56 protein-coding genes, 7 pseudogenes and 1 riboswitch are annotated in these 54,917 nt (G+C 62.2%); of the genes and pseudogenes, 45 read left to right on the forward strand and 18 right to left on the reverse strand.

The features are described from left to right. Positions 1-301 precede the first annotated feature (301 nt). The gene (locus E5S69_RS30320) at positions 302-2,035 is read right to left on the reverse strand and encodes a phage integrase family protein (RefSeq protein ID WP_081311600.1); all 1,734 of its coding nucleotides are present in this window, start codon (positions 2,033-2,035) and stop codon (positions 302-304) included. Between the two features lie 239 nt (positions 2,036-2,274). Here E5S69_RS30320 and E5S69_RS30325 point away from each other — a divergent pair, with 239 nt between their 5' ends. The 3 genes from E5S69_RS30325 to E5S69_RS30335 are packed head-to-tail and all read left to right on the forward strand — an operon-like array spanning position 2,275 to position 4,953. Beyond that, positions 2,275-3,234 carry a chromate resistance protein ChrB domain-containing protein gene (locus E5S69_RS30325; protein ID WP_053821819.1) on the forward strand — a complete coding sequence of 320 codons (960 nt, stop codon included), beginning with the start codon at positions 2,275-2,277 and terminating at the stop codon, positions 3,232-3,234. Between the two features lie 22 nt (positions 3,235-3,256). Beyond that, positions 3,257-4,447 (forward strand): chromate transporter, encoded by a 1,191-nt coding sequence (locus E5S69_RS30330; protein WP_053821818.1) that lies wholly within the window; start codon positions 3,257-3,259, stop codon positions 4,445-4,447. Between the two features lie 47 nt (positions 4,448-4,494). Continuing rightward, complete coding sequence (locus E5S69_RS30335) at positions 4,495-4,953, forward strand: chromate resistance protein ChrB domain-containing protein (RefSeq protein WP_115737187.1); 459 nt, start codon at positions 4,495-4,497, stop codon at positions 4,951-4,953. Between the two features lie 28 nt (positions 4,954-4,981). Here the strand turns inward: E5S69_RS30335 and E5S69_RS33035 are convergent, their stop codons facing one another. The 7 genes from E5S69_RS33035 to E5S69_RS30370 form a co-directional block, all read right to left on the reverse strand. Further along, on the reverse strand, positions 4,982-5,116 hold the full coding sequence (locus E5S69_RS33035; RefSeq protein WP_099047658.1) for a YHYH domain-containing protein: 135 nt from the start codon (positions 5,114-5,116) through the stop codon (positions 4,982-4,984). Positions 5,117-5,221: 105 nt separating this feature from the next. Further along, positions 5,222-5,599, reverse strand: a complete 378-nt coding sequence (locus tag E5S69_RS30345) for a hypothetical protein (protein WP_053821816.1) — start codon at positions 5,597-5,599, stop codon at positions 5,222-5,224. A gap of 51 nt (positions 5,600-5,650) precedes the next feature. Next, positions 5,651-8,755, reverse strand: a complete 3,105-nt coding sequence (locus E5S69_RS30350; protein WP_053821815.1) for an efflux RND transporter permease subunit — start codon at positions 8,753-8,755, stop codon at positions 5,651-5,653. An 8-nt stretch (positions 8,756-8,763) separates the two neighbouring features. Then, on the reverse strand, positions 8,764-9,897 hold the full coding sequence (locus E5S69_RS30355; protein ID WP_053821814.1) for an efflux RND transporter periplasmic adaptor subunit: 1,134 nt from the start codon (positions 9,895-9,897) through the stop codon (positions 8,764-8,766). Positions 9,898-9,908: 11 nt separating this feature from the next. Then, positions 9,909-10,463 (reverse strand): hypothetical protein, encoded by a 555-nt coding sequence (locus tag E5S69_RS30360; RefSeq protein ID WP_053821813.1) that lies wholly within the window; start codon positions 10,461-10,463, stop codon positions 9,909-9,911. Beyond that, the gene (locus E5S69_RS30365) at positions 10,460-11,680 is read right to left on the reverse strand and encodes a TolC family protein (RefSeq protein WP_061959896.1); all 1,221 of its coding nucleotides are present in this window, start codon (positions 11,678-11,680) and stop codon (positions 10,460-10,462) included. The genes E5S69_RS30360 and E5S69_RS30365 overlap by 4 nt, the downstream gene beginning before the upstream one ends. A 98-nt stretch (positions 11,681-11,778) precedes the next feature. Further along, positions 11,779-12,132 carry a hypothetical protein gene (locus E5S69_RS30370; RefSeq protein ID WP_053821811.1) on the reverse strand — a complete coding sequence of 118 codons (354 nt, stop codon included), beginning with the start codon at positions 12,130-12,132 and terminating at the stop codon, positions 11,779-11,781. A gap of 134 nt (positions 12,133-12,266) precedes the next feature. On the opposite strand from E5S69_RS30370, the gene E5S69_RS30375 reads away from it, so the two are divergent. The 15 genes and pseudogenes from E5S69_RS30375 to E5S69_RS33045 form a co-directional block, all read left to right on the forward strand. Continuing rightward, on the forward strand, positions 12,267-13,325 hold the full coding sequence (locus E5S69_RS30375; protein WP_053821810.1) for a DMT family transporter: 1,059 nt from the start codon (positions 12,267-12,269) through the stop codon (positions 13,323-13,325). Positions 13,326-13,571: 246 nt separating this feature from the next. After that, positions 13,572-14,054, forward strand: a complete 483-nt coding sequence (locus tag E5S69_RS30380; RefSeq protein ID WP_053821809.1) for a hypothetical protein — start codon at positions 13,572-13,574, stop codon at positions 14,052-14,054. Between the two features lie 489 nt (positions 14,055-14,543). Then, on the forward strand, positions 14,544-15,098 hold the full coding sequence (locus tag E5S69_RS30385) for a hypothetical protein (protein WP_147309056.1): 555 nt from the start codon (positions 14,544-14,546) through the stop codon (positions 15,096-15,098). A gap of 179 nt (positions 15,099-15,277) precedes the next feature. Beyond that, a complete protein-coding gene (locus E5S69_RS32730) occupies positions 15,278-15,466 on the forward strand; it encodes a YodC family protein (RefSeq protein ID WP_197717929.1) in 189 nt (62 codons plus the stop codon). Next, a complete protein-coding gene (locus tag E5S69_RS30395) occupies positions 15,466-15,732 on the forward strand; it encodes a DUF6953 family protein (protein WP_061959895.1) in 267 nt (88 codons plus the stop codon). Before E5S69_RS32730 ends, E5S69_RS30395 begins: the two co-directional genes overlap by 1 nt. Positions 15,733-16,488: 756 nt before the next feature. Continuing rightward, positions 16,489-16,710, forward strand: a complete 222-nt coding sequence (locus E5S69_RS30400; RefSeq protein ID WP_061959894.1) for a DUF2188 domain-containing protein — start codon at positions 16,489-16,491, stop codon at positions 16,708-16,710. 13 nt (positions 16,711-16,723) lie between these two features. Beyond that, entirely contained in the window at positions 16,724-17,353 is a 630-nt protein-coding gene (locus E5S69_RS30405; protein ID WP_061959893.1) for a hypothetical protein, read from the forward strand. A gap of 524 nt (positions 17,354-17,877) precedes the next feature. Further along, the gene (locus tag E5S69_RS30410; protein ID WP_061959892.1) at positions 17,878-18,066 is read left to right on the forward strand and encodes a hypothetical protein; all 189 of its coding nucleotides are present in this window, start codon (positions 17,878-17,880) and stop codon (positions 18,064-18,066) included. 42 nt (positions 18,067-18,108) lie between these two features. Continuing rightward, positions 18,109-18,435 (forward strand): helix-turn-helix domain-containing protein, encoded by a 327-nt coding sequence (locus E5S69_RS30415; RefSeq protein ID WP_061959891.1) that lies wholly within the window; start codon positions 18,109-18,111, stop codon positions 18,433-18,435. Positions 18,436-18,461: 26 nt separating this feature from the next. Beyond that, on the forward strand, positions 18,462-18,776 hold the full coding sequence (locus tag E5S69_RS30420) for a hypothetical protein (protein WP_061959890.1): 315 nt from the start codon (positions 18,462-18,464) through the stop codon (positions 18,774-18,776). 70 nt (positions 18,777-18,846) lie between these two features. Next, entirely contained in the window at positions 18,847-19,053 is a 207-nt protein-coding gene (locus tag E5S69_RS30425; RefSeq protein WP_116328429.1) for a hypothetical protein, read from the forward strand. Between the two features lie 128 nt (positions 19,054-19,181). Further along, complete coding sequence (locus E5S69_RS33040) at positions 19,182-19,442, forward strand: CPCC family cysteine-rich protein (RefSeq protein WP_061959900.1); 261 nt, start codon at positions 19,182-19,184, stop codon at positions 19,440-19,442. Positions 19,443-19,905: 463 nt separating this feature from the next. Then, a complete protein-coding gene (locus E5S69_RS30435) occupies positions 19,906-22,821 on the forward strand; it encodes a Tn3-like element IS1071 family transposase (RefSeq protein ID WP_003049965.1) in 2,916 nt (971 codons plus the stop codon). Positions 22,822-22,914: 93 nt separating this feature from the next. After that, positions 22,915-23,061 carry a hypothetical protein gene (locus E5S69_RS30440; RefSeq protein ID WP_171518068.1) on the forward strand — a complete coding sequence of 49 codons (147 nt, stop codon included), beginning with the start codon at positions 22,915-22,917 and terminating at the stop codon, positions 23,059-23,061. An 81-nt stretch (positions 23,062-23,142) separates the two neighbouring features. Next, positions 23,143-23,597 (forward strand): annotated as a pseudogene (locus E5S69_RS33045) (IS66 family transposase); the annotation flags it as partial. A 243-nt stretch (positions 23,598-23,840) separates the two neighbouring features. Here E5S69_RS33045 and E5S69_RS32735 read toward each other — a convergent pair. Continuing rightward, positions 23,841-23,975: a hypothetical protein gene (locus E5S69_RS32735; RefSeq protein ID WP_268894230.1), complete on the reverse strand. Its 135-nt coding sequence runs from the start codon at positions 23,973-23,975 to the stop codon at positions 23,841-23,843. Positions 23,976-24,207: 232 nt separating this feature from the next. Between E5S69_RS32735 and E5S69_RS30450 the strand changes: the two genes are divergently transcribed. The 6 genes from E5S69_RS30450 to dmeF all read left to right on the forward strand — a co-directional run bounded on the left by E5S69_RS30450 (position 24,208) and on the right by dmeF (position 28,058). After that, positions 24,208-24,552 (forward strand): cupredoxin domain-containing protein, encoded by a 345-nt coding sequence (locus E5S69_RS30450; protein WP_159608979.1) that lies wholly within the window; start codon positions 24,208-24,210, stop codon positions 24,550-24,552. Positions 24,553-24,568: 16 nt separating this feature from the next. Further along, entirely contained in the window at positions 24,569-25,414 is an 846-nt protein-coding gene (locus tag E5S69_RS30455) for an FTR1 family iron permease (RefSeq protein ID WP_159608964.1), read from the forward strand. Positions 25,415-25,498: 84 nt separating this feature from the next. After that, entirely contained in the window at positions 25,499-25,957 is a 459-nt protein-coding gene (locus E5S69_RS32200; protein ID WP_216621500.1) for a hypothetical protein, read from the forward strand. 90 nt (positions 25,958-26,047) lie between these two features. Continuing rightward, positions 26,048-26,248, forward strand: a complete 201-nt coding sequence (locus E5S69_RS32205) for a hypothetical protein (RefSeq protein WP_216621501.1) — start codon at positions 26,048-26,050, stop codon at positions 26,246-26,248. 101 nt (positions 26,249-26,349) lie between these two features. Then, a riboswitch (yybP-ykoY riboswitch) is annotated at positions 26,350-26,522 on the forward strand. A gap of 2 nt (positions 26,523-26,524) precedes the next feature. Beyond that, entirely contained in the window at positions 26,525-27,097 is a 573-nt protein-coding gene (locus E5S69_RS30465; RefSeq protein ID WP_159608965.1) for a TMEM165/GDT1 family protein, read from the forward strand. Between the two features lie 10 nt (positions 27,098-27,107). Then, positions 27,108-28,058 (forward strand): CDF family Co(II)/Ni(II) efflux transporter DmeF, encoded by a 951-nt coding sequence (dmeF, locus tag E5S69_RS30470; protein WP_159608966.1) that lies wholly within the window; start codon positions 27,108-27,110, stop codon positions 28,056-28,058. Positions 28,059-28,833: 775 nt separating this feature from the next. Here the strand turns inward: dmeF and E5S69_RS32855 are convergent. Together E5S69_RS32855 and E5S69_RS30480 are read right to left on the reverse strand one after the other, a co-directional pair. Continuing rightward, complete coding sequence (locus tag E5S69_RS32855) at positions 28,834-29,433, reverse strand: PEP-CTERM sorting domain-containing protein (RefSeq protein ID WP_216621502.1); 600 nt, start codon at positions 29,431-29,433, stop codon at positions 28,834-28,836. Between the two features lie 332 nt (positions 29,434-29,765). Further along, positions 29,766-30,212 (reverse strand): annotated as a pseudogene (locus E5S69_RS30480) (arsenic resistance protein); the annotation flags it as partial. A 683-nt stretch (positions 30,213-30,895) separates the two neighbouring features. Between E5S69_RS30480 and E5S69_RS30485 the strand changes: the two are divergent. Continuing rightward, positions 30,896-31,153 (forward strand): annotated as a pseudogene (locus E5S69_RS30485) (IS21 family transposase); the annotation flags it as partial. 256 nt (positions 31,154-31,409) lie between these two features. On the opposite strand, the gene E5S69_RS30490 reads toward E5S69_RS30485, so the two are convergent. After that, positions 31,410-32,066, reverse strand: a complete 657-nt coding sequence (locus E5S69_RS30490) for a GntR family transcriptional regulator (RefSeq protein ID WP_059401886.1) — start codon at positions 32,064-32,066, stop codon at positions 31,410-31,412. A gap of 585 nt (positions 32,067-32,651) precedes the next feature. Beyond that, positions 32,652-32,747, reverse strand: a pseudogene (locus E5S69_RS30495) (ATP-binding protein); the annotation flags it as partial. Positions 32,748-32,794: 47 nt separating this feature from the next. On the opposite strand from E5S69_RS30495, the pseudogene E5S69_RS32555 reads away from it, so the two are divergent. From E5S69_RS32555 to E5S69_RS30590, 20 genes and pseudogenes are all read left to right on the forward strand, one after another. Then, a pseudogene (locus tag E5S69_RS32555) lies at positions 32,795-32,854 on the forward strand (hypothetical protein); the annotation flags it as partial. A gap of 9 nt (positions 32,855-32,863) precedes the next feature. Further along, positions 32,864-33,133 carry a hypothetical protein gene (locus tag E5S69_RS30500; protein ID WP_059401885.1) on the forward strand — a complete coding sequence of 90 codons (270 nt, stop codon included), beginning with the start codon at positions 32,864-32,866 and terminating at the stop codon, positions 33,131-33,133. An 8-nt stretch (positions 33,134-33,141) separates the two neighbouring features. Beyond that, positions 33,142-34,261 (forward strand): annotated as a pseudogene (locus E5S69_RS30505) (IS3 family transposase); the annotation flags it as partial. A gap of 247 nt (positions 34,262-34,508) precedes the next feature. Continuing rightward, positions 34,509-35,687 (forward strand): ABC transporter substrate-binding protein, encoded by a 1,179-nt coding sequence (locus E5S69_RS30510; protein ID WP_159608967.1) that lies wholly within the window; start codon positions 34,509-34,511, stop codon positions 35,685-35,687. Then, positions 35,684-36,541 carry a branched-chain amino acid ABC transporter permease gene (locus tag E5S69_RS30515; RefSeq protein WP_159608968.1) on the forward strand — a complete coding sequence of 286 codons (858 nt, stop codon included), beginning with the start codon at positions 35,684-35,686 and terminating at the stop codon, positions 36,539-36,541. Before E5S69_RS30510 ends, E5S69_RS30515 begins: the two co-directional genes overlap by 4 nt. After that, positions 36,541-37,482 (forward strand): branched-chain amino acid ABC transporter permease, encoded by a 942-nt coding sequence (locus E5S69_RS30520; protein WP_159608969.1) that lies wholly within the window; start codon positions 36,541-36,543, stop codon positions 37,480-37,482. Before E5S69_RS30515 ends, E5S69_RS30520 begins: the two co-directional genes overlap by 1 nt. After that, positions 37,475-38,248 carry an ABC transporter ATP-binding protein gene (locus E5S69_RS30525; RefSeq protein WP_159608970.1) on the forward strand — a complete coding sequence of 258 codons (774 nt, stop codon included), beginning with the start codon at positions 37,475-37,477 and terminating at the stop codon, positions 38,246-38,248. The genes E5S69_RS30520 and E5S69_RS30525 overlap by 8 nt, the downstream gene beginning before the upstream one ends. After that, on the forward strand, positions 38,238-38,945 hold the full coding sequence (locus E5S69_RS30530; protein WP_159608971.1) for an ABC transporter ATP-binding protein: 708 nt from the start codon (positions 38,238-38,240) through the stop codon (positions 38,943-38,945). Before E5S69_RS30525 ends, E5S69_RS30530 begins: the two co-directional genes overlap by 11 nt. A 62-nt stretch (positions 38,946-39,007) precedes the next feature. Further along, complete coding sequence (locus E5S69_RS30535; protein WP_268894229.1) at positions 39,008-39,739, forward strand: SDR family NAD(P)-dependent oxidoreductase; 732 nt, start codon at positions 39,008-39,010, stop codon at positions 39,737-39,739. 16 nt (positions 39,740-39,755) lie between these two features. After that, entirely contained in the window at positions 39,756-40,487 is a 732-nt protein-coding gene (locus E5S69_RS30540; protein WP_159608973.1) for an alpha/beta hydrolase, read from the forward strand. 10 nt (positions 40,488-40,497) lie between these two features. Beyond that, entirely contained in the window at positions 40,498-40,809 is a 312-nt protein-coding gene (locus E5S69_RS30545; RefSeq protein ID WP_159608974.1) for a DUF6166 domain-containing protein, read from the forward strand. 75 nt (positions 40,810-40,884) lie between these two features. Next, positions 40,885-41,682 carry a sterol desaturase family protein gene (locus E5S69_RS30550; RefSeq protein ID WP_159608975.1) on the forward strand — a complete coding sequence of 266 codons (798 nt, stop codon included), beginning with the start codon at positions 40,885-40,887 and terminating at the stop codon, positions 41,680-41,682. Positions 41,683-41,697: 15 nt separating this feature from the next. After that, positions 41,698-41,886 carry a hypothetical protein gene (locus E5S69_RS30555; RefSeq protein ID WP_159608976.1) on the forward strand — a complete coding sequence of 63 codons (189 nt, stop codon included), beginning with the start codon at positions 41,698-41,700 and terminating at the stop codon, positions 41,884-41,886. A 400-nt stretch (positions 41,887-42,286) separates the two neighbouring features. After that, complete coding sequence (locus tag E5S69_RS30560; protein WP_159608977.1) at positions 42,287-42,427, forward strand: hypothetical protein; 141 nt, start codon at positions 42,287-42,289, stop codon at positions 42,425-42,427. Positions 42,428-42,645: 218 nt separating this feature from the next. Next, positions 42,646-42,984, forward strand: coding sequence for an IS66-like element accessory protein TnpA (tnpA, locus tag E5S69_RS30565; protein WP_059401880.1), 339 nt, complete (start codon positions 42,646-42,648; stop codon positions 42,982-42,984). Positions 42,985-42,998: 14 nt separating this feature from the next. Continuing rightward, on the forward strand, positions 42,999-43,268 hold the full coding sequence (tnpB, locus tag E5S69_RS30570; protein ID WP_171518069.1) for an IS66 family insertion sequence element accessory protein TnpB: 270 nt from the start codon (positions 42,999-43,001) through the stop codon (positions 43,266-43,268). Positions 43,269-43,366: 98 nt separating this feature from the next. Beyond that, the gene (locus E5S69_RS30575) at positions 43,367-46,282 is read left to right on the forward strand and encodes a Tn3-like element IS1071 family transposase (protein ID WP_003049965.1); all 2,916 of its coding nucleotides are present in this window, start codon (positions 43,367-43,369) and stop codon (positions 46,280-46,282) included. Positions 46,283-46,375: 93 nt separating this feature from the next. Further along, positions 46,376-47,074 (forward strand): translesion DNA synthesis-associated protein ImuA, encoded by a 699-nt coding sequence (gene imuA, locus E5S69_RS30580; RefSeq protein ID WP_171518070.1) that lies wholly within the window; start codon positions 46,376-46,378, stop codon positions 47,072-47,074. Continuing rightward, on the forward strand, positions 47,001-48,464 hold the full coding sequence (locus E5S69_RS30585; protein ID WP_061960019.1) for a Y-family DNA polymerase: 1,464 nt from the start codon (positions 47,001-47,003) through the stop codon (positions 48,462-48,464). Before imuA ends, E5S69_RS30585 begins: the two co-directional genes overlap by 74 nt. 9 nt (positions 48,465-48,473) lie before the next feature. Further along, complete coding sequence (locus E5S69_RS30590; RefSeq protein WP_061960018.1) at positions 48,474-51,626, forward strand: error-prone DNA polymerase; 3,153 nt, start codon at positions 48,474-48,476, stop codon at positions 51,624-51,626. A gap of 45 nt (positions 51,627-51,671) precedes the next feature. On the opposite strand, the gene E5S69_RS30595 is transcribed toward E5S69_RS30590, so the two are convergent. The 5 genes and pseudogenes from E5S69_RS30595 to E5S69_RS32210 form a co-directional block, all read right to left on the reverse strand. After that, positions 51,672-52,748, reverse strand: coding sequence for an RES family NAD+ phosphorylase (locus tag E5S69_RS30595; protein ID WP_157779644.1), 1,077 nt, complete (start codon positions 52,746-52,748; stop codon positions 51,672-51,674). Between the two features lie 235 nt (positions 52,749-52,983). After that, complete coding sequence (locus E5S69_RS30600; RefSeq protein WP_157779643.1) at positions 52,984-53,145, reverse strand: hypothetical protein; 162 nt, start codon at positions 53,143-53,145, stop codon at positions 52,984-52,986. A gap of 22 nt (positions 53,146-53,167) precedes the next feature. After that, positions 53,168-53,470 carry an H-NS family nucleoid-associated regulatory protein gene (locus tag E5S69_RS30605; protein WP_061960015.1) on the reverse strand — a complete coding sequence of 101 codons (303 nt, stop codon included), beginning with the start codon at positions 53,468-53,470 and terminating at the stop codon, positions 53,168-53,170. Positions 53,471-53,936: 466 nt separating this feature from the next. Next, positions 53,937-54,119 carry a hypothetical protein gene (locus E5S69_RS30610; protein ID WP_061960014.1) on the reverse strand — a complete coding sequence of 61 codons (183 nt, stop codon included), beginning with the start codon at positions 54,117-54,119 and terminating at the stop codon, positions 53,937-53,939. 535 nt (positions 54,120-54,654) lie between these two features. Continuing rightward, positions 54,655-54,917 (reverse strand): annotated as a pseudogene (locus tag E5S69_RS32210) (hypothetical protein); the annotation flags it as partial.

Consider the following 54,917-nt stretch of genomic DNA (forward strand, 5'->3'; position numbering starts at 1 on the left):
AAGCAGACTCCGGATAGATTTAGGCAAGCCACAGATCATCGACCTCAACCTTGCAAAGATCGGGCTGACCATAGATTACAACTTTGCCGCTACATCTAAAATGCGCATAATGTATATTACGTTAAATGGGAAAAGGTATGAGCACGACTTTCAACGAAGGCGACCGTTAATTTGCAGAAGTTTGTTACCCGTTTTTGCATAAATTTGTTACCCGCCCCCTAGGCGCTCACCTTTCGGATGCTGGCAGTTCCGATGACGCCTTGTTCGTCCGTACAGCCCGCTGTGGACGCCCTTGCGGGTGTCATTTGGCCCCAAATGCCTCTCCGATCTGCCGGGCCCGTTTGACTTCATCGCTATGCAGATAGACCGACGTCGTCGACACGGACGCATGCCGCAGGTTGTCTCGAACGATGGTCAGTTCCGCGCCGCTTCCTAGCGCGTGTGTGGCGTGCGTATGGCGCATCCAGTGTGGACTGGCGCGGCGCAGCTTGTCCGCGGCCGCGGGATGGTCCGCACCAATGACATCCGCAGCCAGCTTGAAGAACCGCTTCACCACATGCCATAGCCGCGTGCTCGAGATGCCGATCTCGGGCTCGCCGCCCAGATCACCGACCAGGCGAACCTCGGGACGCCACAAACGCCGACTGATGGGCAGTCCGCGTTCCGTCAGGTAGCGCTCCACCGCCCGTCGCGCCAACGGGGGCATTGCCACGTTGCCGCTGCGGCCGCCCTTGCCGGTCAGCTTGAGCCATTCGTCGCCTTGCGCGTCGGTCCAGACATCCCCGAGCGTGGCTCCTACCAGCTCGCTGGGGCGTAGCCCGGTCGCATAGGCAAAATCCAGCACGAAGCGCAGGCGCTGCGCCGCGGCGGCCTCCCAGCCGTGGGACCATTCGAGCCCGTCAGCAATGGTCCGCACTAACTTCCATTCACCGTCGGTAAAGGCGCGCGAATTGTCCAGCGCCGCGGTGCGGCCGCCGCCGCGCACCTTGATGCCGGCGAAGGGATTGGCCAGCACGTAGCGTTGCTCGACCAGCCAGCGGAACATCGCCCCAAGGATCGACAGCGCATGGGCGACCGAGCGTGCGGCCAGCGCACCGGTGAACGGCCGCCAGTCCGGCGACGAGCGCGGGCGTGGCGGCCCGACCCACCGCTCTCGCGGCATGGGCCGCCGCAGGAAGGTGCGGTAGGCCACGGCGTCTTCGGTGGTCAACGACGACAGCGGCCGCTGACGCTCGACGATGGCCCACAGCATCAGCCGTTCCGCTTCCTTGCGGTAGGTGCGATGAGTGGCCGGCGACTCGTGCAGTGCCAGCCAGGCCTGCACCGCCTCGTAGTCGTTGTCCGCGGTCAAGGTGCACGTCGCGCGCGGGGCGCGAAAGCGCCCTTCGGAGCCGTCGACCTGATGGGGCAAGCGTAGTTGCTCCCACGGCACGACGCTGCTGCGCCGCTCCTGCACGATCAGCGCGCGGGCCCGCTCGGTCAGCTCAGGATGCGCGGCGAAGAACGCCTCGATCTGTCTGGCACCGGTAGCGCCCAGCCCGGGGATGGTTGCCCACCAGCGTCGACGCCTGGGCACGCGCACCGTCAGCGCCGCCAGCGTCTCGATGCCGTGGGCGCGCAAGGCAGCGACGGCGCGAGCCGGCAGCCAGCGACTGATGTCGTCGGTGATCGCTGGCTGTGGCGTGGGCAGCGTGCGCAAGACCTCAATAGCACGGTCGGCCGCCCTGCCCTGCGCCACCCGCGCCGACGCCGGTATCTCGAACAACGCGGCCAGATCGTCGCGGCCGCGCTCGCGTGCCAGCGAGGCGAGCCGGCGGCGAATGCGGCCCAGCACGGCGCGCGAGGATTGGCCGCGCGCCCTCTCCTCTCCCAGGTATTGCGCCACGGCTTGCCGGGAGCTGAGGCCGGCATGCCAGGCACGCAGCGCGGCCAGGGAGGCGGCATCGGGGAATGCCGTGGAAGCATCGGCGGAGGCCGTATCCATACCCGTGCTGGCGGCAGATGCGGAGTTCGGTAGGGTCAGGCGCGATTTCATGGGCGCCAGTTTAGCGCACCGAAATGGCTATTATGATAAGCATACTGTGCCGTTCGTATTTTGGCGAGAATGGCTCGGAGCCCCGCTAGGCTCTACAAACCTTGACCGTCTTGTAGAACATTGATGACGCCCACCGGGGAACGTCTATCGAACTCGGCCATCGCAATGCGGCATTGGTAACGCCTGTAATGATCTCTACACAGTTGTAGAACACGCTACGAAGGCCTACGCTTGCAGCGATGACATACCTCGCTGCTCCCTGGCTCCTCCTTCTCGTTACGCTGCCCGCTGGCAGCACCACCGCTCGCATGCGGTTATGGCGCGCCGTGAATGCGCTTGGCTGCGCCACGCTGCGCGATGGCGCCTACTTGCTTCCTGCGTCCCCCGAACGCGCCGAGCGGCTGAACCTGTTGGCCACGGATGTGCGTCGTCACCAGGGAGAGGCTTGGCTCTTGGCTGTCAGCGCCGATGGGGAGCAGGAGCGCGCCTTTGCACTGTTGTTCGACCGCTCGCCGGACTACGCCCAGTTGCAGGCGGACATCGATCAAAGCGGCGCCGCTCTTGCGCAAAGCAATGCCGCCGAAGTCCGGCGCTTGCTTGACCGTTACCAACGCGCCATCAACGCCATTCGTGCCGTCGACTTTTTTCCCAACGACGCGTCCAACCGAGTGTCCGCGAGCTGGGACGCATTTCAGCGCGGGGCCGGTCGGGTTCTCTCGCCAGGTGAGCCGCACGCGGCGGACATGGGCATCGTTCCCAGGGATCCCGCCCAGTACCAGGGACGCCGCTGGGCAACACGGCGACATATTTGGATTGACCGCATCGCCTGCGCCTGGCTGATTCAGCGCTTCATTGATCCGCACGCGACATTCCTCTGGCTTGCTGATCCGCAGGCGTGTCCCGATGACGCGCTTGGATTCGATTTCGACGGTGCCGCTTTCACGCACGTGGGCCAGCGCGTCAGTTTCGAGGTGTTGTTGGCCAGCTTTGGGCTGGAGGAAGACCGCGCCCTTGCCCGCATCGCCGCGATCGTCCATGCCCTGGATGTCGGCGGGGACCCGCCCGCGGAGGCCGCCGGTCTCGAAGCGATGCTGTCAGGGCTGCGGCAGACCGCTCGGGACGACGACCAATTGCTCGCCGAAGGCATACCGGTTCTGAGCGCGTTGCATCGTCATTTCAGCACCCGGCCCAAGCGCTGATCTCTCACTTACCTATGCACCAATGAAAGCCGATCGCACTACCGTTCCGTCCCCCTCAGGGGGGTCTTACACCCTGTGGCAACTGGTGGCGTACATGCTGCGCCTGGGCACCCTGGGCTTTGGCGGCCCCGTGGCGTTGGCTGGCTATATGCATCGCGACCTTGTCGAGTCGCGCAACTGGTTCACCGAGGCCGACTACAAGGAAGGACTGGCCCTGGCCCAATTGGCGCCCGGCCCGCTGGCAGCACAGCTTGCCATCTATCTCGGTTTTGTCCACTACCGTATTGCCGGCGCGACCCTGGTCGGCATCGCCTTTGTGCTTCCGTCCTTCCTCATGGTGTTGGCGCTGGGTTGGGCATACGTGCGCTTTGGCGGCCTGACGTGGATGCAGTCGGTCTTCTACGGCGTGGGTGCCGCGGTGATCGGAATTATCGCGATCAGTGCGTACAAGCTGACGCGCAAGAGTGTTGGCGGTGACCCCTTGCTCTGGACCATCTATGCCGTCCTGGTCGCGGTCACCATCATCACGGAATCAGAGATCGCGTGGCTGTTCATTGCCGCCGGCGTCCTCGTGTGGTTCTGGCGCGCGCCGCCGAAGTGGTTCAAACAAGGTGGCATGCCGATCGCTGCTGCGTGGCAAATTGCGCCGGGCTCGGGAATTTTGACCAACTTCGATTTGCCGTTGCTGACGCAGATTGGGTTGTTCTTTGCCAAGGCTGGCGCCTTCGTCTTCGGCTCGGGCCTTGCCATCGTTCCGTTCCTGTACGGCGGCGTCGTGACCGAGCATCAATGGCTCAACGAAAAGCAGTTCGTCGATGCGGTAGCGGTGGCGATGATTACGCCGGGTCCCGTCGTCATCACGGTGGGCTTTATCGGCTATCTGGTGGCTGGGCTTCCCGGGGCCATCGTCGCTTCGTTGGCCACCTTCCTGCCGTGCTATCTGTTCACCGTGATTCCGGCGCCCTACTTCAAGAAGTACGGGAAGCTGCCTGCCATTGTCGCCTTCGTGGACGGCGTGACAGCCGCCGCAGTCGGGGCCATCACGGGCGCCGTCGTTGTGCTGGCTAAACGTTCCATTATCGATGCACCCACACTGGTGTTGGCGATCGTGACCGTGCTGCTGCTTTGGCGATTCAAGAAGTTGCCGGAACCGGCGATTGTCGCTGGCGCCGCGGCAGTGGGTCTCCTGGTGTATCCGCTGCTGCGGTCCTGAAACCCTGATGCGGGCGGCCAGGCACCCGTACCCATGAGGAGACGACCATGAAATGGGTCACCCGCGAAAGGCCAAAGATCGACCGCATTGCCTGTCCTTGGCTGATCGCCCGCTATATCGATGAGACGCCTGAGTTTTTGTATGTGCCGCCGGCCGACGTATTGGCTGTTGCACAAAGCACTGGCGCCGTTCCATATGATGTGCCCGATGTGGAGTTGTCGCATGTCGGCGACCATTGCAGCTTCGATGCCTTTCTCGATAAGTACGGATTAGCCGAGCCGGCCCTGCAGCAGCTTGCCGCCATCGTGCGTGGCGCGGACACATCGAGGCTGGACCTCACGCCACAGTCGGCGGGACTTTATGCCATCTCGCTCGGTTTATCGCGGCGCTTTGCCGACGATCACGAGATGCTTCGCCATGGCGTGGTTCTCTACGATGCGCTGTACGCCTGGTGCAGGGATTGCCAATCGGAGACGCACAACTGGCCACCAGCGCAACGCATCTGAACGCAGCAGCTGGCAGCCTGCTGCGAGATCAATGGCAATGTCGAATGCCAGTCTTGTGGTCCATATGGCAGCCATTTCGATCGGTGCCGCCGCTATGCGACCACGCCGCAGTAGACGCGAAACCGAGGACCGCAAAGATAAGAACAATGGCGCTGCGCAGCATGATGTCTCCGTCCGTCTAGTGTTGATTTGACGGTAAGGTAGCACCGAAGACGCATTTGGCCATCCCTTCGCAAGGAGGGATGGCCACCTCCTCAAGCGCGGAGGCTTACTTCACCGCGAACCTGACGGTTACGGTTTTGCCATCGGCAAAGGCGACATTTGCCACCACCTTCGCACCGGGAGCCACGGCGATTTGTTCGGCGCCCACCAGCACATTTCCTTCCGCGGGCTTGAGCGCCGTCTCGCTCTTCTTGCTGCCATTGAGCACCGTCAGCTTGCCGCTCGCGCCCGCGACCGACTTCTTCTGGTCATGGTCGTCCACGTACAGGCTGACGTTGCCGTCCTTTGCCACCAGTTCGAACTGCATATCGCTCGCCGTCTGCACGACGCCGCCGTACTGCGCCGGCTTAGCGCCGTGCGCCATCGCCGTGCCCGAGATCGAGATGCAGATTGCGGCCAGCGCCGCGGCAATGCGTTGGTTCATAGTCCACTCCAAAAAACAGTGGGCGGCTCGAGGGCGCCGCCCTGACCCATTTCAATAGGCGTGCGTGCCGGCTTGGCCGGCGAGTTCTTCGATGGATTCACGCCCGAACAGCCATACCGCCAGCGGCGTCAGCACGGTGTCCAGCAAGGTCGAGCTGACCAGCCCCCCGAAGATCACGACGGCCACCGGATGCAAGATCTCCTTGCCGGGCGCATCGGCCGCCACCAATAGCGGCGTCAGAGCGAATGCCGCCACGAGAGCGGTCATGAGCACCGGGGTCAGACGCTCCAGCGAGCCTCTGACGATCATCGGCATGCCGAACGACTCCCCTTCGAGCCGGCAAAGATTGATGTAATGGCTGACCTTGAGAATGCCATTGCGCGTCGCGATGCCGGTCAGCGTGATGAAACCGACCATCGATGCGACGGACAACGTCAGGCCCGCGGCCCACATCGCAATGACGCTGCCAATCAGCGCGAAAGGTATGTTGGCCATGATGATCAGCGTCAGCCGATGCGCGCGATATCGGGAATACAACACCAGGTAGATCAACGCCAATGACATGACGGCCAGGAGAGCAATCAGCTGCGTAGCCAGCTCCTGCGCCTGGAATTGCCCCTCGATGCTGACGAAGTACCCGCCCGGCAGACTGGACTGCGCGACCGCGCCCCGTACTCCGGCGATGATGCGGCCCATGTCGGAGCCGTCGGTATTGGCGTAGACGACGATTCGTCGCCGGCCATTTTCCCGGCCGATCTGATTGGGGCCATCGCCCTCTTCCACCGATGCGATGGCGGCCAGCGGCACGGGCCCGCGTGGCGACTGGATCATGATGCGCGCCAGATCCTGTGGCGTGCGCTGCGTTTCGGCCAGCCGCACAACGAGATCATGACGTCTCACGCCCTCGATAACCTGGGATGCCCGTGCGCCTTCGGAGAGCGTCTGCATGGCGCCCAGCGCATCGCCGGGCGTGATGCCATACTGCGCGGCCTTTCGATAATCCAGGCGCACGTTCACCTGTGGAATCAATACCTGTCTCTCGACCGTGATGTCGACCAGGCCGGGCACCTGCGCCAGGCGACCGCGGACGGATTCCGCCAAGCCCCGCAGGGTATCGAGGTCGTCGCCGTAGATCTTCAGGGCGATCTGCGCCCGCACGCCCGACAGCAGATGGTCCAGGCGATGAGAGATCGGCTGCCCGATGGCGACGGATGCAGGCAGCGAGGAGAGTTGTGCGCGGATGGCGGCCATGACTTCCTCGCGGCTGCGATCGGAACGCTTCAGGTCGACATCGATCTCGGACGAATGCACCCCTTCGGCATGCTCGTCGAGCTCCGCGCGGCCAGTACGGCGGCCCACCTGCGTGACTTCCGGTACCTGGCGAATCAGCGATTCGGCCAAGGCGCCCATGCGGTTCGCCTCCGTCAGCGATGTGCCCGGATTGAACATCAGGGACATGACCAGCGAGCCCTCGTTGAAAGCCGGCAGGAAGGCCCGCGGAAGCCACGGTATCGATGCCGCCGCGATAAGCGCGGCGATCCCGGCGCCAGCGAGAATGACCCGGGCACGCGGAAACGACCAGTTCAGCACGCGCGTATCGACCCGCTTGAGCCATCGCACCAAGGGACTATCGGGATGGTCCAGGCGCTTCATGCCGGGAAGCAGGTAGTAGGACAGCACCGGTGTGACGGTCATCGACACCAGCATCGACGCAAGGATGGACACGATATAGGCCACGCCCAATGGCGCGAACAACCGGCCCTCGATGCCTGGTAGCGCAAACAGCGGCACGAACACCAGGACGACGATCAACGTGGCATAGACGATGCCCGAGCGCACCTCCACGGACGCGCGCCAGATCGTCTCCAGTACCGCAGGCGCCTCCGTCATGGTCTTGCGCTGCTTGAGCCGGCGCAGGATGTTCTCCACATCGACCACCGCATCGTCGACCAATTCGCCAATGGCGATGGCCAAGCCCCCCAGCGTCATCACGTTGATCGACTGGCCCAACACGTGAAAGGCCAGCGCCGTCACGGCCAGGGACAGCGGAATGGCGATCAGAGAAATGGCGGTCGTGCGAGCACTGAGCAGGAAGGCAAAGAGGATGATCGCGACCATGATGGCGCCGTCGCGCAGTGCCTCAACCACATTACCGATGGAAGCCTCGATGAAATCCGCTTGCCGGAACAGCACGCGCGGCGCTTCCAGGCCCTTGGGCATGCCCTGCTTGAGCTCGGCCAGCGCCGCTTCCAGTTCGCGTGTCAGCTTGACGGTATCGGCGTCCGGTTGCTTTTGCACACTGACAATAACGGCCGGCTTGCCGTTGAACCCGGCGTCGCCGCGTTTGACCGCGGGGGCATGGCGCACACTGGCGACCTGCTGGAGCAGCACCGGGGCACCATCGCGATATGCGACGGCCAGCCCGCCGAGATCATCCAGGCGCGTCGTACGGCCCAGGTTGCGAATCAGATATTCCCGGCCGTTCAGGTCGATGAAGCCGCCACTGCTGTTGCTGGCGAAGTCCCGCAGCGCGTCGGACAACTGGCCGAGCGAGATACCGAACTGCGCCATCCGTGCAGTGTCCGGTTCAACCCGAAGCTGACGGACTTCGCCGCCAATGGGAATCACCTGTGATACGCCCGGCACCGACAGCAGCCGCGGGCGCAGAACGAAATCGGCGTACTCGCGTGCCACCATCGGGCTGACGCTCTGAGCGTCGATCGGCAAGGCGATGAGCATGATCTCGCCCATGATGGACGAAACCGGCCCCATGATGGGCGTCAGTCCACCGGGCAATTGTTCCCGCACCAGCGCCAGGCGCTCCGACACCAATTGCCGGTTGCGATAGACGTCGCTCCCCCAATCGAATTCGGCATAGACAATCGACAGTCCCACGCCGGAGACCGAACGCACTCGCGTCACGCCAGGCATGCCATTGAGCGCGGTTTCGATGGGAAAGGACACCAGCAACTCGACCTCCTGGGGCGCCATGCCGCCTGCCTCCGTGATCACCGTCACCAGGGGCTTGTTGAGGTCCGGAAACACATCCACGGGCGTACGCCAGGCCGTCATGGCCCCGAACGCCATCAAAATCGTAGCCAGGGCCAGCACCACCAGCCGGTTGCCGAGGCTGGCACGAACTATCCAGTTGAACATGCCCGCCCCTACCGAATCTGGTTGATCAACGAGGCACCGCTGACCACCACGCGGTTCTCGGGGGACAGACCGTCAACCACGACGACATTGCGCGCATCCAGGACACGTACCTGGACGGGCTGTGCGATAAAGCGCTGGGTCCCGGACTTGATCCAGACACTGGTCTCATTGTTCTGCCCGCGGACCACCGCTTCGCTTGGCAGCACAATTCCCTTCACCGTGTCGGTCAGGTGCGCAACGACGGTCACGGGTTGCCCGACCGCAAGAGGGAGCGACGTCTGGCCGGCAAGCCGGAACGTCAGCGGTACCGCGCCGTTGCGCAAGCTGCGGCCCGCGCCGACAAACTGCAACGCCCCGCCCTGCACGTTTGCCAGGGCTCCATCCCGGATCCGGCCAGCGAGCGAGGCGTCGGCGCTCTGGGCCTCCACCATCAAGCGGGTCGGGTCGACGATTTCATACAAGACGTCATCACTTGCGGCGACTTGACCTGCGACGACGTTGGCCGAGGCGACAATGCCGCTCGCCGGCGCGCGCAGCGCATCGGTCTGATGCAGGCTGGTTCCCACGGCGGCGCGCTGACCGGACAGGCTCTGGACTTCGGCGCGTGCAGCTTCGATGTCCTTGCGGGGGATGCTGTCCTGCAGCGACTCCAGCCGCTGCAGGCGCTGTTGCGCGAGCTTCAAATTCGCGCTCAGGTTTGCCAGTTGAGCTTGCTGATTGCCGATGTCGAAAGGTTCGTTCTTGTGCCGCAACACCGCCATGACGTCGCCCTTTCGCACACGCTGGCCCAGCACAGGGAATCCGCCCGGCGGCGCCTCAAGCCAGCCGGGGTGTCCGGCCTGCAAGCGGCCACCCGCGTTCGGGTCCATCACCACAGTCGCATTGAGCTCCAGCGACACAGGATGCTCGCCAGCTTGCGGCATGATGGTACGAATGGCCATCCGGCGCTGCGCCAGCTTGGGCACCTGCACGCTGCCATCAGGAAGCCGCGCGAGCCCGGCCGCTGCAGTTGGCGCGGGTCCGTCAAGATGCTCGCCGTCGGGACCATGGGCGCCCGGAGCGGCCCAGGCGGGAACGATGGCGCTGAATTGGGCCGCGGCGGCGGCCACCAGCAGCGCCCGGCAGAATGTCGTGTTTTTCATGTGATGTCGGCCTATCGGTTCATCGCGCCAGTCCGACGGCGATACCGGCGGATCATGACGAACAGCCCCAGTGCGAGGACCACTGCGATCGCAGCGCCGGCCCAGGGCTTCCAGGCAACGTGGTCGTGGCCGTGTTCGTCGCCACCAACGGTGATACGCCCCTCGATCAGATCGGATTCGGCGCCGGCAACCAGCGTAAAGACGAGCGCATGCTGCCCCGGTGCCTGCAGCGCCTTCAGCAGTGCCGCATCGGTGAAGGAAAAGTCCCCCAAATCGGCATGCAGCTTGGCCTGCGCCTTGATTTCCCCTAGCTCGACCTCTAGCGTGCCTGCTGTCACTGGCTCGTTGGTCGCATAGCGATCGACGAGTATGGATAACTCATCGTCGTAGAGCGTCCCGACTAGCTCGAACGCTTCGGTGTTTGCTTCGATGGTCGGCCTTGTGGTCCCGGCCGAAGTTGCGGCCGGGGCGTCAAGATGTTCGCCACTTGGGCCGTGCGCGCCGGGGGCTGCGTATCCAAGGCCGCATCCGAACAGCAGCACAAGCGCGATGAGGCAACGATTCATGGCAATACTCCCAGAGCCTGATTGAGATTGGCGATGGCAGCGCCGCGCCGCGCGCGCTGTCGCGCTGCGTCGGCTTCGGCTTCCAGCGCCTGGTTTTGTGCGCGCAATACCTCGGTCAGGCCGATTTCGCCTGCATCGAAGGTCTTGCGCAGGAGGACCGCGCGCTCGGCGAGCATCGCGCTGCGCTGCTCACTGAGCTTGAGCTGCTGCTCCACCAGCGTGAGAGCCTGTCGCGATGCCTCCGCTTCGGACTGCACCACGCGCTCCATGCGCTCCCGCTCCGCGCGTGCGGTCATGACTTCGGTCTGAGCGGCAGTTTCCCTTGGCAGATTGCGGGCGTCCGTCGCAAACGGAATCCGAATGAACACGCCCACGGTCTGGTCGGACGGCGCGCCGCCACCGGCCGCATCACGGCGATAGGAGACCCCTACCTCCGGAGCGTCCCGGCGGGACTTCTGCAGATACCCGAGTTGTCGTTGCGCGCGGAGCAGGCCTCCGGCGGCGGCTTCCAGCGATGGGTGGGCCGAGACGGCCTCGGGCATGGCAGGTCGCTCCTCGTAGCGCAGCGGCAGCGCGGAGGCACCGGTCAATTGGAACAGCCGTGTTGACAGTTCGGTCATCCGTGCCTGGCTGTCGGTCAACAACGCGCGCGTGGCGAGAAGATCCTGATCCGCTAGCAGCAGATCGGTCCGGGCAAGATCGCCGGCGGAAACCCGTCGTGCCACATCGTCGCGCAAAGATGTGGCGTTTAGCACGCGTCGGCGCAACACTTCCTGCTCGGCCGCAGCCGCCGCAAGCTGCCAGACCCGATCCCGCAATTCGCCGGCAACGGCCAGCCTGGCAAGTCTCGCTCTGGCATCCGCCTCCGCCAGCTGGGCGTCAGCGAGCTCGCCCCTCGCCGCTCGCTGACCCGGCAGCCAGATAGGCACGCCAAGCGCGACTTCGCTTTCTCGAACGCCCCGCCCGTCCGTGAACCGGTCCCCACGATGACGCAGGTCGGCGACGGGAGGTCCGGCGATCAGCGAATCCGCCTGAATACGACTTGCAGCGGCCTCCTGTCGCCGCCCCTCGGCCGTCTGGAGCGCGACCGAACGCTCCCATGCGACCTCGAACAGGGACTGCAGGTCCGCTGGCGCGGATCGCTCAGCGGGCGCTTGGGCGTATGTAAGGGGCGACAGCACGAGCGCTGCCACCAGAAGTAGAAATGATCTCTGCATGAAAAACCCCAACGCGAATGGCTTGAAGAAGCAATGCGACGGGGCGCGACCCGTAAAAAGGCGTCGCAGCAGACGAACAAACGAACGCTACCCCGTCGTCAGACAGGAGCGTGAGGTGGGCGTAATGGTGGTGTGCCGGTAGGATCCGGTATCACAGCGCCGTCAAACAGGGGCGTCTGGTAACGCGGCGGCAGGACGGGAAGCGAGTAAGCCAGGCTTACCGTTCCCAAGAGGTTCGAGGCGAGCTCGAAGTCCAACTGGTGTGACGCCGAGGCGCTGGAGTCGTCCTCGTGGATATCGCCATCGTCGTCATGATGATGCGGCACGTGCTCGGCGTGGACAACCATATGGTCCAGCACCGGGCCGGACGCATGCGCGAATTGCCGCTCCACTGCAGCGAGAGCCTGCAGCGGGAGCATCAGCATCAAAAGGATGGCAACAATTCGCGACATGCGCCGGATTCTACAGGAATATGCCGGCGTCATTGGCGCACCCCTGCCGCGTAAAGGGCCGCCCAATCACCTGGTCGCCTCAATTGTCGGATGCGCGCGACAATGCCATTCCGCTATGCCAACCGCAATACGCCATGTCACTACGCTTAGCATCCCCGGCGCTCGCTGCCGCGATACTTTTTGGAGCCAGCACTCCGCTGGCCAAGGCTTTGACCGGGGGAATATCGCCGCTGATGTTGGCGGGACTGCTTTACTTGGGCAGCGGAATCGGCCTGCTCATCGCAATTGGTGCCCGCCGACTCTTTGGTGCGCGTCAAAGCGCCGAAGGCGGCACGCTTGCCATTCCCCCCGCAGAGTGGCCGTGGCTGCTTGCCGCGATTATTGCCGGGGGCGTCGCCGGCCCGGCCCTATTGATGACGGGCCTGAACGAGACAAGCGCCGCGACCGCGTCGCTGCTGCTGAACGTTGAAGGAGTGTTGACCGCCGTGATTGCCTGGGTGGTCTTCAAGGAAAACGCCGATCGTCAGATCGTTCTAGGGATGGTCGCGATCGTGGCGGGCGGGCTCCTGCTCTCGTGGCAGCCGGGCGAAGTCAGATTCGCATCGGGGGCGATTCTGGTCGTGGCAGCGTGCCTTTGCTGGGCCGTCGACAACAACCTCACACGCAAGGTTTCCAACAACGACGCGCTGGTCATTGCCTGCCTGAAGGGACTGGTAGCCGGCGTCTGCAATACAAGCTTGGCATTTGCCACCGGCGCGGATCTGCCGCCGTTTGCGAGCACACTGGCTGCCATGGTCGTGGGCTTCGCGGGATACGGCGTCAGTCTCGCCCTGTTCGTCATAGCCTTGCGCTGGCTGGGCACTGCGCGGACCGGCGCCTATTTTTCGATTGCGCCGGTATTTGGCGTCGTCATATCGCTGGCGATATGGCCCGACGTGCCAGGCGTCACGTTCTGGCTTGCCGCAGCTTTGATGGCACTCGGCATCTGGTTGCACCTCCGGGAACGGCACGAGCATGAGCATACCCATGACCCGCTCGAGCACAGCCATGCCCACCGGCACGACGCGCACCATCAACATGAGCATGACTTTCCGTGGGAAGGGGCCGAACCGCACCGCCATTGGCATCGGCATGAGGTGCTGATCCATCGGCATCCGCATTATCCGGACACGCACCATAGGCACAGCCATTAGGACACGTTCGAACCCGCCGAAAAGTCGCTATGCGGCGCTGCGTGGATCAACGCCATATTGGCGCACGTGTGTGCGCCACCCCACAGAAGCGAACCGGCGCGGCTACATCGCGCCTGGGCCGCCTCGCCCAACCCGCACAGCCCCACTGTATGGGCGGATTCGGAACCAAGGTACCAGCCCACGGGGAACGGTGGGTGCAGCGTGACGGACCTGTAATACTATGGCTACCCTCACCGCTTAACTGGCATGACTAACTTCGTTTTCGCGCTGACGCCGGCGCAACAGGCTGCGGTGACGGCGCGCCGGATGGCGCTGCAGCTGTCCGCACGCCAAGCGAGGTTCTTGGCCGTGGCTGCTGACCCCGATGACCCGCTCGGCATTGTGCGCGTGTTAGGACTCGACATCTCGACGCTGCAACCCTTGGCACCGCGCCCCTGGCTCGACATGGCTGCCCGCACAGCTAGCGTCAGCTACCGCGGTTCTTTGCCGTCGGACGTGCTGGCCTCCATGCTGGCCGAAGGCCGCGTGGTGTCCGAGTGGTTCCCTCATCTCGGGCACCTGCTGGATGAGACGCCGCTTTCACTGCTGATTCTCGCCATCGAGCAGCTCGCTAACCAGCAACACCTCCCCTTCACAACGCTCTGGCGGAATCTCGGGCAACTAGCGCAGGCGTGTCAGTCCCATCGGCTCGCGGGCTGGCTGGAACTGTTCGCCGAGCATGACACCTGATCGCTGACGGCCTCGTCCAGTCAGCGCCGAAGTCGCTGTCGCACGGTAATTTGCAGCGGACCATCTTTGCCGCGCAATCGTTCGGGTAGCGCCCGTGCCACGACACCATGCGACAAATCGCCAGGCCGTATGTGCGCAGACCACTGACCCAGGTCACGCTCATTGAGGGTGAGAGACGCGTTAAACGCGGACATGGCCCGCCACACCAGTTGCCGAAGGCCACGCGCGCTATAGTGTGATGGTTGCGTAGCAGTCGCGACCATGTTGGTTCGTGGCGCGCGAACGCCCCGCAGATAACCCAACGCATAGCAGAGCGGGTCATCGCGATCGCGCCAGTGAGCGTGCAGCGCCGCAGATAGCCGCCGGCTCACCGGCACCGCCCGCTCGATTTCTGCACAGATTTGTTACAATTTTTAACTCGATGAGCCAGCCCTCTTTTCATTGTGAGCGGCAATGGGAAACCCCGACGAACTAAGCAGAGAAGACCTGTTGCTCCGCCTCATCGAGCGCTACGTCATGATTGGTGGCCGTTACTACCGTGACATACCGGCGGAACAACAGGCGCAATACCTACCCGACGTCTGCGAGAGCGAATCGTATCGATGTGAACGGTTGCGACAGCTGCTATATGAGCACGGCGCATTTCGAGGAGTGCCTTTCCGAAAGGGACCGATCGAGGTGATGGACGCCTTTATTGCTCAAGGTCCGCAGCGGCTTGCGGCAGAGCGCGAGAGACAGCGCGCCAGTGCCGAAGAAGACGAGCAAATGCGGAACCGACTTCTTGCACGGCAAAGAGAGCGGGAACCTGAGATTGACAGGACCGCAGACAAGCACCGCCGGCTGAGCTGGCTACCTTATGAGTCGGGGCCCGAAGGCCAGATTCTCGACCTCGTCAGTGCAAGCGTCAAGAAGTTGCACGCGGTCCAAATCGCCAAGCTGCTCGAGATGGAAGTAGCCGATGTCCTGGAAGGACTGGCGTCGCTGATCAGGTCAGAACGCATTATTGCGAGCGGCGACGGCACGTTTAAACTGGCAGACGAATAACCTGCCGGGGAGACACGCCCCTTCGCACGCTACCTGACAGACTGAAGATGTAACATGGCCGCCGTACATCCAAAGAACACTTTAAGTTGAACCGTTCAACGGAGTAACAATTTTCTGCAAAGTTTGTTCAACTAAATTTGTTACTAGGCAAGCGACAAGCAGCGTCACGCCGTCAGTGTGTGAGTAACAAAATTACGCAAAACAACGAAGGCGACATCGTCAAACTGAAATCTGGTGGCCCTGATATGACGATCAAGTCTGTTGAGGATAACGGGTACGTCAACTGCAACTGGTTCGCTGGAAGGAAGCGGGAGCAAGGCCGGTTCAAGGAGGCTCAAATTCTGCCCGTCGAGGCAGAGGCGCAGTGATGACTGCAAACGATGTCGCTCGCTGGATGCTTGAGCAGATGGGTCGAGATGGCTGCATCTACCAGGACGACGTGGTGGACCACCTTGTGAAGGCCAAGCGCGAGGATCTGTTGAAGGAAAATGCGGACGGCAATCAGGTCGTCGGCACAGAGGCGCTTACGGCCTTCCGCAAGCTGACTGAGGCGACCGTGGTTTGGGTCAAGCCAGATCGTTACTGGCGCTTTCGCGTGTCGGAGGACGAGCCGGGACGAGAAGCTCGGGGATAGTCGAGTCGCTCGCGGAGCTGTCCGAGCCCCCATGCTTCTGTGTGAGCGCAAGGCCGTCCCCACACCGGCAGCCGGCACTACGAGATCAAGCACGACGGCTATTGGATGCTCGCCGGCAATGGTTCGTGCAGGCGGCGGCCGTGATCAGGAAGGGCAACGATCTGGGGAGGGGTACGAAGCAGTAAGTGAGACTTTGCCGTGCGGCGCGCAGCTTCTTGCGATTGCCGCCGGCGGAGGACATGGATACGGAATCACCGGCACCTACGCGCTCGAGCGCGTCGCCCAAGATGCTTCTTATGACAAATAGCGTCACCGCGTGACGCCCCAGCCCACCCGTCGCGGTGGGCTTTTTTTTCGCCCGTGCCGCCGAGGCGCGAGCTGTGGCGGCCGCCGCCACAGGTTACGGCACGACTCGAATTGCTATCGCGTCACTACGATGTGTGCGTTGGAAACCCCCCCGGAGGAATCCCCCGGTGGGCTGCAGAAAGATGGCCGGGCATTAGAACGCCACACCTTGGATACCACGGCGACCCGCCTTTGTGGTTCCCATTCTGATACACACACCAGGAGAGTAACGCCATGCTGTTTCTTCAAATGCTGACTGAACTGTTGAAAGTTGCGGTGTATTTGCTCCGCGCGCTGGAGGTCATCCTGCGCCTGCTGGGCATGCAATGATGACTCGCGGTGTCGGACACAGCCGGATGGTGGCCACCGCCCTACCCGCCACAATGGATTCGCATCTTTACGGAGGCGATCATGGGAAAAAATATCCACGTAGTGCCCAAGGACGGCGGCTGGGACGTGAGCCGCGAAGGCGGCCAGCGCGCCAGCTCGCACCATGCGACGCAGGCCGAGGCCATCGAGGCGGCCACCGCCGCGGCCAAGCGCGACAAGGTCGAGCTGCTAGTGCATGGCAAGGATGGCCAAATCCGCCTGCGCAACAGCTTCGGCAACGATCCCACCCGCTCGAAAGGCTGAGGGCCAGGTGCCCATGCCGCCCGCCCAGGCCGCGCCGCTGGCGGCCTTCGAGCCCATGCTCCTATGCGATCGCAAGACGCTGCCGCGGACGGGCCAGTGGCACTATGAGCTGAAATACGATGGCTACCGCGCGCTGGCCGGCACGTCGCCGGCGGCGCTGAGAACCCGCAACGGCGCGGACGCATCCCGATGGTTCGCCGAGGTCGTCCAGAGCCTCAAGGCGCTGCCGCGCGGCGCGCACGTTCTGGACGGCGAGGTGGTGGTGCTGGACGAGTACGGCCGCCCGGACTTCGACCGGCTGCACCGGCGCGCCAGGCGGCGGGGCTATCAGCCCGGCGACGACCTGGTCGTGTACTGCGTGTTCGACCTGCTGGTCTACCGCGGCCGCGACCTACGCGCCGAGCCTATCGAGGTCCGCCGCGAAAAGCTTCAGCAGCTTCTGGCCGAGCCGCCGCGCGGCATGCTGTGCGTTGGCACTGTGGACGATGGCCACTGGCTCTACCAGCAGGCCGTCGCGCTGCAGCTGGAGGGCATCGTAGCGAAGCGCGCCCACAGCCCCTATGTCGGCGGCCGGTCGTCGGACTGGCTCAAGATCAAGCGGCCCGGCGCCATTCCGCCCGGCCGCTTTCATCGGGCCATCTGATGCACTGGTGTGCAGCACCGCGCGCGGGCCCCGCAAGTGCTTGCGACGAAGTGCGCTTCCGACTACGCTATCTCGCTCACGGCAATGACAATAAGATGTGTGAATGTCCCTTGATGATGTCCGCTCCGTGCGTACAGGACTCCCATGAGATCGCTTGAGCCTGCCCCTTGCCCACTTTGCGCCGCGTTGGCGGAGCGCGGCGAGTTGCCGAGCGGCAACGGGTTCTCGTACCGTTGCGCAACATGCGGAAATGGCGTTTTTGAGGTCGGCACGGGGGCGCTAGCTCGCATCCAGCGTGACGGCGTCCACCCAGACCTCCCCCCAACGATTCGACGGTGGCTGCAAGAGGGGCGACGGCCGCGGATCGAACTGAATGGGGGGAAGCTGAGTTCGTATTGCCTGCCTGTGGCCGGTGGCTGAGCCCGACGTACACCAAGACAGCCGGCATGAAAGCGGAAATCTCTGAAACTCGCCGCGCACTATCCGGACGGGCGACCCTTCACTTCACGAACTGACGGATTTCGATGGAAACAGCGATTGAAATAGGGATTGCAATTCTGGTCGGCGTAGGCTTCGCCGCGTTCCTGGTGGCTTCGTTCCGAGGCGTTCTTGGCGCCGACGACATGGAAGCAATGAAGCACGCAGACTTCGCCATCCAGGATGCAGCAAGGCGGCAAGGCGGCCAGCGCCGTGACAATCTCGGGAAACCATGACGTCGCGGCGCCGTGGCGCGTGCGCGGTTGCGGAACTATCACATGGATCGCGTGCAAATCATCACCGATAACGAAGGAAGACCCGCCTTTGCCGTCATCCCCTATGCCGACTATGTGGCGCTGCGCCACCACACTGACAAGGACTTGGTGCCGCATGCCGTGGTCACGCGTGTTCTAGTTGATGACGTGCCACCCATTCGTGCTTGGCGCGAGCACCTTGGCCTCACGCAACAGGAAGTGGCCGATCGCTTAAGCATCAGCCAGCCGGCTTTCGCCAAGCAGGAAAACGCCCCGCGGGTACGCAAGGCGACGCGCGAAAAGATCGCGGCCGCGCTGGGCATCCATGCGGCGCAGCTGGACATTACGTGAACGGCCCCGGCCGGCGAGGAGATACCATGGACGACCTGCATTCCCGCGAAGGCACGCAGGATCTGATCGCCCGGCTGCGCGCCAGCGAGGCGGGCGCCGAGAGCCCGCACTGGCGCCGCGTCCATGCCGCCAATGTGCAGGCCGCCATCGAGCTGCTGAACGCCTACACCGACCGGCATGCCCGCGCGGGCGCGTTGGATCTGGTTGCCGACCTTCGCGCCAGGATGGCCGGCGTCCCGTACTACGACTGGTGCCGCGTCGAAGTCGCGACGCTGCAGGCGGCCGGCGATCTGCTGGAAACGTATCTGAACGAAGCCGGCCCGCTGAAGCGCGGCCGATAGACAGAACGCCCCCAGGGCACCTGCGCCACCGCGCCCCGCACCGGCCGGCCGCCGGGACCAGAGAAAGCCCATGAACAAAGAAGAAGAAATCAGCCTAAAAATGCGCTTGGTGAACGAGCGCCTGCAACAGATATCCGTCCTGACTGGTCAGATGGCCATGGTAGGGACCGCAGAATCGGGAAATGAACGGTTCGCCGCCTTGATGCAGGACTTCGACCGGATGCTAGACCTCTCCGAAAACCTGATCCGACAGTGGGATGCATTGAAGGCGGGGTAGTCGCCTGAATCGATTCCGCCGGCCGCCCGATGGCGGCTTTTTCATGGGAGCCGCCGGTATGCGACCGGGCGGAGGAAAACGCCCCAATCGGGGAAATCGGGGTGGGGAATAACGGGATCAAAACCCACATGAAATGCCAATGCGACTGCTGCGACTACTTCACGTTGGACACTAAAGGCCATTGGGAAATCTGCCCGGTTTGCTTCTGGGAGGATGAGGCCTGGGGACTCAACAAACCGGACCACGAATCCGGTGCCAACCATGGCCTGACGTTGCGGCAGGCGCGCGAGAACTTTGCCCGCTTGGGGGCCTCCAGCGCGCGGTGGCTCCAGCATGTGCTGCCGGCAGAAGCTCGCGGCCGGTTCCCCCAGGCGGCGCGAACGCTATGACGCCGTAAAGCCGCCCGCGGGCGGCTTTTTTATGGGTGGCGCCTTTGCCGATAACTGTTGTTTTCGGCACGGCGGACAAAGCAACCTGGCCGAAGCCCGTGCGTCACCGCATGCCGGCGCCCCCCCAGGAACCGCACCGACGCAGCTATCAGATAGCTACTTAGTACCATACGGTGCTAGTTTAGGCACGTGTGTGTCTTATGGGCGAGATGATTACTGTACGGATATACAGTACACTGGCTAACAGGAACCCTGTCATGCCAGTTCTCGACCCTGAAACCATCCATCCAGCACTGTGGCGCGCCTCCCAGCTTGCCCGGGGTCTCCTCGTTTTCAGTGCAATAAGTGACGGTACGCAAAGCTAGCACTGGCGCGGGGGTGGTCTGGGTAGACCGTTGATTTCATTGACTTTCCTGTTCGCTTTGTAAACGGGTATGGTGGCCTCCCACTTTTGAGGTTCACGATGCAGGGTTGGCACACAACGTTTTTGGGGATGCGTGGGCTCCCCCGCGATATCAGCGACTTCGAGATGAAGGCATTTTTCACCTTCGATGGTGCCGAGCGCGACGCAATCAATGCACGCCGAGGTGATTCCCACAAGCTTGGTCTGGCGCTCCATATTGGTTTCCTGCGCATGAGTGGGCGTTTGCTCGGTGCCTTTCGGGTAATTCCAGTAGCCTTGTGGCGCCACCTTGGCAACGAGCTTGGCATTGCAGCACCAGAAGTCGCCTCGCTGAGAGCCATGTATGAACGCGGGCGCACGCTATTCGATCACCAACAAGTAGCCTGCACGGTCCTTGGATTCCAGTGGATGAGCGAGCACCAGCGCCGCTCACTGGTACGTGAACTGCGCGACGAAGTGGCGCGCTGCGCCGACCGCGATCAGCTACTCGTGCGGGCGCGTCAATGGCTGTACAAGAACAAGCTGGTGATCGTGCACGAGCGGGCAATTCGGACACTGATTGCGGCGGCACTTGCCCAGCTTGAAGTTGAAACAGGCACCGCCATCGCCGCCAGCGTTGATCCAGCAACACTTGATCGCTGGCGAGCCTCAGTTTCAGAGCTGCGCCCAGATGGACAAACCCAGCAGAGTTGGCTATGGGCTGCACCGGCGAAACACTCAACCCGCCAAATCAGCGAGGTACTGGAGCGCATCGACCTGCTTTACACGCTGGACGTTCATAAGCACCTGGCAGACATCCCCGATCTCATCTTGCGCCGCTACGCGCGCCGACTTGTCTCCAGGCCGCCCTCAGCCGGAGCCAAGATCAAAGAGCCAGCGCGCACCGTGGAGGTCGCATGCTTTCTTCGGTATTGCCTGTTCACCACCACAGACCAGTTGATCCTTATGGTGCAGCGCCGGATCGCCGATCTGTGGCGTCAGGCTGCCGCCGATGTCCCCGCTACCGTCAATTGGGCCGCAATGTACAAAACGCTGCTCGGCGAACTTGTTGCCTTGAGCGCGCAAGGTGCGGTGCCAGATGCTGAGTTGCGTGCCCGTCTTGAAGCCTTGATCACCGAAACCCAGAAACGCAAACCACCGAGCAGGGCCTCCCTGGTCCGCGAGGGATTGATTGATGGAATTCGCCCCGTGCGGTCGTTGCTCGTCGCCATTGCAAAGCTGCCCTGGCAGGCCACCGGCGAGCATCCTGCCATCGAGTACCTTGCCAAGCTGCAAGCTTTATATCTCAAAGGATCCAGAAAGCTGCCAGTTGAAGTGGTGGCACCAAGTCTGGGAATGATCTGGCAGGTTTCGATCTCCAGCCCAGACCGGGAACGGGCGTTTCAGGCGTTGGAGGTGGCCACCCTGTTTGCCCTGCGCCGCGCGGTGCGCAATGGCTCGGTCTGGATTGAGCACAGCCTGAGCTTTCGGGGTCGTGCGCGCTTGTTCTTCACGGACGAGCGTTGGCAGGCAGAGTCCAAGAAACACTATGCCCGTCTATCGTTACCCAGCAAGGCTGCCACTTTCTTGAAGCCTTTGCTGGCCAGAGTAACTGCCGGTGTCGATGCGGTGGCCGCTGCAGCCCGCAGTGGCGTACTGCGCGTGGATGATGAACTCCATTTGTCGCCATTGCCCGCAGAGGACGAAGACCCAGAAGTGACCAAGCTGCGCGCGGCTTTGGATCACCGCATCGGTGAGGTTCAATTGCCGGAAGTGATTCTGGCCGTTGACGCCCAGGTGCGCTTTAGCTGGATCATGCTCGGACGTGAGCCGCGCTCTACCGACGAGCTGCTGATGGTCTATGCCGGCATCATGGCCCACGGCACCAGTCTGACTGCGGTCGAATGCGCGCGCATGATTCCGCAATTGTCTGCCACCAGCATTCGCCAGGCCATGCGCTGGGCGCGGGACGAACGGCGTCTGAGCCAGGCCTGCCAGGCTGTGCTGGAATTCATGCAGCGACACCCGATTGCCGCCACCTGGGGGCGGTCCGATTTGGCATCTTCTGACATGATGAGCATGGAGACCACCAAACGGGTGTGGCAAGCCCGGCTTGATCCTCGGCGCAACACACCTTCCATTGGAATCTACTCCCATGTAAAAGACCGGTGGGGCATCTTCCATGCGCAGCCCTTTGTGCTCAATGAGCGCCAGGCGGGCGTGGCCATTGAAGGTGTCATCCGCCAAGAAAAGCTGGAGACCAGCCAGCTTGCTGTGGATACCCATGGCTACACCGACTTTGCCATGTCACATGCCCGTTTGCTTGGTTTTGATCTTTGCCCGCGGTTGAAGGAACTCAAACAGCGCCACCTCTTTGTGCCACGCGGCACCAAAGTGCCCGCAGAAATCGCTGCGGTGTGCGAAGCCAATGTCGACGTCGCTTTGATCGAAAAGCATTGGGATAGTCTGGTGCACCTGGCAGCCTCGGTCATGAGCGGACATGCCAGTGCGGTGGCAGCTCTTGCGCGGTTCGGTTCTGCCGCCCAGGGCGATCCAATCTATGAGGCTGGCGTGCAATTGGGGCGGTTGCTGCGTACGGCGTTTTTGGCTGACTACTTTGTCAAGGACGCTTTCAGGAACGAGTTGCGCCGGGTGCTCAATCGGGGCGAGGCTGTTAACGCCCTCAAGCGCGCCATTTATACCGGCCGGATCAGCCCGGCGCAGGCCAAACGTGTCGATGAAATGCAGGCTGTGGCCGATGCGTTGAGCCTGATGGCCAACATCGTGATGGCGTGGAATACCTCACAGATGCAGGCGGTCCTGGATCGCTGGTCGAACCGCCGCCAGGTCATTCCACCGGAACTGATCGGGAAGATTGCGCCCACCAGGCTGGAGAGCATCAACTTGCGGGGTGTGTTTCGCTTCCCGGTTGACCGCTATGCTGACCAAATCCTGCCTTCGCGGCCAAATGCATCGATAACTGGCACCAATGGATGAAACCGACCACGGTTTGACGCCACGAATCGCAGATTTGAAAGTGAACAGGAAAGTCAATGAAATCAACGATCTACCAACACCACCTCCGCGCCAGTGCTAGCTTTTCGTACCGTCACTTATTGCACTGAAAACGAGGAGACCCCAAGTACCGCCTCGCTCAGCGACGCGCAGTTCGATGCGCTGGTGCTGGGCCTGCCTTGGCAGCGCCTTGGCGACGGTGGTGTCATCACCGTGGTCTGACTCTGAAGAGCAGACCGGCGCTTGCCAATTGGGGCATGCGCCAATGGTGCGCATGTGCCAGTGCTGGCACAGTGGATGCCCATGGTGGTCGAGCCTCAATCCCTGCAGAGCCTGAGCGCAGAAGAGCTGCGTGAGCTGACCACGCGCCTCATGACGCAGTTGCGCCACCAGAGCGCGTTGCTGGACAAACTCACGCACAAGATGCGCTCTTGAAGCGCATGAAGTTTGCCGCTTAGTCCGAGCGCTTCAACCCCGAGCAGAAGAGCCTACTTGAAGACGAGATCGAGGCCGACCTGGCGGCCGTGGCCACGGAGATCGATGCGCTGCAGGAAGCGCAGGCACCAGCCAAGCTGGAAGAGAAGAAGGTTCCCAAGCGCGCGCCGCTGCCAGCAAACCTGCCGCGTCGCGAGATCCGCCACGAGCCCGAGTCCACCCTGTGCCAGTGCGGCTGCCAGATGAAGCGCGTCGGCGAGGACGTGGCCGAGAAGCTGGACTACGTGCCCGGTGTGTTCACGGTGGAGCTGCGTATTTCGGGCTTCTTGGACATCAAGTTCGACACCGTTGACATAGTGTTCGGCACCTCAGCCAACGAACTTCACCGGCCACCCTGTCTAGAACCCCCGAGGCCCACCGATTGTTTGAAGAGGCTGGCGATACGTAGGCCGCCGGCGATCCTTTCTTGATGGCTAGCTGACCCCCAGCTCCAAGGCTAGACTTCAGGAATCGGCCATTTGCAGTCACACGATCGGCCACGAAATCACCAAGCCAACGGCCGGTCTCTAAGCACAGCTGCCGTAGGCCGCAACGGCCCAGACGCCTTCGGCGCGGGTGCAGCACTGGACGCGGACCTCGATACAGCCGGGATCGTCGGTGCGGATAAAGAACTGGAACCGCCCGAAGGTCACGAAGGCCATCGCCAGGGCTCGGGCCTCGCTGCTCGTGCACATCCCCTCGCGGCGGCGCTAAACAGGTTTGAAGCCGTCAGCACCATCGCGGCCGGGTCGAGTCGACTCAAGCAGTGGCGTCGTCGCGAGCCTCCTCGCGAGCCAAGCGAGAGATTGGTATTGCAAATGCGAACGCTTCGCATTAGCATAACGACATCAACCCTCAGCCCCAGCCGTCTCGAAGCCTCTGAAGGAACAGACCATGCTCGCCCAAGGATTCGTATCCCGGATTGCCGTCCTCGCCGCCAGCCTCGCCCTGTCCTGCGGCGCCGCGCAGGCTGCAGACATGGAAGTGCCGCTTGTCATCAAGAACCACCGCTTCGAGCCAGCCGAGCTGAAAGTGCCCGTGGGCCAGCGGGCCAAGCTGATCGTGCACAACCAGGACAGCACGCCGGAGGAGTTCGAGAGCCATTCGCTGAACCGCGAAAAGGTCATTCCTGCGGGCGCGAAGGCGACGATCTTCATCGGTCCGCTCAAGGCCGGTCGCTACGACTTCTTCGGCGAATACAACCAGGCGACGGCCAAGGGCGTCGTCGTCGCCGAGTGATCGAATCGCCATCGCCATGTTCGCCGCCTCCCTGATCGTTTTCCGCGAAACCCTCGAGGCCGCGCTGTTCGTCGGCATCATCGCCGCCGCTACGAAGCAGTTGCCGCAGCGAGGCCGCTGGCTGGCCGGCGGTGTCGCCGCCGGCGTGGCCGGTGCGCTGCTGCTGGCGCTGTCGGCCGAGCAGGTCGGCACCTGGGCCGACGGCATCGGCCAGGATCTGGTCAACATCGGCATCCTGACGGTCGCGCTGTCGATGCTGGTGTGGCACTGCGTCTGGGTCTCGACGCACGGCCGGCAGATGGCGATGGAGGCGCGCCAGCTCGGCGCATCGGTCCAGGGCGGGCAGCGCAAGCCGTGGGTGTTGTTCGTCGCGGTGGCCCTCGCGGTGCTGCGTGAGGGCGCCGAGACGGTGCTGTTCGTAGCCGGCTCGCTGACTGGCGGCGGCCAGGTCGGCACCGCCTCGGTGATGTTGGCCTGTGCGCTTGGGCTGGTTGCCGGCGCCGTGGTCGGCGTTGGCCTTTATGCCGGCTTGTCGCGCATCCCGACGCAGAAGCTCTTCGCTGCAACCAATGTGCTGATCGCGCTGCTGGCCGCGTCGATCGCCAGCCAACTGGCCCGCGCCCTCGCGCAGGCCGGGCTGGTCGAGCGCGGCACCGCGCCGCTGTGGGACAGCTCCGCCTGGCTGGCGTCCGATTCGGCGCTGGGCGCGCTACTGCACGCACTGGTTGGCTACGACGCGCGGCCGTCGGCGATGCAGATCGGCTTCTATGTCGCCGTGCTGGCCAGCATCTACATCGGCACGCGCATGGTGATGCGCCAGCTGGGCGTCAGCCCGCCGCATCGCCGCGCCGGCCCGGCCTGACGGCGCGCCCGCCCAGCCCCCTCGCCGGCGCCCTGCGAGGTCGCCCGTCGCATCTCTTCTTCTTGCCACTCCCGAGGCCTTCCGATGCATAACGTCAAATATGGACGGGCGCTTGTCGCCCTTGCCCTGTCCTGCCTTGCCTACACCGTTCCGGCGGCAGCCGGACCTTCCGACTATGTCGTCACGCCTATCGTCGAGGAGGGCGAGCGCGAGATCGACTTCAAAGCCGGCACGCGCAAGTTGCGCGATGGCACCCGCGAGAGCGCCTGGTCGATCGGGCTCGGCTACGGCGCCACCAGTTGGTGGTTCACCGAGCTGTATGCGAAGTGGCACCACGAGCCGGGCGCGCCGAGTGCCTTCGACGCCTGGGAGTGGGAGAACAAGTTCCAGCTCACAGAGACCGGGAAGTACCCGGTCGACGTTGGCTTCCTGCTCGAGATCGAGCGACCGAAGGACCGCAGCGAAGGCTATGAATACAAATGGGGCCCGCTGCTGCAGTCGGAGTTCGGCCTGTGGCAGGCCAATCTCAATCTGTTGATCTAGAAGCACATCCGCATCGCGGAGCCGGAGAAGGCCGAGCTCGGCTACCAGTGGCAGCTGAAGTACCGTTGGACACCAGCTCTCGAGGCCGGTGTGCAGGGTTTCGGCAACATGGGCCCGTGGAATGACTGGGCGCCGTCGAGAGAGCAGTCGCACATCGCAGGACCGGCCCTGTTCGGCCGAGTCAAAGTCGGCGATCACCAGACGATCAAGTACAACGCTGGTGTGCTGTTCGGCATCAACCATGCGTCGCCGAAGCACACGCTGCGAGCGCAGGCGGAGTTTGAGTTCTGAGCCGATGACCAGCGGCGATTCGACAGACGCGGGCGACGTCATCGCCGCCTGAAAGGTACCGCTGCTCCTGGTGCGCTGAGACCGCCCGATATACTTGCCCCTCACCCGTCATTGGGGAGTAGCCGCCCTGCGCTCGCAGGGGTCCGCGTCAACACACTTGACCCTCATGGTCATGGCGCGGACAGCTTCAAGCCTGGCAAGACCTTTGACTGCACTGCCTCCGGATGGGCCGGGGATGCCGTGCAGTCTTCGTCTTCGCTGGCCCTTGGAGTTTTCATGGAAGCATTCCTCGTCTCGACCGGCGTCGTCGCCCTGGGTGAAATGGGCGACAAGACACAGCTGCTGGCCATCGTTCTGGCCGCAGCCTTTCGCAAGCCCATCCCCATCATCCTTGGAATCCTGGTTGCGACCCTCGTGAACCACGCGGCCGCCGGCGCCGTGGGCGGCTGGGTGGCCCAGGCCATGGGTCCGAACATCCTGCGCTGGGTGATCGGTGTGTCGTTCCTGGCCATGGCGGGCTGGATGCTGATCCCCGACAAGATCGACGACGACGCAGCGGGTGGCAAGCAGCGCTTCGGCGTGTTCGGCACGACGGTGGTCGCCTTCTTCCTGGCGGAGATGGGCGACAAGACGCAAATCGCCACCGTGGCCCTGGCCGCGCGCTACACCGACATCGTCCAGGTGGTGCTGGGCACGACCTTCGGCATGATGCTGGCCAACGTGCCGGCGGTCTTCCTGGGCGACAAGATCGCCAAGAAGGTGTCGATGAAACTGGTCCACGGCATCGCGGCCGTCATCTTCGCCATCCTCGGCGTGCTGACGCTCCTGAACGTCGGCAAGCTGTTCTGAAGGGCTGACCATGCACGCTGACGATCTTGCCAAGTGGCAGCACGACCACGTCTTTGATTCAGGAAACGCGGCTGGAGAACGCGGAACGCGCGTGGTGATGTGGATCACCGCTGCGATGATGGTCGTCGAGATCGCCGCGGGTTGGTTCTACAACTCGATGGCACTGCTGGCCGACGGCTTCCACATGAGCAGCCATGCCGTGGCGATCGGACTGAGTGCGTTCGCGTACTCGGCGGCGCGCAAGCACGCGAAGGACACCCGGTTCGCCTTTGGAACCTGGAAGATGGAGGTGCTCGGCGGGTTCGCGAGCGCCATCTTCCTACTGGTGGTCGTGGGCCTCATGGTGTACGGCTCGGTAGAGCGACTGATCACCCCCGAGCCGATCCACTACAAGGAGGCCATGCTCATCGCGGTGCTCGGCCTGGTGGTCAATCTCGTCTCGGCACGCATCCTGGACGCGGCGCATCACCACGACCACGGGCACGATCACCATGGTCATTCGCACGAAACGAGTCACCACCACGACCTGAACCTCAAGTCAGCCTACGTCCACGTCATCGCCGACGCGGCGACTTCCGTGGCGGCGATCGCGGCACTCGCCGGCGGTTGGTGGCTGGGTTGGTCATGGCTTGATCCGGTCATGGGCATCGTTGGCGCTTTGGTCGTCGCGCTGTGGGCCAAGGGGCTCATCGTTGAAACCAGCAAGGTGCTGCTGGACCGGGAGATGGACCATCCGGTGGTCGACGAGATCCGGGCGGTCATTGCCGAGCGCGGCGCCGAGAGTGAAACCCTCGTCGCCGACCTGCATGTCTGGCGAGTGGGCAGGGCGACCTACTCGTGCGCTCTCAGTCTCGTGACCCACGACGAGCGACTGGTGCCGAACCAGGTGCGGGAGTGGCTGTCGATTCACGAGGAGATCGTGCACTCGACCATCGAGGTTCAGATGTGCCATCGCAGTTAGTTGCGGCGGCAGGCAAGTGGCGACGGGCCTTTCTACGATGTCTTGGCCTTCGGTCCGCCGAGCGGTTCGCGACCTGCCGAAGCAGTTGCCCCGCCGCGAATATTCTGCGGTCGTCGTGCCGCAGGAGCACATGATCCCTCCTGTCGCCGGTCTGCAATCTGCTCATCGGGGTCAGCGAAGGTCAAGTTCGAGGGTAGACCTGTCGCTCACAGAGAAAAGCGCCGACGGCTTCTATGGGCCCGTTGCTGCCCTTCGTCGAGCACCGTTGTACGTCGGTAGTGCAGCGTAAGCAGCCCCTGGAGTGACAACTGTCGGATGCCCACGCCCTTGCGCAGCCCGATGAAGCTGCTCATCTCCGTCGGGTACACTGGTTAGTAACTGCAGATCGCCGAGAACGCGACGATGCTGCCCTGCGGCGCGATCCCGGCCGGCGAGGCGTCGAACGGGGTAGTTGAACAGCCAGGCCTCGCCGGGCTGCAGCGTCTCCGCCTGGAGCGGGTCGCCGCGGTCGTCCATCAGCAGCGAGGGCGCGAAGCTGCGCGGCGTGCCAGCCACGGCCGGCAGCGTGCCGGCGGCGGCCCAGGCGCCGGCCATGCAGGGGGCGTTGTGCATCAGGTCGCGACGCTCGAGATCAGTCCGGACACCCGGTGGCACGGGAATGGACGGTACTTCAGCCATACTCTGGCCGCAACCTGCGCCCCGCCTTCCGGGTGGACCGTGATGCACGGGCCCGCTCGTTTGGGCCCCCATCAGGCTCGAAAGCGCCGCCCGCAGATCAGCCCGCGGCGCGCTTCCGAGCGAGACCCAGCCCCGCCAGGGCGATGCCCAACAGCGCAAGCGATCCCGGTTCGGGCACGCCGTTGACGACAACCTTCTCGAAGTCCATGAACGCCATGTAGTCTTGGGAGTCGCCGTACGCCTTGAAGACCGTGTAATTTGCGCTCCCCAGATAGTCGATGCTGGACGTATTCACGAACCAGGCCGATGTGGCGTTGCCATTGCCCGCATCCAGATAGGGGATCCACATCTCGCAAAAGCCGCCCCGGTCGCAGCTGTTGACCAGTTCGGGCCGGGTGTCGAAGTTGTAGGTGGTGCCGTCCACCACCACATTGTCGACGAGCACCTGGGCGAACACGGCATTCATCGCGACCATCGCGTCGGCCGACGTCGTGAAGTCGAACAGGCTTTGATCGCAGCCGGCAAACATCGACGCGCATGAGTTTCCGAACGTCACGCGGTACTGTTCGCTGTTGATGATCAAGCCGGTAGCACTTTGCAACTTGCCGTTCTGGATCTGGTACACGACATCGGCCTGGGCGGCACCGCCCAGTGCCAGCGCGCAGGACAAGCCAATCTTCAATAATGTCTTCGACACGGAGTGAACCTTTCCGGTAATGAATTGAATCTGAAGCCGATACCGGGCGAGCGACACTGCCACACTTGCGGCCCGTGCACGGTCACCTTGGATCAACAAAGCACAATTTGTGCCGATCCAAATAACATCAACAATAACAATGACTTAACAGGGATTTCTTCGGCGTGACTGACGATCTGTAAGAAAAGTCGACACATTTATTTACATCGCCGGGCCGCGTCGGGACCCGTTGTCCCGACGCGGCCGGTTCAGACGCCGCGGACCGAACGTCGCTTCACGGCCGTTGCCATGGCCCCGGCCTAGTACCAGCCCCGGAAGCGGTTGACCACGCGCACCACCAGCAGCATCACCGGCACCTCGATCTGCACGCCGACCACGGCGCCCGACGACAGGCCGAGCAGCAGCTCGACGATCGGCGCGAAGGCGAGCACCATGATCGTGTCGTTCAGCGCCACCTGGCTGGGCGTGAAGAGTGGATCCGCGTTCGTCGGCCGGCTCCAGAGGAAGACCATCGCCGTGCAGTGCGCGGCGGCCAGCAGGATCAGGCCGGCGACACGGCTGTCGAGTTGGTGCGCCAGCAGGTGGCGCACGAAGAGCCAGCCCAGCAGCGCCATCGAGATGGGCTTGACGGCCCAGTTGACGAACAGCTTGACCCCGATGCCGCGCCAGTGGCGGCGCACCCCATGAAGGTCGCCGAAGTCCACCTTTATCAGCACCGGGATGATCACCACTCAGATCAGCAGGTTGACCTGCGCGATCTCCATCTGCCCGAGCGCCTGTACGGGTCTCACGCGGCCGGCGCTCTCCGACGACGGGTGCAGCTCAACGCCGCCGGTCAGGTGGAGCTCAAGCTCAAGACGCCCTAGCGCGAAGGGACGACGCACCTGGTTATGAGCTCGCTGGGGTTCATGCAGCATGCAGCAGCTGGCCGCGCTGTTGCGGCGGCCGCGGCTGTACAGAGCCGCCCGACCCGAACGACTCCTGATGGCCGATTGCAGAAGTCTAGCCGGCCTCGCACCCGCCTGGCCAACCTACATCGCAACTGGGAGCCGCAGGATCGACGCCTAGCTGCATCAAATTGCGCGTGTCCAAGAGAGCCGATCCGGCTGTCCAGGTCCTAACGCTCCCGCTGTCCACAAGTAGCCGAACTGAGTGTCCAGCAGCGACCGAAATACGCAGATACTGTCGCTATGAGATCAAAGCGATCCAGTTCTATCGCCAACCCACCGGCTCACGCGCTGCTGCAGGAAGCACCACTACGCGGCCTTATCGCGGCCAGGGTACCCACTGGCATCACGGCCCTGGGTAGAAAAGGACACTTTGTCGTCGAAATTCGCTTCGGCGACGGCTTGGCTTGTTGGCTTCCGTTGAAAACTGACCCACTTAGAGCTGCAATTTCCATTTAAAGCTGACCCACGTAAGAACCCTATCCTGCTGCTTTTAGTAGCAGGAGATTTCAGGAGTGATAGACGTGGCGACTTTAAGTGTCATAAGACGCTGGGCATTGCGCGAGCAGATGTCCATCCGCGAGATCTCCAGGCGCACAGGCCTGGCTCGCAATACCGTTAAGAAGTACCTGCGGGCGGGCGACGAAGAGCCCCGCTATGCCAAGCGGGCGAGCACCAGCAAGCTCGATCCATACGCTGACAAGCTTTCGACTTGGCTCTTGATCGAGGCAACAAAGTCGCGGAAACAGCGGCGCACTTTGCTGCAGCTCCACACATTCAGCAGGCCCCAAGTCTGAAAAGGAGAAAACGAAGCACTTATCCACAACGTGAGCTGCTTTGCTCACACAAGCGGGTGGGTCAGCATTCGATGGAAATCTCGGGTCAGAGATCAGTGGAACTCAACACCTCGATGCGTTTGCGCGTTGCTATCGGGCAGTCGCCGGTTGTCAAGATCATCCGCCAGCACAGCGCCAAGCTGGGCTTCGCACGATCGGTCGTGCGTCAGAGCCTGCATGCCACCAAACGGAGCTACAGGACGGTGGCGCGCGTAAAGCCTTCGAGATGGTCAATCAGGCGATCAAGCGCTTCCCCGGCATGCTTGATGTCGCCTTTGCCAATCGCCAGCGCGACGGCAGCGTGCAGGCGAGCCATTTCTGGCATGTCGGCCGTTTGCTTGTAGTGCAGGTACCAGAATCGCCGCGACAACCCGTGCAGCATGCGCATCGCACCTTCCGCGAATTCGTTGCTTGCCGCACTGAGGCACAGTTCATTGAACTCGCGGTCGGCACGTACGAAAGCCACATCGTCGCTCCGCGCAGCGTACTTCGTGAACTCGTCGGCGAGACGCCGGAAGGATTGGCGCTCCGAATCGCTGGCCCGCTTGGCGGCGCTGCGGCAGATCAAGCGCTCGATCTCGCGCCTTGTCTCCAGGAGCTTGAGCTGCTTATTGACGTTCATCTCCGATACTAGGAGCCCGCGTTGCGGCATTACGAGGATGAGGTGCTCGCGCGCCAAGCGCTGGATAGCCTCCCTAATGGGCGTGCGGCCGATACCGGTCATCTCGCTTAGCGCTTGCTCGGAGAGGGATGTGCCGGGCCGGATGCGCAAGGTAACGATGGCCTCCTCAATCATTTGATAGGCGAGATCGGTGAGTTTGGCCTTTGGCTCATTGAGTCGGGTAGCCATGCTCCTCGGTGCCGCGCCACTCGTTTGCGAGGCACCCCTGCTTCCACTTCGCCTAATGACCACGTGAAGGTACTCCGAAAGTTTACACCACAGACAATATGGCACTGTCACACATTATGCAATGCAATTAACCGACAAGTAAAATGTAACATATATATGCATATGTAGCTGCGATTGATCGGACCAAATCGTGGGTACACGATGTCGCCCGAGGTGCCCTCGTTGTTGAAGAAGGCCGGCAAGCCTTTCCTGCTCAGCCTGCACTACACCGCTCCGCACTGGCCCTGGGAATGCGCGACGATGCGCACGTGGCTTCCGCGCTGGCGAAGAACCAGTTCCACCTCCGCCGTATTGGCGCTTGAACCACCGAGGCCAGCGCGCACCTCCCCATCAGGAGCAGTTCTGACACTCAGGTAAACCCTTGATACGGCCGAATTGAACCCGCTTGAGCAGCCCTTTGACACACCGCTTGGCGGCACACATCGGCCACAGGCGTGCACGGATCAGCCAACCGCAGCGCGTACGCGATCTGTTCCCCGGAAAATCTTGAACTTTTCCTTGTGCCACTTCGGGCTTGCCGGGTGTGATGGCGATGCGTGGGGCGATCTCCTTCAGTCGGTAGCTTTTGCCTTCGAACTCCAGCATCGCGCATCGGTGCATGAGCCGGTCGAGGATGGCCGAACGCCAAGCGCTTCCCATCATGGCTGTCGCTTGCCCCGGGCTGCAAGATCAGCGGCGGCAAGGTTCTCTCGGCGCACACCCGCAAGACCGCCAACCGGATCACGTGGATACTGCGGATGGCGGCTGTCACGGTCGGCAAAACAGATACCGCTCTTGGGGCCTTCTACCGCAGGCTGGGGGCGAGAATCGGCAAGGCCAAGGCGGTCACCGCCACCGCGCGCAAGATTGTCGTTCTGCTCTACGACGTAATGCGCTTCGTTATGAAATACGTCGATCCCGGCGCGAACTTCTACGAGGCGTGCTATCGGGAGCGGGTGGTCAAGCAACTGCATCGACGTGCTGCAAGGTTCGGTTTCACACTTCAACCGACCGAGGCCGTTTCTTAGGAAGTCTCGGCGATCTTCAGCAGGAGAGAGGACGAGTGATCGGCCTCGAAGATCGCCAAGCTCTGGCCCAAGACATCGACACGGCCCATGCCGCAAGAGCGCGGCTGCAGCCGGCCTGCGAAGTCGCGCGCATTGACGTGCGCACCCTGCAGCGCTGGAAGGCCCGCTCGGGCCTTCCAGCGGGCGATGACAGACCCAGCGCCGTGCGCCCGATGCTCAGCCATGCCCTGAGTGCGGCCGAACGCTCGGCGCTGCCGACGGTTGCCAACGAGCCGCACTTTGCTTGCGCGCCACCGGCGCGCATCGTGCCCATGCTGGCCGACGAGGGCGTGTACCTGGGCAGCGAGTCCAGCATGGCGCGCGTGCTCAAGGCCGCCGGGCAGCGCAAGCGCCGAGGACGTGCCAAGGCACCCAGGGCAACAAAGCCGCCCACCACCCACATCGCCACCGCCTCAGGCCAGGTCTGGTGCTGGGACATGACCTACCTGCCCGCCAGGGTGATGGGCCGCTGGTTCCACCTGAACCTGATCCTTGCCCTGTACAGCCGGAAGATCGTGGGTGCCGAGGTGCACGACAGCGATGACTCCGACCACGCCGTGCACCTGGTGCGCCGCACCGCGCTGGCTGAGGGCATCGCGGCGATGACACCGAAGCCCGTGCTGCATGGCGACAACGGCTCCACGAGCAAGGCCACCACGGTGTTGACCATGCTCAACTGGCAGGGCATCAAGCCCTCCTACTCGCGGCCTCGTGTCAGCGATGACAACGCGTTTGCAGAGTCGTTGTTCCGCACGGCCAAATACCGCCAGGAGTTCCAGGCGCAGGGCTTTGAGACACTGGACGATGCCCGCGCCTGGGCCGCTGGGTTCGTGCGTTGGTATAACGTCGAGCACCGCCACAGCGGCATCCGCTATGTGAGCCCGCAGCAGCGCCACACCCCCGGCAGATCAAGCCATCTTGGCGGCACGGCACACGCTGTATCTCCAGGCCCAAGAGCGCCACCCGGCGCGCTGGTCGGGCGCCACCAGAGACTGGTCGCACATCGACGGGGTGATCCTCAATCCGGAACGAGACGAGATGGTCAAAATGGCTGCCTGCGTTCCACATACTGAGCTCAAGGCTGCGTGACTCAGGCGACAACTACCTTGACGCGCGCCGGGCCGCGCCTCAAGGCCGTGAGTTGTTCGCGCTGCGCATCGTTGAGCACCAGTTCCGTCTTGGGTCTTCCTCTCATGAAGGCTCGGCGGCCACCAGCGCGGTGGAGTGAGGGTTAGTCCTAACTATGTGAAGCAAATTCAACTGCTATATTAGTTGTGCGTAATTTGTATCGCAATCGCGATAAGCTGCTTCGACAGACTCATATTAAGGACACGGTATGCGAAAAAGCTTATTGAATTTCCTTGCATCAGCGGCGCTCAGCTTCGGCCTTGCAAGCCCCGTTGCTGCGCAGGATGCCATCAAGATCGGTCAGATCGAGGCCCAGACCGGCCCGTCTAGCAGTCTGGGTTTCATGGCCACACAGGGTGCAAAGCTTGCAGTTCACCAGATCAATCAAGCCGGTGGCGTGGAGGTCGGTGGCAAGAAGTACCCGATCGACCTAGACTCGCCCGACACACAGGGCAGTCCTCAGCAGGGCCTGATTCAGCTTAAGAAGATGCTCGAGCAGGACCACCGGAAGTACATCTTTGGGCCGACGCTCTCGAACGTCTTCAATGGGGTGCGTGAGTACGCTCGCGGCTACGATGGCAAACTGCTGATGTTCGCGCCGGCCACCGCTGCGCACCCCGAGCTGGGCAAGCCCGGTTACGGCTTTCTGCTGCGCCCAGTCCTCTTCGACACTGCCCCGGAGGGTTTCGGCACCTACATGGTCGAAATGCTTCGCAGCAAGGGCGCGAAGAAGGTCGCCATCCTGATGCAGAACGACGCCTTCGGACGGTTCGCGGTGGACATCTACAAGGACAGCTTCGCCAAGGCAGGGATCGAAATTCAGACACATTGGTTCGAGGCAAGCACCAAGGACTACTCGGCTGTGTTGGCGCGCATCGCCGCATGGAAGCCAGACTACCTCTTCCCTGGTTACACCGACGCCGCGCTCTACGACATTGTGCAGCAGGCTACCCAGCTCGGGCTCACCAAATTCTGGCTGGTGCGCGGCTCGCTCGGCCCCGCCATCCGCAACAAGGCCTCGATCGACGAATACATCGCCTATATGCCCAAATACTTTGAAGAGGCCGAGAAAGTCGACTCTAAAGTGGCGAAATTCATCAAGGACTACAAGGACTTCTTCAAGGTCAAGGACTTCCCGTACGACCTGGCCCCGCTTCTGTATATGGCATCCTATGACCACGTCTTCATGCTTGCCGAGGCCATGAAGCGCGCGGGCTCGATCAACGACGTGGCTGCGATCAAGAAGGAACTTTTGTCGATGACCTACGACGGTCTATGGGTGCAGAAATTCGACCCCGTAGGCGGTGGCATCCACAGCTATGAGATTGCAGAGATGCGGCGCGGCGGTGCCCTCAAGATGACTCTCGTGAAGCCGGCCAGCAAATGATGCAATTGATCGCGGGCCAGTTGATCAACGGAATCATCGTGGGTTCCCTCTACGGAATCATCGCGCTGGCGGTATCGTTGACGAGCGGAATCACGGGCGTCGTAAACTTCGCGCTGGGTGCATTCATGTTGGTCGGTGCCTACCTCACCTGGCACCTCAACGAAACCTACGGCGTGGCCTTCCCGTTTGCCGTGATCTTGGTTATGGGTGTGGTCGCCTTGATCGGCCTAGTGGCCGATGTGCTGCTGTTCCGCCATACGCGCAACAACCTGATCAACGGCTTGATCGTCTCGATCGGTCTGGTCTCAGTGATCGTGGCGCTCGTGCACATGACGTGGACATCCACCCCGCAGAACATGCAGCCCTTCGTCACGGGCGTATTCACCGTGGGTGGGGTAGTCGTGCCGAAGATGAAGCTACTGATGGGGGTGGTGCTCATATTGATCGTCAGCATGACCTACCTGGGACTCACGCGGACGTGGATGGGGCGCGCGGCCTACGCCTATGCGCAAAACCCCGAGGCCGCTGCCTTGATGGGGGTCGCTACCGGTCGCCTCCAGGTTGGCGTGGCCGCCTTTGGTGCGGCCTTGTGCGGACTCGCTGGGTCGATGTACGCCACGCTTTACTCACTGACCCCCGACATTGGCGCGCTGTACATGCTGAAGGGCGTCGAAGGGGCGCTACTGGCCGGCATCGGCAGCGTGATCGGGGCGCTGTTCGGCGGCATTCTAATCGGTGTGGCCGAAGGCCTGGGTTCGGTGTTCCTGCCGCTTGCATTCAACGACGCCTATGGCTTGCTGATGCTGGTACTAGTGCTGCTTTTCAGGCCGGCCGGTCTGTTCGGGAGGCGTTGATGCGAGTGCTTCTGCTTGTGTTGTGTGGCGCTGTCGCGCTCGTCCCAGCGCTCACCGCGAACAACGTCGTGCTGTCGGTGCTCACGTTCACGTTCATCCTGGGCATCCTTGCCGTCAGCTTCAACCTTATCTACGGAATCACTGGCCAACTCACGCTCTTTCACGCGGCGGCCTTCGGTGTAGGGGCGTACGCCACCCACCTCTCGATGGCCCACTGGTCCATCTCCTTCTGGCTGGGATCGGCCTTCGCGATGGGCTGCGTGGCCGTGGTCTCGCTGCTCCTGGGCATCGTGTGCTTTCGCTTCAGGCTCAAGGAGTTCTACTTCGCGGTCGTGACCCTGGCGTTCGCAGAAATGATCCGCCTGGTGGTGATGAATTGGCACGGCCTGACCAATGGCTCGCTAGGAATCAACTTCAACCTCAAGCCCAGCGTGGGGGTACCCGGAGTCGGAGCGCTGGTCATCGAAGGGCCTGTACGTTGGTACTACTTTTCGCTAGCTTGTGTCGTCGTTATCGTGCTGGCATATCAACTGGTCGTGAACTCATGGATAGGCAACGCGTTCAAGGCCATACGCCTCAACGAGGACGTGGCAGCCTCCCTCGGCCTCAATGCCTTCCGCTACAAGCTTCTGTCGTTCGTGCTGGGCAGCATGGGGGCCTCGTTCGCCGGCGGTCTGTACTCGCACTACATGGGTTTCGTCGACCCGCACCTGCTCGACATCAACCAGTCGCTGGCCATCTTGTCGATGGCGCTGATCGGCGGCACGGGGTCGGTGGCCGCCCCCGTGGTCGGGGCGTTGGTGGTCACTGCACTGCCGCACCTGATCGACCTCAATGCCGAGTGGCGTCTGTTGATCTATGGCCTCATCTTAATCCTCACAATCCTGCTCATGCCTCAAGGCATCGTCGGATCACTGCAGAGGCTTCGCAAACATGCTTGAAATCGATCATGTGACCAAGCGCTTTGGCGGTCTTGTAGCCGTCGACGATGTGGTATTCCGAATCGCCGAACGCGAGATCGTGGGCATCTTCGGCCCAAACGGCTCTGGAAAGACGACGCTGATGAACGTGATTGCCGGTGTCTTCTCGGCCACTCGGGGCGAAGTTCGATGGAAGGGCCGCGCGCTCGGTGGCCTCAGCACCGACGAGGTCGCGGCCTGCGGTGTTGTCAAGACCTTCCAGAACCCGCAGCTGTTCCGCGAGCTCACAGTCGCCGAAAACGTACGCGTGGCCGGGCACCTGCTGCTCAAGTCGGAACTCGGTGCGGCACGCGTGCGCACCATCTTTCCGTCGGCTTTCAGAACAGAGGCAGCACGCAAGATTGACGCGCGAGTGGCTGCCGTGCTCGAGATGACCCGACTGGAAGCGCAGGCGCGCCAACTGGCGGGCTCGCTGTCATATGGTGGCGAGAAGATGCTCGGTGTCGCAATGGCACTGATGTGTGCGCCAAGCATGCTTCTGCTTGATGAGCCGGGAAGTGGTCTCTCGCACGATGAGCTAGACCGCCTTTCGGAAGTACTCCGGCGCCTGCGCGGTCAAGGCATGACACTGTGCGTCATTGACCACCGGGTCGGCTTCCTCGGTGCCCTGGCGGATCGGGCGATCGTGCTGTACCACGGCTCCAAGATCGCCGAGGGTACCCCATCGCAGGTGCTGTCGCAACGAGCGGTCATTGAAGCCTACTTGGGAGACGCACATGTTGCTTGAGCTGAACGGCCTGAGTGCCCATTTCGGAAAGAAGCAGGTCCTGCACCAAATGTCACTCTCGGTCGGCGAGGGCGAGGTGGTGGCGCTCATTGGCCCCAATGCGGCGGGCAAATCTACCACCATGCGCTGCATCCTCGGGTTGAAGGCGACCAGCGCCGGATCGATCGCCTTCCACGGCCGTTGCATGGATGCTTTGGGCACCCCCAAGAGAGTGCGCGAAGGGCTTGTGCTGGTGCCGGAAGGCCGCCAGGTCTTCACCGAGTTCAGCGTGTTGGACAACTTGCTTATGGGGGCCTACCACCGCCCTGACCGCGGCCGGATCGACGGTGACCTTGCCAAGGTGTTTGGCCTGTTCCCACGCCTGGCGGAGCGCCGTGCGCAAAAGGCCGGCTCGATGTCCGGTGGTGAGCAGCAAATGCTGGCCATTGCGCGCGGTCTGATGAGTCGTCCAAGGCTGCTGTTCATGGACGAGCCCAGCTTGGGGCTAGCGCCGATTGTGATGGAGGAAATCGCCTCCGCGATCCGCCACCTGGCGGCCGGTGGACTGAGCATCTTGCTTGCGGAGCAGAACGCGTCCTTCGCGCTTCGAATGGCAGATCGCGCATATGTCATCGAGTCGGGCAGCGTGGTACTGAGTGGAACTGCCCAAGAGCTTTCAGACGAGCCTCGGGTGCGTCACAACTACCTCGGGTACTGAAAAGCCCCAACCCTTTCATGCAACCAAGGAGTCAGAGCGTGCGATTTAGGAACAAAGTTGTAATGGTCACTGGAGGTGCCAGCGGGATCGGCGAGGCGTGCATTCGAATGTTTGCCGCTGAAGGAGCGTCAGTAGTCGTAGCAGACCTCCTGGATGAGGAGGCCGGTGTACTGTGTCGGGCGATCCGGGACGAGGGCGGAAAAGCGACGTTCATTCATCTTGACGTCTCGCAGGAAGCGCAATGGTCGGCAGCGATCTATGAGCTCCGGGAGAAACTGGGACGCCTGGATGTGCTGGTCAACAGCGCCGGTATCAGCGGCTTCGTGCACGATCGTGAAAACACGGCGTACCTAGACCGCATCATGGCTATCCATCTGCGGGGTTGTTTCCTAGCGATCAAACACGGAGCGCCTGCGATCGCCCGATCCGGAGGCGGCGCCATCGTGACACTGTCCTCGATTGCCGCCTATGAGGGCTTCGAGGGTCAGCACATGGGCTACAACGCTGCAAAAGCCGGTGTGCTTGCCATGACACGCTGCGCTGCAGGCGAATACGCCCGCCAAGGTGTGCGTGTGAACAGCGTGGTGCCTGGGCTCATGACACCGATGCGCACCTCGGTGGTATCTGCCGATCCAGTCATGCGGGCCCGCTTTTTCGAGCGTGTGCCGATCAACCGCGAGGGAACTGCCGAGGAGGCGGCCAAGGCTGTCCTGTTCCTCAGCTCAGACGAGGCCTCGTACCTCACCGGCGCTGACTTGGTGGTTGACGGCGGCTACACCGCCTATACCTACTGACCGGCAGCTTGCAGCGATGAGCAGCATTGTTCTCGTTCACGGTGCATGGTCGGCGGCTTGGGCATGGCGTGACTTCCGTGCGCTGCTGACATGCGGCGGAGAGACAGTCTTTACACCGACGCTCACAGGACTGGGCGAACGTCGGCACTTGCTCACACCAAAGATTGAGCTGGAAGACCACATCCAGGACATCTGCGAAGGCCTGTTCATGGAGGATCTGCAAGACGTCATGCTGGTGGGCCACAGCTACGGTGGCATGGTGATCACGGGCGTCGCCGACCGCATGCCCGACCGGGTGCGGCACCTGGTCTATGTCGACGCTTTTATGCCAGACGACGGTGAATGTGTCTTAGACCTAATGCCATCCGCTCAAGTGGCCATGCTCCGTGACGACGTTGATCGGAATGGTGCGGGGTGGCTGATCCCCGCGTCCCCATTGCCAGCAGATACACCACCCGAGGCAGTGCAGTTCGCACAACAGCGCCGCGGGCCCCAACCCATGAAGACGTTCACGTTGCCAATCAAACTGACCGGGCGATGTCGAACACTTCCGACGACCTACGTTTATTGCACGCGCACCAATGTCTACGACACCTTCAGCCTTTCGGCTCAACGGGCTCGAGAGAGATCCATCTGCCAGTTTCTTACCTTGGACGCATCCCACAACCCCCACCTCACACAGTCGCGAGCGCTGCAGAAGATCCTGCAGGCCTGCCGATCAGGACACGCGACTGGAGTCGAATCATGAAGGAGCAATTATGAAGACCTACTCGGGCGATCGAACTATCGACGGTGTGATCGTGCTCGTGAACCAAGCCCACTTGCTGCCTGATACGAGCGGAGCGATTTTTTCGGACACTGGGTTCGAATGGGGGTACGACGGCCCGGGCCCGCGCCAGCTCGCGTACACCATCTTGATCGATCACCTCGGTGACACGAGCCGAGCCAAGGCGCTGGTTCCGAGATTTGTCGAAGGCTGTGTCGCCAGGCTCGACAACGAGTGGTCGATCTCGAGCGCCGATATCGAGGCTGTACTGAATTCGCCCGAACGAACGGGCCAACGCGCCTGACGCAGCCACACACAACGCGACTGTTGACGCGTGGCCGTAAGGCAATCAACTTGGACTATTTCAATGGAGAACGTGATGGAACTTGTCAATACAATCATGGGAAAACGGCAGCGGAAGTATCGCGCGACGTATCGCGAGAGAGTCGCCGGCTGGTACAACGGGTGGCTGCACGTCATGATCATCTATCTCGCCGGTTCCATTGCCTTGTACATCTATGGTGCGAACACGGTAAATGTGCAGTGGTGGGAGTGGCTGGCGCTGCCCTTCGGGTTCGTCAGTTACCAGACCTCCGAGTACATACTGCACATGTATGTCATGCACCGCCCGCGAAAGAACGTAGTGCTGAGGGCGCTATATATCCGCCACACGTTGATGCACCACCAGTTCTTCACCAAGGAGGAAATGCGATTCGCAGACCACAAAGACTGGCGGGTCACATTCTTCCCGCCATTTACGATGCTTGGCCTGACGCTCTTGTCGATCATCCCGTCCTTGGCGGCGGGCATCATAATTTCGGAGAACGTCGGTTGGTTGCTAATGGCCGCATTCACTGCGAGCTACATGTTCTACGAACTCATCCACTTCTGCTGCCACATTGATGACAACTGGCTGATCCGTAACATGCCTCTCATCAACACGGCTCGACGACACCACACGGCGCACCATGACCATCAGCTAATGATGAGTGTGAATATGGGCATCGGCACTGCACTTCCGGATTGGATGATGGGCACTTCCGACCTTGATCGCGGATTCTGGGGACACTTGTTCAACGGCTACGACGAGAGTCACGTTCGCCCTGGCCTGCAGAAATCGTTCAATGCAGCAGGCACACGTCCAGTGCCGAATCGGCAGGCGGCCGAACGCAACTAACGCAAGGAGAGGACCATGCCCTTCTATGTCAAGTTTCTGGCTTCGCTCTTGATGCTTTCGATCGCTGCTTTGACAGCAATGTACGAGCATTCGAAAGGCCTTGTTTGGCCGACCTACCTCACCATCTTCTTCGGCGCATTCTTGGTGTTTTCGATCTGGATTTTCCCCGACGTGAATGGTGCGAAGCCTGACGAGACGTCTTGAAATTCGGGTGAACACCTGGTTGATGGCAAGGCAACTTGGCCGACCTCGGCACGTTGAACAGGACCCACGTCGCGAGTAGCACGTCGCCGCTCATGACGTAGGACGCGTTCTTGCCCAACATCACCTTGAACGGAAGCACGGGCGTTTTGCATCGTGACGCGCTCGCTCACCTTTGCCAGACCACCAGCGGATGGCCCAGACGAGCCGCACCGCGAAAACTGCGCAGCGTCGCCGCTTCTTGCCGCTGGCGGGCGAGTGGTCGACCCTGATTTATTCACTTTCAAGCAGCCGGCAGTCGCGGTGCCGGTCCGCTGGATGAGCCGTCTGGCCGTTGCTCGCCGCCATCGATTGGTCTCGGTGGCGGCGGTTGTTGTAAGTCGCAATTCCCCGGAGCCCATTCATGGCTAAGTCCATCGCTCGCGGCGCGCCTTCTGCGAGCACCGCCGCCGACAACGACATGTTCACTATCCACACCCGCATCTTCGTGCAGGCCACCGCCATCAAGGCCAACACCCAGGCGTCCTCCCTGTCTTCACCCTGAAGACCTAGACCGCCTTCGAAGAATGCATTCCTCTTGAGCGGGGCACGGACAGCGAGGACCTGTGCAGTGGCGCTCAGGGCTGGGTGCGCTGATGTGTGCGCTCATTGAGGAGATGGAGAGGCGGGCGCGGGCTTGTTGTAGGCGCGCGGCCATCCCACCCGTGAAGGGATCGGTCTAAGCGGCATCGATGGTGTCCACCAAGCAATTAGGTGGACACCATGAATGAAGCCAAGAAGAAGACCCGCCGACGGTACGGCGCCGATCTCAAGCAGCAGATCCTTGCCGAGTGCGCCGAGCCAGGTGCCTCGGCGGCCGGCATTGCCCTGTCACACGGCATCAACGCGAATGTCGTGCACAAATGGCGCCGCCAGGATGGCAGCGCGCTGCCTGCACTGCAGGCTCCCGCATTCGTTCCGGTGCCGCTGCAGCCAGCGCCGTGCGCACCTGCACCGGACATCCGCATCGAGCTGCGTCGTGGCGCTACCAGCGTGTCAGTGAATTGGCCCCTTGAGTCGGCCGAGCAGTGCGCCATCTGGATGCGAGAGTTGCTCAAGTGATCCGGATTCATGCGATGTGGCTGGCCACCGAGCCGCTGAACATGCGATCGGGCACCGAGACCGCGCTGGCGCGCATGGTGTCGGTCTTCGGTGCGGCGCGTCCGCACCACGCCTACCTGTTCGCCAGCAGAAGAGCCAACCGCATGAAGGTACTGGTGCACGATAGCATTGGTGTGTGGCTGGCAGCGCGGCGCCTGAACAGCGGCAAGCTCGTCTTGCCGCGTGATGCAGCAAGTAGGGGTCTCCTCGTTTTCAGTGCAATAAGTGACGGTACGCAAAGCTAGCACTGGCGCGGGGGTGGTCTGGGTAGACCGTTGATTTCATTGACTTTCCTGTTCGCTTTGTAAACGGGTATGGTGGCCTCCCACTTTTGAGGTTCACGATGCAGGGTTGGCACACAACGTTTTTGGGGATGCGTGGGCTCCCCCGCGATATCAGCGACTTCGAGATGAAGGCATTTTTCACCTTCGATGGTGCCGAGCGCGACGCAATCAATGCACGCCGAGGTGATTCCCACAAGCTTGGTCTGGCGCTCCATATTGGTTTCCTGCGCATGAGTGGGCGTTTGCTCGGTGCCTTTCGGGTAATTCCAGTAGCCTTGTGGCGCCACCTTGGCAACGAGCTTGGCATTGCAGCACCAGAAGTCGCCTCGCTGAGAGCCATGTATGAACGCGGGCGCACGCTATTCGATCACCAACAAGTAGCCTGCACGGTCCTTGGATTCCAGTGGATGAGCGAGCACCAGCGCCGCTCACTGGTACGTGAACTGCGCGACGAAGTGGCGCGCTGCGCCGACCGCGATCAGCTACTCGTGCGGGCGCGTCAATGGCTGTACAAGAACAAGCTGGTGATCGTGCACGAGCGGGCAATTCGGACACTGATTGCGGCGGCACTTGCCCAGCTTGAAGTTGAAACAGGCACCGCCATCGCCGCCAGCGTTGATCCAGCAACACTTGATCGCTGGCGAGCCTCAGTTTCAGAGCTGCGCCCAGATGGACAAACCCAGCAGAGTTGGCTATGGGCTGCACCGGCGAAACACTCAACCCGCCAAATCAGCGAGGTACTGGAGCGCATCGACCTGCTTTACACGCTGGACGTTCATAAGCACCTGGCAGACATCCCCGATCTCATCTTGCGCCGCTACGCGCGCCGACTTGTCTCCAGGCCGCCCTCAGCCGGAGCCAAGATCAAAGAGCCAGCGCGCACCGTGGAGGTCGCATGCTTTCTTCGGTATTGCCTGTTCACCACCACAGACCAGTTGATCCTTATGGTGCAGCGCCGGATCGCCGATCTGTGGCGTCAGGCTGCCGCCGATGTCCCCGCTACCGTCAATTGGGCCGCAATGTACAAAACGCTGCTCGGCGAACTTGTTGCCTTGAGCGCGCAAGGTGCGGTGCCAGATGCTGAGTTGCGTGCCCGTCTTGAAGCCTTGATCACCGAAACCCAGAAACGCAAACCACCGAGCAGGGCCTCCCTGGTCCGCGAGGGATTGATTGATGGAATTCGCCCCGTGCGGTCGTTGCTCGTCGCCATTGCAAAGCTGCCCTGGCAGGCCACCGGCGAGCATCCTGCCATCGAGTACCTTGCCAAGCTGCAAGCTTTATATCTCAAAGGATCCAGAAAGCTGCCAGTTGAAGTGGTGGCACCAAGTCTGGGAATGATCTGGCAGGTTTCGATCTCCAGCCCAGACCGGGAACGGGCGTTTCAGGCGTTGGAGGTGGCCACCCTGTTTGCCCTGCGCCGCGCGGTGCGCAATGGCTCGGTCTGGATTGAGCACAGCCTGAGCTTTCGGGGTCGTGCGCGCTTGTTCTTCACGGACGAGCGTTGGCAGGCAGAGTCCAAGAAACACTATGCCCGTCTATCGTTACCCAGCAAGGCTGCCACTTTCTTGAAGCCTTTGCTGGCCAGAGTAACTGCCGGTGTCGATGCGGTGGCCGCTGCAGCCCGCAGTGGCGTACTGCGCGTGGATGATGAACTCCATTTGTCGCCATTGCCCGCAGAGGACGAAGACCCAGAAGTGACCAAGCTGCGCGCGGCTTTGGATCACCGCATCGGTGAGGTTCAATTGCCGGAAGTGATTCTGGCCGTTGACGCCCAGGTGCGCTTTAGCTGGATCATGCTCGGACGTGAGCCGCGCTCTACCGACGAGCTGCTGATGGTCTATGCCGGCATCATGGCCCACGGCACCAGTCTGACTGCGGTCGAATGCGCGCGCATGATTCCGCAATTGTCTGCCACCAGCATTCGCCAGGCCATGCGCTGGGCGCGGGACGAACGGCGTCTGAGCCAGGCCTGCCAGGCTGTGCTGGAATTCATGCAGCGACACCCGATTGCCGCCACCTGGGGGCGGTCCGATTTGGCATCTTCTGACATGATGAGCATGGAGACCACCAAACGGGTGTGGCAAGCCCGGCTTGATCCTCGGCGCAACACACCTTCCATTGGAATCTACTCCCATGTAAAAGACCGGTGGGGCATCTTCCATGCGCAGCCCTTTGTGCTCAATGAGCGCCAGGCGGGCGTGGCCATTGAAGGTGTCATCCGCCAAGAAAAGCTGGAGACCAGCCAGCTTGCTGTGGATACCCATGGCTACACCGACTTTGCCATGTCACATGCCCGTTTGCTTGGTTTTGATCTTTGCCCGCGGTTGAAGGAACTCAAACAGCGCCACCTCTTTGTGCCACGCGGCACCAAAGTGCCCGCAGAAATCGCTGCGGTGTGCGAAGCCAATGTCGACGTCGCTTTGATCGAAAAGCATTGGGATAGTCTGGTGCACCTGGCAGCCTCGGTCATGAGCGGACATGCCAGTGCGGTGGCAGCTCTTGCGCGGTTCGGTTCTGCCGCCCAGGGCGATCCAATCTATGAGGCTGGCGTGCAATTGGGGCGGTTGCTGCGTACGGCGTTTTTGGCTGACTACTTTGTCAAGGACGCTTTCAGGAACGAGTTGCGCCGGGTGCTCAATCGGGGCGAGGCTGTTAACGCCCTCAAGCGCGCCATTTATACCGGCCGGATCAGCCCGGCGCAGGCCAAACGTGTCGATGAAATGCAGGCTGTGGCCGATGCGTTGAGCCTGATGGCCAACATCGTGATGGCGTGGAATACCTCACAGATGCAGGCGGTCCTGGATCGCTGGTCGAACCGCCGCCAGGTCATTCCACCGGAACTGATCGGGAAGATTGCGCCCACCAGGCTGGAGAGCATCAACTTGCGGGGTGTGTTTCGCTTCCCGGTTGACCGCTATGCTGACCAAATCCTGCCTTCGCGGCCAAATGCATCGATAACTGGCACCAATGGATGAAACCGACCACGGTTTGACGCCACGAATCGCAGATTTGAAAGTGAACAGGAAAGTCAATGAAATCAACGATCTACCAACACCACCTCCGCGCCAGTGCTAGCTTTTCGTACCGTCACTTATTGCACTGAAAACGAGGAGACCCCTGCCCGGAGCGCCGGCCGCACTGTCGCCGCGGCTGACAAGGCGCTCGCCGGAGAGTTGCCGGGCGGCGGCTGGCCCCTCGGCACGTTGGTCGAACTGCTGGTGCAGCAACCCGGTGTGGGGGAGCTTCGTTTGCTGCGCGACGCCCTGCTGGCGCTCGGGAAGCGCCCAATCGCGCTGCTCTCCCCGCCCCACCCGCCCCAGGCGCTGGCATGGGGAAATTGGGGTATCCCTGCTGAACGGCTGCTGTGGCTCCGCCCGCAACGCACGGCCGACCTGCTGTGGGCAGCCGAGCAGCTGCTGCGGGCCGGAACGTGCTCTGCGGTGCTGTGCTGGCAGCAACATGTCCGGGGCGAGTCATTGCGTCGTTTGCATCTAGCGGCGCAGGCGAGCGAGACACTGTTCTGTCTGATACGCCCGCTCGCTTGCGCACGCGACAGTTCACCAGCGCCTTTACGCGTGGCCATCGCACCGGCGCCCGGCGGCGTCGATCTGACCTTCGTCAAGCGACGAGGGCCGCAACAGGAGGTGCCGCTCCGGCTCGCCTTGGCGCCGTCACCGATTCTTTTGTCTCGTCATGCAGCACCTGTGGATTTGCCTTCGCCTACCGTCGCTACCCCTCGAAGTCTTCCGGCCGAATTGGTCAATTGAACTCCCGGCGGTTGTCCTGGAACAGGAAAAAGTGGTCCACGCCTCATCGAGCGCTCGAGCCGGCGGCGTGCGGTATCTGATGCGCCGCGGTGGCGTGCAGGCAATCGCGCCCGCTACCCTGCTCTTTGACCGCGCGCCAGCGAAGGAAACGGAGGCCCTGTATCGCGTCGCCATCGCGCTGCTGCAGTATTCCCCGAACGTGGTCCTTGCCGAGGAAGCGGCGGTGCTGGTCGATGTTTACGCAAGCCTTCGGCTTTTCGGCGGCATCCGTAAGCTCCGGGGACGCATGCGTCGAACGGTGGAGACCATGGGATTCTCCTGTTCGCTGGGCTGCGCCCCTACCGCTCAGGGCGCCTGGCTACTGGCGGCGGCCGGTGGCGGCGCGGCACTGTCCGATGCATCCTTGGCTCGGCAACTGACGTCGTTGCCGGCTGCCCTACTGCCCGCAGCACGCGCGCATCGTGACTGGTTCGATGGCTTGGGATGCCGAACACTCGGCCAGATTCGGCGCTTGCCACGCGCAGGCCTGCAGCGCCGTTGCGGCGACGCAATCAATGACGCGCTCGATCGCGCGCTGGGCGAGGCACCCGAAATCTTCGACTGGCTCCAGGCGCCGCCAGCCTTTTCGGCGCGCGTTGAGTTCCCAGACCGAATCGAACAGGCAGAGGCGACGCTCGCCTATGCCAACGGTCTGATCGCGCAGCTGCTCGGCTGGCTGACGGCGCGTCAGTTGGCGCTATCTGGCTTTGTCGTGTCGCTCGAGCACGAGCGCGGCCGAGAAGCGCAGCCGCCCACGAAAGTCGATATCGCACTTGCCGAGCCGGCGTGGCACGACGAGCACCTCACGCGATTGCTGCGCGAACGACTTGCGCGCTTGGAGATCACGGCGCCATTGATCGCGGTTCGGCTGTCGGTCACCGACGTGCAACCCATGGCGCCGCCGAGTGAGACGCTATTCCCCGAGCCCGGCGGCAAGCCGGAGGACCACGCGCGAGTGATGGAGTTGCTGGTCGCGCGGCTGGGCGCGGATCACGTCCTGAAGCCTGCGACGCGTGCCGACTACCGCCCGGAGCATGCGAACGCATGGGTGCCCATCACCGAAGCGGCGGAGCCGGCGCCGCCGCCGTCTGGTCTGCCTCGACCGGCCTGGCTCCTGGCCAAGCCGGGCGCCCTGCTCACTCGTAATAACCGGCCCTTCTATGGCTCCCAGCTACGGCTTGTCTCGCCGCCCGAGCGCATCGAGGCCGGCTGGTGGGATGGCCAGTTGCTGACCCGCGACTACTTTGTCGCGGAGGCCGAGGACCACAGCCACTATTGGATCTACCAGGAACGCCTGGGCAGCCGCGACGGCGACGCGGTGCGCTGGTATTTGCACGGCCTTTTCGGATAGGGATCGACCGTGCCAACCCCCACCACCGGCGAGCTGGGCACCCTGCCCGGCTACGCCGAGCTGCAATGCCGCTCGAATTTCAGTTTCCTCGAGGGCGCCTCTCGCGCCGAAGAGTTGGTCGAACGCGCCGCGGCACTGGGGTACCACGCGCTCGCGATCACGGACGAATGTTCGCTGGCCGGCATCGTTCGAGCGCACACCGAGGCAAAGACGCATGGCCTGAAACTGCTGGTCGGTGCCTCATTCCGGTTGGTGAACGCCGACGGTAGCCCTGCCCTATCCTTCGTTGCGCTAGCCCGCAACCGCGAGGGCTACGGCAACCTATGCGAACTCATTACGCTGGGGCGCACGCGCACCGCCAAGGGCACCTATTGGCTGACGCCACGCGACCTGGAGGCACCAGAAGGCGAGGCGGCGCACCTACGTGGCCTGCCCGACTGCTTGATCGTGTTCACCCCGGAGTACGGCACGGCGCCGGAGCGGTTGCACTCGCAGGCGGCGTGGGTTGCGCGGACCTTTGCCGGCCGCGCATGGATGGGTCTAAGTCTGCTGCATCGGCCACTAGACGATCTGCACCGTGCCGCCGTGTACGAGGCGGCCGCGGCGAATCACCTGCGGCTGGTGGCCACCGGAGACGTGGTGATGCACGTGCGCTCGCGCAAGCCGCTGCAGGATGTGCTTAGCGCGATCCGGATCGGCAAGCCAGTCGGCGATTGCGGCTACGCCCTGATGCCCAATGCGGAGCGCCATCTGCGCTCCCGACTGCGACTAGCGAACCTGTACCCCAGCCGGCTGCTGACCGAGTCAGTCCATATCGCAAATCTGTGCCAGTTCTCGCTGGACGAGCTGCGCTATGAGTATCCCGAAGAGGTGATTCCGGACGGCACCACGCCGACCGATTACCTGCGCCGAGAGACTTATATCGGTGCCCACCGTCGCTTCCCTTTGGGCATCCCGCACGCGGTGCAGGAACAGATCGAGCACGAGCTCGCGCTGATCCGGGACATGGCCTACGAGCCCTACTTCCTGACCGTCTACGATATCGTCCGCTTCGCCCGCTCCAACGGCATCCTGTGCCAGGGCCGTGGCTCGGCCGCCAACTCGGCGGTGTGCTACTGCCTGGGCGTGACGGAGGTCGATCCGGCGCGCGGCAACCTGCTGTTCGAGCGCTTTATTTCCAAGGAGCGCGGCGAGCCTCCCGATATCGACGTTGACTTTGAGCACCAGCGCCGCGAAGAGGTCATCCAGTACCTGTACCGCAAGTACGGGCGGGATCGCGCGGCGCTGGCGGCTGCAGTGTCCACCTACCGGCCGCGAGGGGCGCTGCGCGAAGCTGGCAAGGCGTTGGGTGTCGATCCGGCGATCGTCGACCTGGTGGCGAAGTCCCACCAGTGGTTCGATAGCCAAGCCGACCTGCTCAAGCGCTTTGCCGAGAGTGGCGTCGACATGGAAAGCGAACTGACCCAGCGCTGGGCCGCGATGGCCGTGCAGATGCTAGGCTTTCCGCGACATCTGTCGCAGCATTCTGGCGGCTTCGTGCTAGCGCGCGGCAAGCTGTCACGGCTTGTGCCGATAGAGAACGCGGCCATGCACGAACGCAGCGTCATCCAGTGGGACAAGGACGATCTCGACGCCGTGGGCTTGCTCAAGGTCGATGTGCTGGCGCTGGGCATGCTGTCGGCCATTCGGCGCGCGCTGGATCTTGTTGCTGCCCAGCGGGGTGAGGTTTTCGAACTGCAGGACATCCCCGCCGAGGATCCCGCAACGTATGAGATGCTGTGCCGCGCCGATTCGATGGGCGTGTTTCAGGTGGAATCCCGGGCGCAGATGTCCATGCTGCCGAGGCTGCGACCGCGCACCTTCTACGACCTGGTGATCGAGGTGGCCATCGTCCGCCCCGGGCCCGTGCAGGGCGGGATGGTGCATCCTTACCTGCGCCGGCGCCAAGGAAAGGAGCCGGTCACCTATCCCAGTCCGGCCATGGAGAAGGCGCTATCCCGGACGTTGGGCGTACCGATCTTCCAGGAACAGGTAATGCAGGTGGCCATGCTGGCTGCGGGCTTTTCCGCCGGCGAGGCGGACCAGCTGCGTAGGGCGATGGCAGCGTGGAAGCGCAAGGGCGGACTCGGCGGATACCATGAACGGATCGTGTCCGGCATGCTGGAGCGCGGCTATGACCGCGAGTTCGCCGAAAGCATCTTCCAGCAGATCCAGGGCTTCGGTGAATACGGTTTCCCCGAGAGCCATTCGGCGAGCTTTGCGCTACTGGTGTACGCGAGCGCCTGGCTGAAATGCCATGAACCCGCGGCCTTCCTCTGCGCGCTGCTAAACAGTCAACCGATGGGGTTCTACACACCCTCGCAGCTAGTCCAGGACGCACGACGTCACGGCGTCGAGGCGTTGCCGGCCGATGTCACGGTCAGCGCCTGGGACTCCGCGCTCGAGAGTGGCCCACCGGCGGCGGTGCGGCTGGGCTTGTCGTTGGTGAGAGGCATGCGCCAGGATGCCGCGCAACGGATCGCGGAGGCGCGCGCGGTGCAGCCATTCGTCTCCGTTGGTGACTTGGCGCGTCGTGCCCGGCTCGATCGGCACGACCTGCAGGTGTTGGCCGCGGCCAATGCACTGGAAGGACTGGCTGGCGATCGGCGCCAGGCGCTGTGGCAAGCGACTATCGCGGTGCCCGACAAGGATCTGCTGCGCCCGACGACGATTGCTGAAGATGCCCCTTCCCTCTCCGCCCCAACGGAAGCCGAGGCCATCATTGCAGACTATCGGACGATGGGGCTCACTCTGCGACGTCATCCCCTATCCCTGCTTCGCGGCAGGTTAGCCGCGCAGCGCTTTGAATCGGCGGCAACGCTTTCGGCCTATGGCGACAGGCAGTTCGCCCGCGGCGCCGGCCTGGTGACAGTGCGCCAGCGGCCGGGTACCGCAAATGGGGTCATGTTCATGACGCTCGAGGATGAAACCGGCACGGTCAACGTGATCATATGGCCGAGCATTCTCGAGAAATTCCGCAGGGAGTTCCTTGGGGCATCCCTCATTGGAATCTACGGCCAGTGGCAAGCCGATGGCGACGTGAAACATCTTGTCGCACAGAGGGCCATTGACCTGTCCACGATGTTGGGAGCGCTGGACACGCGCAGCAGAAACTTCTGCTGAAGCTCGCGACGATGTAATCTCGGCCGGAGAGGTTGGTCTAAGGTTCTATGCAAGGCCTGCTTCCGTCGCGACCTTGTGGCGGTAGTCAACACTATCGACAACATGCACGGTCACTGCATCACTCTCTATCGATAGGTGGAATGTTGGACGCCACTCGGGGCGATGAATATGCTCAGGCGCACCTCGATCAAAGAGCGCATAGTTGACTCCCCCCTTGCGCTGCACTGACTGGAATGCAATGCCGTCAAACGACCAATTTTTCTCGTAGCGGATGAACTCCGCTAGCGCCTGAGTCACCACATAGTCCGTGTCGTTGGCTCGGACCGGACGTGAGATTTCTTCGTGTAGATACCGAAGGAGCAGCCGATACTCGCTGCGCTTCTGATAGTTGGGGTCGAAAAGACTCAGAGGCTCGTGCTTTAGCCAACGATTCAGCGCTGTAAAGTCGAAGAACTTCAAAGGTTCCGTAGACTGGAACTGACCAACGACCACGGTGTCCCCGATGGACGGCCGTACTTCAGCGATACACGTATCAAGTTCGCGCGAAACATAAAGCAGTGGGATGCCGGCCGGGCTCATGCGATTGTTCGCGGCTCGTTCCTTAGGTGCTGCACCCAGCGCGACGTCAGGGCTGTCCGCAAACGACTTAGCTTCGTGAGCGCTGTCGGCGATGCGAGATCGGTAGAACCTTGTCCCAACGCCATGAATTGTGACCAAAGCCGGCGTCCCGGGTCGCTTTGGGTCCGTCGCGTTGAGGGCTTCGTCAATCAACCCCTCGAAAAAACTACGCGCCCCATCATTGAAGAAACGTTGGCCATGGGTGAGTTCATCAGCTATGCGGTGCCAGGCCCCCACTACATACCATCGTTCATGCTCTTCCGAATCGAAGGGGCTCCCTGTGCGGCGGTATTCTTGCCCTGGGCAATAAAAGTCCTCTTCAGCGGCACTCGCATCCTCCAGACACTCCGAGACTGCTCTCCTGATAAAGTCCGAACGGCAACCGATGGCCTCGCCCACCACCTCATCAAGTGTCCTTTCGTACCCAGGATAGAGCCCATAGTCTGGCTCAAAGTGGTTTGGCAGGTGTTTTCCGATAAATTCAGCGATGCGTTTTGGCGTCATCGCGTTTATCGTCGCACTATTGCATCCACTACAGACCCGCCTCTCAAATAGTTCCGACGCGAGCATTTTGACGATACGGTCATCTACACAATCTGCACACACCCACGTCGGTTCCGCGCGTTCCCCCTCCAACATGAATTCATGAAATAGGCCCTTCGTTCCTGAGCTCACCTTCGCAATTCCTCATACGGCTAAGCCTGCAGCAGCCTCGCCTATCCGCTGTCAGCGCTCTTCGTTACGCCCTATCACCGATCAAGCGACGGACCAGATCCGCTGCATCGTACATGCCGAGCCGGTCAGCGATTACAGCGAGATCGCGCAACTGATCGTTCGTCGCGTCTTGCCGTTGCGGCTGCTGTTTCAGGCTCGCCAGAATCGCTTTCAAATGCTCAGACATCGACGTCTCCTTGACGGACACCTCATTGAGCCGTAGGGATGCGAAAACGCTCCCTGTTCTTTCCGAGCCAGGACGGCGCGCGACCACGTCCGGACCAAGTCTTTCCGGTTTTCGGATCCTGATACATCGCGACCGACTCGGATCTTGCCTTAGTGCGTGGACGGCCCCGACCGCGCCGGCGGGCCAGGTCGTCGACCGTTAGACCATATTGATCCATCAAATCGTGGATCTGCTGAACCGCCGCGCCGACTTCCGCCTGGCGCGCTTCTTCCAGACGCGCCTCCAACGCTTCCCTTTGCGCCAATAGCTCTTTGTATGTCGTCATTTAATACTCCGAGAGAAAACGAGTTTAGCCACTAGCGAGTCTACGAGAAATCCACCGTGTTGACGGCACATTGCCCGGCCACCAACATCACGGCGGAAGCTGCGGTCCGACTGCCCCGATATTCGTTCGGCAGACTGGAAAGAAGAATGGAGAGCATCGCTCCGCCCTCTGGTGCTTGACATGCCCGCCGGGCCGATACGGCCGACCTTTCGCCCCGCCATCATTCTCCATTTAAGACACAGTCAAACTGCGCGGCTGCGTAAAGCGAGTTGCAACCCCACACTTCCCGACCGGCGCGATAAAAGACGCACCACTTACCATCGCTGACGCACTGAGCCTCGGGAAAGATCTCGCTATGACCGTTCGCTGTTGCCGAAAGAAGCGTGCCCTCCCGGGTCCGGACAAGGTACTTGCCGGCCGGCAATGGCGCTGGCTGTTCCAGTGTTCGTCGCATTCGAGTCCACTCCTACACAAGCTCGTACTTCGCCATCAGTTGGGCCTTTCGCAATTCTTTACGCTGTCGATCCGCAACGGCGCTTTCATGGGGCGCAATGCTACGGTCTGCCGCAAGCGTTGCGTCATATCGCTCCGTCTCGGCGACAATCTGGATCAACTCCCGAAGCTCACGGCGGGCATCGCTGAAGACCATGGTGTGTACTCCACTGAAAGGTTGAAGTGAATTCGAGGAAAGCGTGTTTCGCTGCTTCATAGAATACACGCCGTACCGTTAATTCCAGCTATCATCGCGTTCGGAAGTCAGCCGATAATCTAAGCGATTCACTTTCTAAAGACGGAAAGGTTTCAAAATCGCGTACCCCCTTGGCCGGCACGGCAATGTGTGCTTTCAATCTGTGCTATGGCGCCAGTCCCATCGACGTTGAACGTGCAGCCAGGCGCATTGCCGCCGTAGTCGCAGACACTGAGATGGTCCCGGCGATCCGCGGGTCGCTGGCCCGCAAAGCGCGGACCTGACCAAACCGCTGAACGCCTGCCTCGTAGGGTTGCCGTCGCGTGATGTAGCGGCGAAGCTGGACGATACCCTCGCAGACGACTTTACCGCGGACGAACTGCTATCACTCGCACAGTTCCTGGACACGCCGGCTGGGGCCCGGATCGCACAGGCTCATGCAGAGCGGCTGGGATCGGGAAAACTCGACTTCACACTGAGTCCCGACAGCGCATTCTCAACGCACACCTTGCAACGCTATGAGCCGACCTCGCATTTCGTTGGATCGATCGCGCAATTCTGCAATCTCGGGCTGAAGCAGCTTCTCCAAGGGCGTCGCCCCATCACCGCCGCGTGAGCCAAGATGCCGGGCAACAAAATCGAAGGCCGCCTCCGTCTCGGCTAGACGTCGACCATACACAGGTGTGCGTGAGCACGAGATTCGATGGATGCGCGAGCACGGTAATTGATGGTCGGCTGCGGCACCGTCCATCACCAATG

The sequence above is a fragment of the Cupriavidus necator genome, from assembly GCF_013141915.1.
Lineage (GTDB): Bacteria > Pseudomonadota > Gammaproteobacteria > Burkholderiales > Burkholderiaceae > Cupriavidus > Cupriavidus necator_B.

Coding starts and splice junctions, on each gene's coding strand:
- E5S69_RS30575 (WP_003049965.1), top strand. CDS start 43,367: ATGCAGGGTTGGCACACAACGTTTTTGGGGATGCGTGGGCTCCCCCGC.
- E5S69_RS30355 (WP_053821814.1), bottom strand. CDS start 9,897: ATGAAAAACACGACATTCTGCCGGGCGCTGCTGGTGGCCGCCGCCGCG.
- tnpA (WP_059401880.1), top strand. CDS start 42,646: ATGAATGAAGCCAAGAAGAAGACCCGCCGACGGTACGGCGCCGATCTC.
- E5S69_RS30550 (WP_159608975.1), top strand. CDS start 40,885: ATGGAACTTGTCAATACAATCATGGGAAAACGGCAGCGGAAGTATCGC.
- E5S69_RS30335 (WP_115737187.1), top strand. CDS start 4,495: ATGAAATGGGTCACCCGCGAAAGGCCAAAGATCGACCGCATTGCCTGT.
- E5S69_RS30510 (WP_159608967.1), top strand. CDS start 34,509: ATGCGAAAAAGCTTATTGAATTTCCTTGCATCAGCGGCGCTCAGCTTC.
- tnpB (WP_171518069.1), top strand. CDS start 42,999: ATGTGGCTGGCCACCGAGCCGCTGAACATGCGATCGGGCACCGAGACC.
- E5S69_RS30325 (WP_053821819.1), top strand. CDS start 2,275: ATGACATACCTCGCTGCTCCCTGGCTCCTCCTTCTCGTTACGCTGCCC.
- E5S69_RS30370 (WP_053821811.1), bottom strand. CDS start 12,132: ATGTCGCGAATTGTTGCCATCCTTTTGATGCTGATGCTCCCGCTGCAG.
- E5S69_RS30345 (WP_053821816.1), bottom strand. CDS start 5,599: ATGAACCAACGCATTGCCGCGGCGCTGGCCGCAATCTGCATCTCGATC.
- E5S69_RS30350 (WP_053821815.1), bottom strand. CDS start 8,755: ATGTTCAACTGGATAGTTCGTGCCAGCCTCGGCAACCGGCTGGTGGTG.
- E5S69_RS30560 (WP_159608977.1), top strand. CDS start 42,287: ATGGCTAAGTCCATCGCTCGCGGCGCGCCTTCTGCGAGCACCGCCGCC.
- E5S69_RS30465 (WP_159608965.1), top strand. CDS start 26,525: ATGGAAGCATTCCTCGTCTCGACCGGCGTCGTCGCCCTGGGTGAAATG.
- E5S69_RS30380 (WP_053821809.1), top strand. CDS start 13,572: ATGACTAACTTCGTTTTCGCGCTGACGCCGGCGCAACAGGCTGCGGTG.
- E5S69_RS30420 (WP_061959890.1), top strand. CDS start 18,462: ATGGACGACCTGCATTCCCGCGAAGGCACGCAGGATCTGATCGCCCGG.
- E5S69_RS32735 (WP_268894230.1), bottom strand. CDS start 23,975: ATGGCCTTCGTGACCTTCGGGCGGTTCCAGTTCTTTATCCGCACCGAC.
- E5S69_RS30450 (WP_159608979.1), top strand. CDS start 24,208: ATGCTCGCCCAAGGATTCGTATCCCGGATTGCCGTCCTCGCCGCCAGC.
- E5S69_RS30435 (WP_003049965.1), top strand. CDS start 19,906: ATGCAGGGTTGGCACACAACGTTTTTGGGGATGCGTGGGCTCCCCCGC.
- E5S69_RS30525 (WP_159608970.1), top strand. CDS start 37,475: ATGCTTGAAATCGATCATGTGACCAAGCGCTTTGGCGGTCTTGTAGCC.
- E5S69_RS30375 (WP_053821810.1), top strand. CDS start 12,267: ATGTCACTACGCTTAGCATCCCCGGCGCTCGCTGCCGCGATACTTTTT.
- E5S69_RS33035 (WP_099047658.1), bottom strand. CDS start 5,116: ATGCTGCGCAGCGCCATTGTTCTTATCTTTGCGGTCCTCGGTTTCGCG.
- E5S69_RS30500 (WP_059401885.1), top strand. CDS start 32,864: ATGGCGGCTGTCACGGTCGGCAAAACAGATACCGCTCTTGGGGCCTTC.
- E5S69_RS30600 (WP_157779643.1), bottom strand. CDS start 53,145: ATGTCTGAGCATTTGAAAGCGATTCTGGCGAGCCTGAAACAGCAGCCG.
- E5S69_RS33040 (WP_061959900.1), top strand. CDS start 19,182: ATGAAATGCCAATGCGACTGCTGCGACTACTTCACGTTGGACACTAAA.
- E5S69_RS30490 (WP_059401886.1), bottom strand. CDS start 32,066: ATGGCTACCCGACTCAATGAGCCAAAGGCCAAACTCACCGATCTCGCC.
- E5S69_RS30360 (WP_053821813.1), bottom strand. CDS start 10,463: ATGAATCGTTGCCTCATCGCGCTTGTGCTGCTGTTCGGATGCGGCCTT.
- E5S69_RS30365 (WP_061959896.1), bottom strand. CDS start 11,680: ATGCAGAGATCATTTCTACTTCTGGTGGCAGCGCTCGTGCTGTCGCCC.
- E5S69_RS30605 (WP_061960015.1), bottom strand. CDS start 53,470: ATGACGACATACAAAGAGCTATTGGCGCAAAGGGAAGCGTTGGAGGCG.
- E5S69_RS30555 (WP_159608976.1), top strand. CDS start 41,698: ATGCCCTTCTATGTCAAGTTTCTGGCTTCGCTCTTGATGCTTTCGATC.
- E5S69_RS30610 (WP_061960014.1), bottom strand. CDS start 54,119: ATGGTCTTCAGCGATGCCCGCCGTGAGCTTCGGGAGTTGATCCAGATT.
- E5S69_RS30585 (WP_061960019.1), top strand. CDS start 47,001: ATGCAGCACCTGTGGATTTGCCTTCGCCTACCGTCGCTACCCCTCGAA.
- E5S69_RS30455 (WP_159608964.1), top strand. CDS start 24,569: ATGTTCGCCGCCTCCCTGATCGTTTTCCGCGAAACCCTCGAGGCCGCG.
- E5S69_RS30520 (WP_159608969.1), top strand. CDS start 36,541: ATGCGAGTGCTTCTGCTTGTGTTGTGTGGCGCTGTCGCGCTCGTCCCA.
- E5S69_RS30320 (WP_081311600.1), bottom strand. CDS start 2,035: ATGAAATCGCGCCTGACCCTACCGAACTCCGCATCTGCCGCCAGCACG.
- dmeF (WP_159608966.1), top strand. CDS start 27,108: ATGCACGCTGACGATCTTGCCAAGTGGCAGCACGACCACGTCTTTGAT.
- E5S69_RS30330 (WP_053821818.1), top strand. CDS start 3,257: ATGAAAGCCGATCGCACTACCGTTCCGTCCCCCTCAGGGGGGTCTTAC.
- E5S69_RS30395 (WP_061959895.1), top strand. CDS start 15,466: ATGACTGCAAACGATGTCGCTCGCTGGATGCTTGAGCAGATGGGTCGA.
- E5S69_RS30595 (WP_157779644.1), bottom strand. CDS start 52,748: ATGACGCCAAAACGCATCGCTGAATTTATCGGAAAACACCTGCCAAAC.
- E5S69_RS30545 (WP_159608974.1), top strand. CDS start 40,498: ATGAAGACCTACTCGGGCGATCGAACTATCGACGGTGTGATCGTGCTC.
- E5S69_RS32200 (WP_216621500.1), top strand. CDS start 25,499: ATGCATAACGTCAAATATGGACGGGCGCTTGTCGCCCTTGCCCTGTCC.
- E5S69_RS30425 (WP_116328429.1), top strand. CDS start 18,847: ATGAACAAAGAAGAAGAAATCAGCCTAAAAATGCGCTTGGTGAACGAG.
- E5S69_RS30530 (WP_159608971.1), top strand. CDS start 38,238: ATGTTGCTTGAGCTGAACGGCCTGAGTGCCCATTTCGGAAAGAAGCAG.
- E5S69_RS30405 (WP_061959893.1), top strand. CDS start 16,724: ATGCCGCCCGCCCAGGCCGCGCCGCTGGCGGCCTTCGAGCCCATGCTC.
- E5S69_RS30410 (WP_061959892.1), top strand. CDS start 17,878: ATGGAAACAGCGATTGAAATAGGGATTGCAATTCTGGTCGGCGTAGGC.
- E5S69_RS30415 (WP_061959891.1), top strand. CDS start 18,109: ATGGATCGCGTGCAAATCATCACCGATAACGAAGGAAGACCCGCCTTT.
- E5S69_RS30535 (WP_268894229.1), top strand. CDS start 39,008: ATGGTCACTGGAGGTGCCAGCGGGATCGGCGAGGCGTGCATTCGAATG.
- E5S69_RS30540 (WP_159608973.1), top strand. CDS start 39,756: ATGAGCAGCATTGTTCTCGTTCACGGTGCATGGTCGGCGGCTTGGGCA.
- E5S69_RS30515 (WP_159608968.1), top strand. CDS start 35,684: ATGATGCAATTGATCGCGGGCCAGTTGATCAACGGAATCATCGTGGGT.
- E5S69_RS30400 (WP_061959894.1), top strand. CDS start 16,489: ATGGGAAAAAATATCCACGTAGTGCCCAAGGACGGCGGCTGGGACGTG.